General features: G+C 63.4%; 55 protein-coding genes and 1 pseudogene (2 of these 56 cut by a window edge). 33 read left to right on the forward strand and 23 right to left on the reverse strand.

The genetic code is table 11. The features are described from left to right. The 5 genes and pseudogenes from tatC to RVY76_RS06005 form a co-directional block, all read right to left on the reverse strand. Window positions 1-46 carry the start of a twin-arginine translocase subunit TatC gene (tatC, locus tag RVY76_RS05985; protein WP_317376473.1) on the reverse strand. Its footprint begins 857 nt before the window's first position, so 46 of the gene's 903 nt are visible here — the first part of the coding sequence; the start codon lies at window positions 44-46; its stop codon lies off the left edge, out of view. Further along, window positions 43-522: a Sec-independent protein translocase protein TatB gene (gene tatB / locus RVY76_RS05990; RefSeq protein ID WP_317376474.1), complete on the reverse strand. Its 480-nt coding sequence runs from the start codon at window positions 520-522 to the stop codon at window positions 43-45. Before tatB ends, tatC begins: the two co-directional genes overlap by 4 nt. Before the next feature lie 102 nt (window positions 523-624). Then, window positions 625-828 (reverse strand): annotated as a pseudogene (locus tag RVY76_RS05995) (twin-arginine translocase TatA/TatE family subunit); the annotation flags it as partial. Window positions 829-971: 143 nt separating this feature from the next. After that, window positions 972-2,099, reverse strand: a complete 1,128-nt coding sequence (locus tag RVY76_RS06000; protein WP_317376475.1) for a Gfo/Idh/MocA family oxidoreductase — start codon at window positions 2,097-2,099, stop codon at window positions 972-974. 7 nt (window positions 2,100-2,106) lie between these two features. Continuing rightward, window positions 2,107-2,808 (reverse strand): GntR family transcriptional regulator, encoded by a 702-nt coding sequence (locus RVY76_RS06005; protein WP_317376476.1) that lies wholly within the window; start codon window positions 2,806-2,808, stop codon window positions 2,107-2,109. 94 nt (window positions 2,809-2,902) lie between these two features. Between RVY76_RS06005 and RVY76_RS06010 the strand changes: the two genes are divergently transcribed. From RVY76_RS06010 to ptsP, 8 genes are all read left to right on the forward strand, one after another. Continuing rightward, window positions 2,903-4,057, forward strand: coding sequence for an LLM class flavin-dependent oxidoreductase (locus RVY76_RS06010; RefSeq protein ID WP_317376477.1), 1,155 nt, complete (start codon window positions 2,903-2,905; stop codon window positions 4,055-4,057). Beyond that, on the forward strand, window positions 4,057-4,947 hold the full coding sequence (locus tag RVY76_RS06015) for an aldo/keto reductase family oxidoreductase (protein WP_317376478.1): 891 nt from the start codon (window positions 4,057-4,059) through the stop codon (window positions 4,945-4,947). Before RVY76_RS06010 ends, RVY76_RS06015 begins: the two co-directional genes overlap by 1 nt. Window positions 4,948-4,950: 3 nt before the next feature. Further along, entirely contained in the window at window positions 4,951-5,448 is a 498-nt protein-coding gene (locus tag RVY76_RS06020; RefSeq protein WP_317376479.1) for a flavin reductase family protein, read from the forward strand. A 58-nt stretch (window positions 5,449-5,506) separates the two neighbouring features. Then, entirely contained in the window at window positions 5,507-6,088 is a 582-nt protein-coding gene (locus RVY76_RS06025; RefSeq protein WP_317376480.1) for a TRAP transporter small permease, read from the forward strand. Window position 6,089: 1 nt separating this feature from the next. After that, a complete protein-coding gene (locus RVY76_RS06030; RefSeq protein ID WP_317376481.1) occupies window positions 6,090-7,379 on the forward strand; it encodes a TRAP transporter large permease in 1,290 nt (429 codons plus the stop codon). Window positions 7,380-7,408: 29 nt separating this feature from the next. Then, window positions 7,409-8,470: a TRAP transporter substrate-binding protein DctP gene (gene dctP, locus RVY76_RS06035; RefSeq protein ID WP_317376482.1), complete on the forward strand. Its 1,062-nt coding sequence runs from the start codon at window positions 7,409-7,411 to the stop codon at window positions 8,468-8,470. Window positions 8,471-8,792: 322 nt separating this feature from the next. Further along, complete coding sequence (locus RVY76_RS06040) at window positions 8,793-10,031, forward strand: aspartate kinase (protein WP_317376483.1); 1,239 nt, start codon at window positions 8,793-8,795, stop codon at window positions 10,029-10,031. A 185-nt stretch (window positions 10,032-10,216) separates the two neighbouring features. After that, complete coding sequence (ptsP, locus tag RVY76_RS06045) at window positions 10,217-12,475, forward strand: phosphoenolpyruvate--protein phosphotransferase (RefSeq protein ID WP_317376484.1); 2,259 nt, start codon at window positions 10,217-10,219, stop codon at window positions 12,473-12,475. A 9-nt stretch (window positions 12,476-12,484) separates the two neighbouring features. On the opposite strand, the gene RVY76_RS06050 is transcribed toward ptsP, so the two are convergent. Both RVY76_RS06050 and RVY76_RS06055 read right to left on the reverse strand, forming a co-directional pair. Then, on the reverse strand, window positions 12,485-13,270 hold the full coding sequence (locus tag RVY76_RS06050; protein ID WP_317376485.1) for an EcsC family protein: 786 nt from the start codon (window positions 13,268-13,270) through the stop codon (window positions 12,485-12,487). A 39-nt stretch (window positions 13,271-13,309) separates the two neighbouring features. Continuing rightward, window positions 13,310-13,798 carry an N-acetyltransferase gene (locus tag RVY76_RS06055; protein ID WP_317376486.1) on the reverse strand — a complete coding sequence of 163 codons (489 nt, stop codon included), beginning with the start codon at window positions 13,796-13,798 and terminating at the stop codon, window positions 13,310-13,312. Between the two features lie 93 nt (window positions 13,799-13,891). Between RVY76_RS06055 and RVY76_RS06060 the strand changes: the two genes are divergently transcribed. The 5 genes from RVY76_RS06060 to RVY76_RS06080 all read left to right on the forward strand — a co-directional run bounded on the left by RVY76_RS06060 (window position 13,892) and on the right by RVY76_RS06080 (window position 18,117). After that, window positions 13,892-14,497, forward strand: coding sequence for a flavin reductase family protein (locus RVY76_RS06060; protein WP_317376487.1), 606 nt, complete (start codon window positions 13,892-13,894; stop codon window positions 14,495-14,497). Window positions 14,498-14,576: 79 nt separating this feature from the next. Beyond that, window positions 14,577-15,455 carry an S-methyl-5'-thioadenosine phosphorylase gene (locus RVY76_RS06065; protein ID WP_317376488.1) on the forward strand — a complete coding sequence of 293 codons (879 nt, stop codon included), beginning with the start codon at window positions 14,577-14,579 and terminating at the stop codon, window positions 15,453-15,455. 88 nt (window positions 15,456-15,543) lie between these two features. Next, the gene (locus RVY76_RS06070; protein WP_317376489.1) at window positions 15,544-16,080 is read left to right on the forward strand and encodes an adenine phosphoribosyltransferase; all 537 of its coding nucleotides are present in this window, start codon (window positions 15,544-15,546) and stop codon (window positions 16,078-16,080) included. 1 nt (window position 16,081) lies between these two features. After that, window positions 16,082-16,765, forward strand: a complete 684-nt coding sequence (locus RVY76_RS06075) for a type 1 glutamine amidotransferase (RefSeq protein WP_317376490.1) — start codon at window positions 16,082-16,084, stop codon at window positions 16,763-16,765. Next, window positions 16,762-18,117: a glutamine synthetase family protein gene (locus RVY76_RS06080; RefSeq protein WP_317376491.1), complete on the forward strand. Its 1,356-nt coding sequence runs from the start codon at window positions 16,762-16,764 to the stop codon at window positions 18,115-18,117. The genes RVY76_RS06075 and RVY76_RS06080 overlap by 4 nt, the downstream gene beginning before the upstream one ends. Window positions 18,118-18,177: 60 nt before the next feature. On the opposite strand, the gene phaR is transcribed toward RVY76_RS06080, so the two are convergent. The 3 genes from phaR to phaC all read right to left on the reverse strand — a co-directional run bounded on the left by phaR (window position 18,178) and on the right by phaC (window position 21,266). Further along, window positions 18,178-18,753: a polyhydroxyalkanoate synthesis repressor PhaR gene (phaR, locus tag RVY76_RS06085; protein WP_317376492.1), complete on the reverse strand. Its 576-nt coding sequence runs from the start codon at window positions 18,751-18,753 to the stop codon at window positions 18,178-18,180. 130 nt (window positions 18,754-18,883) lie between these two features. Further along, window positions 18,884-19,336, reverse strand: a complete 453-nt coding sequence (locus RVY76_RS06090; protein ID WP_317376493.1) for a Phasin — start codon at window positions 19,334-19,336, stop codon at window positions 18,884-18,886. Between the two features lie 139 nt (window positions 19,337-19,475). Beyond that, the gene (gene phaC, locus RVY76_RS06095) at window positions 19,476-21,266 is read right to left on the reverse strand and encodes a class I poly(R)-hydroxyalkanoic acid synthase (protein WP_317376494.1); all 1,791 of its coding nucleotides are present in this window, start codon (window positions 21,264-21,266) and stop codon (window positions 19,476-19,478) included. 147 nt (window positions 21,267-21,413) lie between these two features. Between phaC and phaZ the strand changes: the two genes are divergently transcribed. Then, window positions 21,414-22,736 (forward strand): polyhydroxyalkanoate depolymerase, encoded by a 1,323-nt coding sequence (gene phaZ, locus RVY76_RS06100; protein WP_317376495.1) that lies wholly within the window; start codon window positions 21,414-21,416, stop codon window positions 22,734-22,736. 6 nt (window positions 22,737-22,742) lie between these two features. Here the strand turns inward: phaZ and RVY76_RS06105 are convergent, their stop codons facing one another. Next, window positions 22,743-23,483, reverse strand: coding sequence for an alpha/beta hydrolase (locus RVY76_RS06105; protein WP_317376496.1), 741 nt, complete (start codon window positions 23,481-23,483; stop codon window positions 22,743-22,745). A gap of 133 nt (window positions 23,484-23,616) precedes the next feature. Here RVY76_RS06105 and thrS point away from each other — a divergent pair, with 133 nt between their 5' ends. After that, window positions 23,617-25,563 (forward strand): threonine--tRNA ligase, encoded by a 1,947-nt coding sequence (gene thrS, locus RVY76_RS06110; protein WP_317376497.1) that lies wholly within the window; start codon window positions 23,617-23,619, stop codon window positions 25,561-25,563. Here the strand turns inward: thrS and RVY76_RS06115 are convergent. Then, window positions 25,556-25,879 carry an arsenate reductase family protein gene (locus RVY76_RS06115; protein ID WP_317376498.1) on the reverse strand — a complete coding sequence of 108 codons (324 nt, stop codon included), beginning with the start codon at window positions 25,877-25,879 and terminating at the stop codon, window positions 25,556-25,558. The two genes, thrS and RVY76_RS06115, sit on opposite strands and share 8 nt — an antisense overlap. Before the next feature lie 192 nt (window positions 25,880-26,071). Here RVY76_RS06115 and RVY76_RS06120 point away from each other — a divergent pair, with 192 nt between their 5' ends. The 3 genes from RVY76_RS06120 to RVY76_RS06130 all read left to right on the forward strand — a co-directional run bounded on the left by RVY76_RS06120 (window position 26,072) and on the right by RVY76_RS06130 (window position 28,202). Next, on the forward strand, window positions 26,072-26,278 hold the full coding sequence (locus tag RVY76_RS06120; RefSeq protein WP_111536106.1) for a cold-shock protein: 207 nt from the start codon (window positions 26,072-26,074) through the stop codon (window positions 26,276-26,278). A gap of 761 nt (window positions 26,279-27,039) precedes the next feature. Then, window positions 27,040-27,474 carry a VOC family protein gene (locus RVY76_RS06125; RefSeq protein ID WP_317376499.1) on the forward strand — a complete coding sequence of 145 codons (435 nt, stop codon included), beginning with the start codon at window positions 27,040-27,042 and terminating at the stop codon, window positions 27,472-27,474. Further along, window positions 27,441-28,202: a DUF1194 domain-containing protein gene (locus RVY76_RS06130; protein WP_317376500.1), complete on the forward strand. Its 762-nt coding sequence runs from the start codon at window positions 27,441-27,443 to the stop codon at window positions 28,200-28,202. The genes RVY76_RS06125 and RVY76_RS06130 overlap by 34 nt, the downstream gene beginning before the upstream one ends. Here the strand turns inward: RVY76_RS06130 and RVY76_RS06135 are convergent. Together RVY76_RS06135 and RVY76_RS06140 are read right to left on the reverse strand one after the other, a co-directional pair. Beyond that, window positions 28,141-28,638, reverse strand: a complete 498-nt coding sequence (locus tag RVY76_RS06135) for a MarR family winged helix-turn-helix transcriptional regulator (RefSeq protein WP_317376501.1) — start codon at window positions 28,636-28,638, stop codon at window positions 28,141-28,143. The two genes, RVY76_RS06130 and RVY76_RS06135, sit on opposite strands and share 62 nt — an antisense overlap. 65 nt (window positions 28,639-28,703) lie before the next feature. Then, window positions 28,704-28,985: a succinate dehydrogenase assembly factor 2 gene (locus RVY76_RS06140; protein WP_317376502.1), complete on the reverse strand. Its 282-nt coding sequence runs from the start codon at window positions 28,983-28,985 to the stop codon at window positions 28,704-28,706. Window positions 28,986-29,110: 125 nt separating this feature from the next. Between RVY76_RS06140 and RVY76_RS06145 the strand changes: the two genes are divergently transcribed. Then, complete coding sequence (locus RVY76_RS06145) at window positions 29,111-30,313, forward strand: pyridoxal phosphate-dependent aminotransferase (protein WP_317376503.1); 1,203 nt, start codon at window positions 29,111-29,113, stop codon at window positions 30,311-30,313. Window positions 30,314-30,376: 63 nt separating this feature from the next. On the opposite strand, the gene RVY76_RS06150 is transcribed toward RVY76_RS06145, so the two are convergent. Further along, a complete protein-coding gene (locus RVY76_RS06150; protein ID WP_317376504.1) occupies window positions 30,377-31,279 on the reverse strand; it encodes a UTP--glucose-1-phosphate uridylyltransferase in 903 nt (300 codons plus the stop codon). A 398-nt stretch (window positions 31,280-31,677) separates the two neighbouring features. Here RVY76_RS06150 and RVY76_RS06155 point away from each other — a divergent pair, with 398 nt between their 5' ends. Genes RVY76_RS06155 through ggpS form a run of 3 tightly spaced genes read left to right on the forward strand, consistent with a single transcriptional unit; the run spans window position 31,678 to window position 35,054 of the window. Then, window positions 31,678-32,793 (forward strand): NAD(P)H-dependent glycerol-3-phosphate dehydrogenase, encoded by a 1,116-nt coding sequence (locus tag RVY76_RS06155; RefSeq protein WP_317376505.1) that lies wholly within the window; start codon window positions 31,678-31,680, stop codon window positions 32,791-32,793. Continuing rightward, complete coding sequence (locus RVY76_RS06160) at window positions 32,790-33,566, forward strand: HAD-IIB family hydrolase (protein ID WP_317376506.1); 777 nt, start codon at window positions 32,790-32,792, stop codon at window positions 33,564-33,566. Before RVY76_RS06155 ends, RVY76_RS06160 begins: the two co-directional genes overlap by 4 nt. 3 nt (window positions 33,567-33,569) lie before the next feature. Then, window positions 33,570-35,054 (forward strand): glucosylglycerol-phosphate synthase, encoded by a 1,485-nt coding sequence (ggpS, locus tag RVY76_RS06165; protein WP_317376507.1) that lies wholly within the window; start codon window positions 33,570-33,572, stop codon window positions 35,052-35,054. Between the two features lie 39 nt (window positions 35,055-35,093). Here ggpS and RVY76_RS06170 read toward each other — a convergent pair whose 3' ends face one another. Continuing rightward, window positions 35,094-36,203: a polysaccharide biosynthesis/export family protein gene (locus RVY76_RS06170; protein ID WP_317376508.1), complete on the reverse strand. Its 1,110-nt coding sequence runs from the start codon at window positions 36,201-36,203 to the stop codon at window positions 35,094-35,096. Window positions 36,204-36,306: 103 nt separating this feature from the next. Between RVY76_RS06170 and RVY76_RS06175 the strand changes: the two genes are divergently transcribed. Further along, a complete protein-coding gene (locus RVY76_RS06175) occupies window positions 36,307-37,146 on the forward strand; it encodes an NAD-dependent epimerase/dehydratase family protein (RefSeq protein WP_317376509.1) in 840 nt (279 codons plus the stop codon). Next, window positions 37,143-37,757, forward strand: a complete 615-nt coding sequence (locus RVY76_RS06180; protein ID WP_317376510.1) for a sugar transferase — start codon at window positions 37,143-37,145, stop codon at window positions 37,755-37,757. The genes RVY76_RS06175 and RVY76_RS06180 overlap by 4 nt, the downstream gene beginning before the upstream one ends. Here RVY76_RS06180 and RVY76_RS06185 read toward each other — a convergent pair. The 7 genes from RVY76_RS06185 to RVY76_RS06215 all read right to left on the reverse strand — a co-directional run bounded on the left by RVY76_RS06185 (window position 37,754) and on the right by RVY76_RS06215 (window position 46,855). Next, window positions 37,754-38,422: a YjbF family lipoprotein gene (locus RVY76_RS06185; RefSeq protein WP_317376511.1), complete on the reverse strand. Its 669-nt coding sequence runs from the start codon at window positions 38,420-38,422 to the stop codon at window positions 37,754-37,756. The genes RVY76_RS06180 and RVY76_RS06185 overlap by 4 nt on opposite strands. Beyond that, complete coding sequence (locus RVY76_RS06190; protein WP_317376512.1) at window positions 38,413-40,566, reverse strand: YjbH domain-containing protein; 2,154 nt, start codon at window positions 40,564-40,566, stop codon at window positions 38,413-38,415. The genes RVY76_RS06185 and RVY76_RS06190 overlap by 10 nt, the downstream gene beginning before the upstream one ends. Window positions 40,567-40,643: 77 nt before the next feature. Then, window positions 40,644-42,593: a nucleoside-diphosphate sugar epimerase/dehydratase gene (locus tag RVY76_RS06195; RefSeq protein ID WP_317376513.1), complete on the reverse strand. Its 1,950-nt coding sequence runs from the start codon at window positions 42,591-42,593 to the stop codon at window positions 40,644-40,646. A 166-nt stretch (window positions 42,594-42,759) separates the two neighbouring features. Then, the gene (locus tag RVY76_RS06200; protein WP_317376514.1) at window positions 42,760-44,187 is read right to left on the reverse strand and encodes a UdgX family uracil-DNA binding protein; all 1,428 of its coding nucleotides are present in this window, start codon (window positions 44,185-44,187) and stop codon (window positions 42,760-42,762) included. Then, window positions 44,187-45,422: a putative DNA modification/repair radical SAM protein gene (locus RVY76_RS06205; protein WP_317376515.1), complete on the reverse strand. Its 1,236-nt coding sequence runs from the start codon at window positions 45,420-45,422 to the stop codon at window positions 44,187-44,189. Before RVY76_RS06205 ends, RVY76_RS06200 begins: the two co-directional genes overlap by 1 nt. Window positions 45,423-45,497: 75 nt before the next feature. Then, a complete protein-coding gene (gene ychF / locus RVY76_RS06210; protein WP_317376516.1) occupies window positions 45,498-46,595 on the reverse strand; it encodes a redox-regulated ATPase YchF in 1,098 nt (365 codons plus the stop codon). Between the two features lie 65 nt (window positions 46,596-46,660). Then, complete coding sequence (locus tag RVY76_RS06215) at window positions 46,661-46,855, reverse strand: hypothetical protein (RefSeq protein WP_317376517.1); 195 nt, start codon at window positions 46,853-46,855, stop codon at window positions 46,661-46,663. A gap of 93 nt (window positions 46,856-46,948) precedes the next feature. Between RVY76_RS06215 and trpA the strand changes: the two genes are divergently transcribed. The 9 genes from trpA to RVY76_RS06260 all read left to right on the forward strand — a co-directional run. After that, entirely contained in the window at window positions 46,949-47,740 is a 792-nt protein-coding gene (gene trpA / locus RVY76_RS06220) for a tryptophan synthase subunit alpha (protein WP_317376518.1), read from the forward strand. Window positions 47,741-47,842: 102 nt separating this feature from the next. Next, window positions 47,843-49,153, forward strand: a complete 1,311-nt coding sequence (locus RVY76_RS06225) for an NAD(P)/FAD-dependent oxidoreductase (protein ID WP_317376519.1) — start codon at window positions 47,843-47,845, stop codon at window positions 49,151-49,153. An 81-nt stretch (window positions 49,154-49,234) separates the two neighbouring features. Next, the gene (locus RVY76_RS06230; RefSeq protein WP_317376520.1) at window positions 49,235-50,404 is read left to right on the forward strand and encodes an alpha-hydroxy acid oxidase; all 1,170 of its coding nucleotides are present in this window, start codon (window positions 49,235-49,237) and stop codon (window positions 50,402-50,404) included. 19 nt (window positions 50,405-50,423) lie between these two features. Continuing rightward, window positions 50,424-52,340 carry an alpha-amylase family protein gene (locus tag RVY76_RS06235; protein WP_317376521.1) on the forward strand — a complete coding sequence of 639 codons (1,917 nt, stop codon included), beginning with the start codon at window positions 50,424-50,426 and terminating at the stop codon, window positions 52,338-52,340. Between the two features lie 173 nt (window positions 52,341-52,513). After that, the gene (locus RVY76_RS06240; protein ID WP_317376522.1) at window positions 52,514-53,191 is read left to right on the forward strand and encodes a 50S ribosomal protein L25/general stress protein Ctc; all 678 of its coding nucleotides are present in this window, start codon (window positions 52,514-52,516) and stop codon (window positions 53,189-53,191) included. Window positions 53,192-53,344: 153 nt separating this feature from the next. After that, the gene (locus RVY76_RS06245) at window positions 53,345-54,412 is read left to right on the forward strand and encodes a PAS domain-containing protein (RefSeq protein ID WP_317376523.1); all 1,068 of its coding nucleotides are present in this window, start codon (window positions 53,345-53,347) and stop codon (window positions 54,410-54,412) included. A gap of 6 nt (window positions 54,413-54,418) precedes the next feature. Then, window positions 54,419-54,811: a response regulator gene (locus tag RVY76_RS06250; RefSeq protein WP_317376524.1), complete on the forward strand. Its 393-nt coding sequence runs from the start codon at window positions 54,419-54,421 to the stop codon at window positions 54,809-54,811. 36 nt (window positions 54,812-54,847) lie between these two features. Further along, window positions 54,848-55,534: an aminoacyl-tRNA hydrolase gene (gene pth / locus RVY76_RS06255; protein ID WP_317376525.1), complete on the forward strand. Its 687-nt coding sequence runs from the start codon at window positions 54,848-54,850 to the stop codon at window positions 55,532-55,534. A gap of 48 nt (window positions 55,535-55,582) precedes the next feature. Continuing rightward, window positions 55,583-55,586 carry the 5' portion of a DUF2237 domain-containing protein gene (locus RVY76_RS06260; RefSeq protein WP_317376526.1) on the forward strand. 368 nt of this gene lie beyond the right edge of the window, so the window shows 4 of its 372 coding nt (coding positions 1-4); it begins with the start codon at window positions 55,583-55,585; its stop codon lies off the right edge, out of view.

The raw sequence follows: 55,586 nt of genomic DNA on the forward strand, positions 1-55,586 counted from the left end.
CGATCAGTGGTGCCGCACTGTCGTCGATCTCGTCTCCGGCGCTCATTCGCGGTCTTCCCCGCCTGATTCTGTGGTGAGCGGCGACTCCGCCGCGTTGCCTGTCGATTTCATGGCCGGCGCGGGCTGCGCGGCGGGCACCGTTTCGTCATTCGCGCGGGCAGCCGCCTCGCGGTTCGCCCGATCGGTCGCGGATTGCGAACCGGCTCGCGGGGTCGCGGATTTCGGACGCGAGGACGGGGACTTGCCCGGCTCCCATTTCTGGAACGCCTTCGATGCCTCGTCGAGCTTGTCGAGACCGTATTTCTTGGGATTGCTCAGGCCCTTCAGGTCCCGATTGATATCCTTCACGCCGGACTCGTCCGCGGCGTCCTCCATGGCGCGTTGAAACTCGCGTGCCATCCCCTTGATCTTGCCCGTAAAACGGCCGAGCGTACGAAACATGCCCGGCAGGTCCTTCGGCCCGACGACGATCAACGCGACGATGCCGATGACCAGAAGTTCGGTCATCCCGATATCGAACATGGGCTGCGCCCCCTTCGCGCGATCGCGCGCTTAGCCGCGACGCTCCGGGTCGAGCGTGCTTTCGGGGCTCCGATGCGCGGTCGCGCGGCCGGGGGCCGATGCTTCGCTGTCGTTTTCGGGCGGCGAGATCTCGCGGGCGTTGTCGGACTTGGACTCCTCTGCCTCGCCGTCGCTAACGCCGCGCTTGAAGGCGGTGATGCCCTTGCCGACCTCGCCCATCAGTGACGAGATCTTGCCGCGTCCGAAGAGGACGAGCACCACGACCGCGATCAGAAGAAGGCCGGGCAGGCCGATATTGTTGAGCATCTGCTCTCTCCTTTGCCGGACGGCCGTTCGGATGCCGCCGAATGTGTCACGGCACCGTATCTATGGCATGCAGCCTTCGACGTGAAGGCGCAAAGCGAGATGCCGTGACCACGAACCCGAAAAGCGCCGACAGCTACGCCGCGTCACACGGCCCCGGCGACGCTCCGAAGTACACTTTCGGGAGCCGGGATCTCGACGGCCTCCCCCGTCATCGCAGATCTCTGCGCGGCATGCCCCATCGCCACGGCCCGCGCCCCGTCATCGAGCGTGACTTCGACCGCGCCCTCGCCCATGACAACCCGGCGGAACCGGTCGTGCTGATAGAAGGTCGAGCCGTTGTGATCGCCCGCATCGAGCAGCGTCGGATCGACCGGAATGTCGACGATCTGCGGGCCCTTGGGAGATCTGGGGCTGACGATGACCTGGGGCACCGGCGGCGCGCCGAGATGTGCCGGCCAGAAGCGCGTGGGACCGGGCACCAGCGCCTCGATCTTGCCGTTGGGCCCCGTGACGCTGATCTCTTCCTGATAGCGTGAGCCCTCGGCGAACATGCAGAGCTCGAGCATTGCACGCGCGCCGCTCTCGAAATCCACGATGACGTAGCCGTTGTCCCAGACGTCGGGCTGACGCCCCTCGATGCGATCGTCGCGGAAATTGACGGACTGCCCCGCGCTGGCCATCACGCGGACGGGCTCCGAGCGGAGAATGAGGCGCATGAGGTCGAAGAAGTGGCAGCATTTCTCGACCAGCGTGCCGCCCGACGTCTCGTTGAAGCGGTTCCAGTTGCCGACTTTCTCGAGAAACGGAAAGCGATGCTCGCGGATCGTCAGCATGAGTGGGCCGCCCGTCGCCGCGTCGACCTGATCGATCAACGCCTGGATCGGTGGCATGTAACGATACTCCATCGCCACCCAGATCGGTGCGGCATAACCGAGAGACGCGATCCGGGCGGCCTGCGCCTCGTCGCTGTAGAGCGGCTTTTCCATCAGCATCGGAAGCGGACGGATCCGTCCGATCTGCTCGAGCTGCTGGAGATGCATGTGGTTCGGCGATGCGACGAGAAGGCAGTCGAGCGGTTCGACCGCGAGGAGAGCCTCGATATCGTTGCAGAATTGCGCGCCGGGTGCCATCGCGGCGGCAAGTGCCGCCTGCTCGGCATCTGGTTCGACGATGGCGGCGACGCGGGCATCGGGCAGAAGCGCGATGTTTCTCAGATGCTCCTGACCCATCATGCCGCAGCCGACGATCCCGTAATGTATGACCTTGGACATCTTTTTCCTATTTCAGTCTGCTGACGTAGCGGACCCGGTCCGGATCGAACCAGGTCGTCGAATATTCCACCGGATCGCCATCCTGCGACCACGAGACGCGCGCGACCTGACCCGTGACCGCCCCAGTCCGGCGGTCGAGCGGACCAGACCCCCAGGCAGGCAGCGGCCCGACCCCCACGCGATCCTCGATCCGCACGATCCTGAGCCCGAGGAGCTGCCGATAGGTCTGGTAGAGCGAGGGCAGCATCGCCTCCGGATCGAGCGAGGGTGCACGCCCCCTGTCGAGCCAGATCTCCTCGACCGCGACGGGAAGGTCGTCGAGCAGCCGCAATCGCCTGATGCGGTGGGCATCGGGGGCCGAGCCGAATGGCGGGGAACCCGCAGGTTTCGCGGCGATCTCCACCGACAGGATCCGGGCGTCCGGCAGCCCCGGTCCATCGGGCCGTTCGAGCCTGAAGAATCCGTAGAGCCCGCCGACCTCGCGCACGCCGCGCACGTAGTTCCCCGATCCCTGCCGACGCTCCAGCAATCCTTGCGCGTGCAGCTCGTTCAGAGCCTTTCGCAAGGTTCCGACGGCGACGCCGTGATCGGCGGCCATGTCGCGCTCGGGCGGCAGGCGCTCACCCTCGATCAACGACCCCTGGGCGATCCGACGGATCAGGAGATCGGCAATCTGGAGATAGATCGGCGCGGCGGATGGCCCGGACATGGAGAGGATCCGATTTCGATTGATACACTATTGATGCACTAGGCCACCCGTGTTACGCAAGTCGAAACTCGAACACTTCCGGAAGGATCGCAGCATGACCATCGTCCCCGTCACCTCGGCCGATCTCGACGCCGTCGAGATTTCGTGGTTCGCGGCGCTCTGCTCCGACGATTACCGTCACCTCGGCGTGCCGGAGAACGACCTGAAATCGACCTTCGCCCATTGCAGCGGCATTCTCAGGGAGGCCGAGGCGCAAGGGTTCCGAAACATCCTGTGCCCGTCCTCCTACCAGGTCGGACAGGATACGCTGACCTTCGTCGCGGGGTGTGCGCCCCTCACCGACCGGATCAACATGCTCGCGGCCATCCGCTGCGGCGAGATGCAGCCGATCATGCTCGCCCGCACGGTCGCCACGCTCGATCACATGCTCGAAGGGCGGCTTACGCTGAACGTCATCTCGTCGGACTTTCCCGGCGAGAAGGCCGAAAGCGCCTACCGCTATCAGCGCTCGCGCGAGGTGGTGGAAATCCTCAAGCAGGCCTGGACCCAGGAAGAGATCAACTACACCGGCGAAATATACGATTTCAAAGGGATTACGACGGATCCCGCCAAGCCGTATCAAGAAGGTGGGCCGCTTCTCTATTTTGGGGGGTATTCTCCGTCTGCGCTCGACCTCTGCGGCCAGCATTGCGACGTCTACCTGATGTGGCCCGAGCCGCAGGACCAGCTCGCCCAGCGGATGAAGGACGCCAACGAAGCTGCCGAGAGATATGGTAGAACTCTCGATTACGGTCTGCGCGTGCACATGATCGTTCGTGACACCGAAGCCGAGGCAAAGGAATATGCCGAGCATCTGGTGAGCCAGCTCGACGACGAACTCGGCACGCTGATCCGCGACCGGGCGCACGATTCGACCTCTCTCGGTGTGAGCCATCAGGCCCGCGCTCGCGAGCTTGCCGACCAGTTCGGCTATATCGAACCGAACCTCTGGACTGGAGTCGGCCGTGCGCGGTCGGGCTGCGGTGCCGCCTTGGTCGGCAGTACCGACCAGGTCCTGAGCAAGATCGAGGAATACCGCAAGATGGGCATCCGTGCCTTCATCTTCTCGGGCTACCCGCATATGGACGAATGCAAATCGGTGGGACAGCGCGTCCTGCCAAACCTGAAGACCTGTTCGCTGCCGGAGGCCTACGGAAGGGTCCCGCAGGGAACGCCGCAGACCCCGCTCGGGGCAGGAGAACGCCGCTGATGGATCGTGTGAAGATCACCGAAGACGTAAGTTTCAGCCGCATCGTCTATGGCATGTGGCGGCTTGGCGACGACACCGACACCTCGCCCGAGCATGTTCGCGCCAAGATCGAGGCCTGCCTCGAACAGGGCATCACGACGATGGACCAGGCCGACATCTACGGCGGCTACATGTCCGAAGAGATCCTCGGCCGCGCCCTTACGCCGGAACTGCGCGACGCGATCGAGATCGTGACGAAATGCGACATCGTCGCGCCGGCCGGACGACATTCCGACAAGCGGCTGAAGCATTACGACACGTCGCGCGCACATATCGAGAGCTCGCTCGACGCGTCGCTCGAACTCATGGGCGTCGAGACGGTCGACCTGCTGCTTGTCCACCGGCCCGATCCGTTCATGGATCACCACGAAACGGGTGCTGCACTCGACGCGGCCGTCGCTGCGGGCAAGGCGCGTGCCGTCGGCGTCTCGAACTTCAAGCGCCATGACTGGACGCTGCTGCAATCGGCGATGAAGACTCCGCTCGTCGCCAACCAGATCGAGATGAGCCTAGCTGAGATCTCTCCCTTCACGAATGGCGACCTCTCGTTCATCCGCGAATTCGGGGCCGCCCCGATGGCCTGGTCGCCGCTCGGTGGCGGTTCGCTCATGCAGGGCGAAGGTCAGGGACCGTTGCACCGCAAGCTCGCGGAATATGCGGAGACGCATGGCTGCGACATCGCGACGATCGCGGTGGCATGGCTTCTCGCGCATCCGGCCGGCATCCTTCCGGTCATGGGCACGAACAATGTCGACCGGATCGGCAACCTTGGCCGCGCGGCCGAGATCAAGCTCGATCGGCAGGACTGGTTCGAACTCTACACCCTCGCGCTCGGCCACGAGGTTCCCTGACCCATGACCCAGACCGAGCACACACCCCTCGAGGATACGCGCGCGCTCAGGCAGGCGCTCGGTCGCTTTGCGACGGGCGTCACGGTCATCACGACCGGTACCGAGAACGGACCGCTGGGCATCACGGCGAACAGTTTCGCGTCCGTTTCGCTCGACCCGCCGCTGGTGCTCTGGTCGCCCGCCAAGTCATCGAGCCGCTTCACGCAGTTCGTCAAGTCGGAGAGCTTCGCGATCCACGTCGCGGGCGACGATCAGGCGGATCTCGCCAGCGCCTTCGTCCGCCAGGGCGATGCCTTCGGTGAGCTGGACTGGACGGAAGGTGAAGACGGCACCCCCCTGATCGAGGGATGCCTCGCCCGGTTTCATTGCCGGACCGAAGCGGTCCACGACGCGGGCGATCACGCGATCGTCCTGGGACGGGTCATCGCGGCCTGCCACCGGGAAGGGGCACCGCTGATTTTCTCGGGCGGACAATTCGGCCTGTTCACGAAGCTCCTCTGAAGAAAGGGAGCGGCCGCGCCGGAAGATCCGACGCAGCAAATTTGGGGAGGAAATGCGCATGCGCGTGCTGAGGGGGCTACTGTGGCCCTTCCAGACCTGGAACGACTGGGTGTTGCCCGCTGGCCGCTGGTTCGCGATCGTCGCGATCGCGCTGATGGTCATCGTGACGCTGATCCAGGTTTTCTTTCGCTACGTTCTCAACGCGGCCCTGCCATGGCCGGACGAGGCCGCGCGTTTCATGATGCTCTGGCTGACCGGGCTCATCGCGCCGATGGCCTATCGCCGGGGTGGCTTCGTCGCGATCGACATGCTGCTCTTCTACCTGCCGCGGGCGCTTGCCGCGCTGCTGTCGCTCTTCCTTCTCGCGATTGCCGGGCTCGTCCTCTTCGTGGGCATCCGTATCGGCTATGGCGAGATCACGGGCTTCGGCGGGCAATTCGCCACCGCGTCGCTCTACCTTCCCACACCCGACGGATGGTTCCGCGTTCCCCGCAGCTGGATGATGGCCAGCCTCTTCGTGGGCTTCGTTCTGCTCTTCATCGTCAACATAGAGCTCATCCTGCGCAACCTGCTGAAGCTGCTCGGCGCGACCGATCTCAAACCGCTCGAGCTCGCCGAAGAAGAATTGATGGCCGAATGACATGCTGATCTGGTTCCTTCCCGTCTTCCTCGTCTTTCTCGGCATCGGGCTGCCGGTCTTCTTCGGGCTGCTCGCCGCACCCGGGATCCTGCTCTGGCTGAACGGCCAGGAGCGCGACATCACCCTGCTCTACCGCAACCTCTACAACGGGATGGACAGCTTCCCGCTCCTCGCGATCCCGTTCTTCATGCTCGCGGGCGAGCTGATGAACAAGGGCGGCATCACCGAACGCCTGGTCGAGTTCGCCCAGGCGCTCATGGGCCATCTGCGCGGCGGGCTTGCGCATGTGAACGTCCTGTCGTCGATGCTCTTCGCCGGGCTGTCGGGCTCGGCCGTGGCGGATACCTCGGCGCTCGGCTCCATGCTCATCCCGGCGATGGAGCGTCAGGGCTATACCCGCCGCTTCGCCGCAGCGATCACCGCGGCGTCGTCGGTCATCGGCCCGATCATCCCGCCATCGGGCATCATGATCATCTATGCCTACGTGATGGGTGAATCGGTCGCGGCGCTGTTCCTCGCGGGGATCATTCCGGGCGCGCTCGTGGGTCTGGGGCTGATGCTTGTCATCAAGCTCATGGCAGACCGCTACGACTTCCCGATTGCGAGCGAGAAGACCACCTGGGCCGAACGCGGACGTGCCTCTCTCAAGGCGTTCTTCCCGCTGATGACACCCGTCATCATCATGGGCGGGATCCTTCTGGGCATCTTCACCCCGACCGAGGCGGCGGCCGTCGCCGTGGCCTACGCGCTCATCATCGGCATCTTCATTATGCGCACGCTCAAGATCTCGGACATCACCGAGGTACTGTCGCGGGCCGCCACGACATCGGCGGTGGTGCTGCTGCTTGTGGGTGCCGCGATGGCGTTCAAGACGGTCGTCTCGCTGTCCTACGCGCCGCAGATCCTCGCCGATTTCATCCTGTCGCTTTCCGAGAACCCGCTGATCCTGCTGTTCCTCATCAACGTGCTGCTCTTCTTGGTCGGCATGTTCCTCGATGCGGGACCCGCGATCATCATTCTCGGTCCGATCCTGGGGCCGATCTTCACCTCGCTCGGCGTCGATCCGGTCCATTTCGCGATCATCATGAGCGTCAACCTCACCGTCGGCCTCGCCACGCCGCCCATGGGACTGATCCTATTCGTCGCGTCCTCTGTTTCAGGCGAACGGGTCGAGACGATCTCCAAGGCGATCCTGCCATTCCTCGCGGTCGAGATCCTCGTGATCTTTCTCATCACGTATTTCCCCGCGATCTCGATGACGATTCCGCGCCTGACGGGCTTCGCAAGCTGACCGACACTATAACCAAAGGGAGAGAGACCATGCCGAAACACCTGATGCGCGCCACCCTGGCGGCCCTTCTCGCGACCACGGCGATTGCCGCACAGGCGCAGGACGTGACCCTGCGCGCGACGGCCAATTCCAACGAGAACGACGAGGATTACGACGGGCTCGTCGTCTTCAAGAACTACGTCGAACAGGCCTCCAACGGATCCATCGCCGTCGAGCTCTTCATCGGCACGCAGCTCTGCTCGAACGGGCAGGAATGCATGCAGGGCGTCGCCGACGGATCGATCGACATCTTCGTGTCGACCAGCGGCGGTACCAGCGGGATCTTCCCCTTCGTTCAGGTTCTCGACCTTCCCTACGTGATGGCTGACGACCGGATCGCCGAAGGCGTGCTCGAAGCGGGCAGCGATTTCATGACCACGATGCAGGACATGGTCGAGCAGACGAGTGGCGGTCAGATCAAGCTCATGACGATCGGCAATACCGGCGGCTGGCGCAACTTCGCCAACACGCAACGCCGCGTCGAGACGCCCGAGGACCTCGCAGGCCTCAAGATCCGCACGGTCGTGGCCGACCTCCCGCAAGAGCTGACCCGCGCCCTCGGTGCGGCACCGACGCCGATCCCGTGGCCCGAACTCTTCACCTCGCTCCAGACGGGCGTGGTCGAGGGCACGAAGAACGGCATCACCGACATCATGGGAATGCGCTTTCCCGATGCCGGCCTGCAATACATGACGCTTGACGGTCATGCCTACATGGGCGCGCTCTGGTTCATGAACGGCGAGCGGTTCGCGTCGCTCGACGACCTGCAGAAGCGGATCGTGGTCGACGGATTCTACCAGCTCCAGCAGGCGACCTTCGCCTCGCCCAAGCGCAAGTCGATCGAGGCCTATCAGGCGTTCCAGGAAGGTGGCGGCGATCTCTACGTTCCCACGCCCGAGCAGATGGAGCTCTTCTCCCAAGCGGCGGAACCCGTCTACGAGTGGTTCCAGCAGAACGTCGACGGCGGAGCCGAAATCTACGAGGCGATGACGTCCAGCGTCGAGACGGTCGAGGCCGAGATCGACCGTCAGCGTCAGGCCGTCATCGAGTAGGTCCGCAGTCCAGGGCCGCCCGTCGATCGGGCGGCCCCCACCTTTCTTGCCGCGTCTGGATCCATCGGATCGTCGTCAAGGCGACCGCAGGCGCCGCGATTGTTGCGAGATGGCTTCCCGTTGGGAATTCGGCCTTAAGCACGATGCGTTTCCCCACGAGGGTCAGGTGCCTTGAGAAAGGCGAGCGAGCCTCCCAGAACCGATCTGCTTTCCACCCTTTCCGGCACCCGGGAACCGACCCGAAGCGTTCCACACCCGAGCGGCTTGCGTGTCCCCGCTCACCTGCCTAAAAGCGCGCCCAACACTGCACGAGGAGCCCCGGATGTCGGTGCTGGTCATGAAATTCGGGGGGACGTCGGTCGCGACGCTCGACCGCATCCGCCGCGCCGCCAAACGCGTCGGACGCGAAGTCGCGAACGGCCATGACGTCATCGTCATCGTAAGCGCGATGTCGGGAAAGACGAACGAGCTTGTCGGTTGGGTGAACGAGACATCGCCGCTCTACGATGCGCGCGAATACGACGCCGTGGTCAGTTCGGGCGAGAACGTCACCGCCGGCCTCATGGCGCTGACCCTGCAGGAGATGGACATCCCCGCGCGATCCTGGCAGGGCTGGCAGGTGCCGCTCAGGACCAACGGCACCCACGGCGCGGCCCGGATCGAAGAGATCCCGACCGACAACATCTCCGCCAAATTCGCAGACGGCATGAAGGTCGCCGTCGTCGCGGGCTTTCAGGGCGTCAGCCCCGAGGGCCGGATCACGACGCTCGGGCGCGGCGGGTCCGACACGACGGCCGTGGCCTTCGCCGCAGCATTCGATGCCGTGCGCTGCGACATCTATACCGATGTGGACGGGGTCTACACCACCGATCCGCGCATCACCTCCAAGGCCCGCAAGCTCGACCGGATCGCCTTTGAGGAAATGCTCGAACTCGCCAGTCTCGGGGCGAAGGTCCTCCAGACCCGCTCGGTCGAGCTTGCCATGCGCTACAAGGTGAAATTGCGTGTCCTGAGCTCTTTCGACGAATATGACGAGAATGCCGGGACGCTGGTCTGCGAAGAGGACGAGATCATGGAAAGCAATGTCGTTGCCGGTGTCGCCTATTCGCGCGACGAGGCCAAGATGACCCTTCTGAGCGTCGCCGACCGCCCCGGCATCGCCGCGGCGATCTTCGGGCCGCTGGCCGAGGGCGGCGTGAACGTGGACATGATCGTCCAGAACATCTCGGAGGAGGGTCATACCGACATGACCTTCTCCTGCCCCGTCGACCAGGTGCCGCGCGCCGAGAAGGCGATGCGCGACGCGCGCGAGAGCGGCGAGATCGACTTCCACGACCTCGTGGCCGACACGGAGGTCAGCAAGGTGTCGGTCGTGGGCATCGGCATGCGCAGCCATGCCGGTGTCGCGGCACGGATGTTCAGGGCTCTCAAGGACGAGAACGTCAACATCAAGGTCATCACGACATCCGAGATCAAGATCAGCGTCCTGATCGACCGGAAGTACATGGAGCTTGCAGTTCAGGCGCTCCACGACGCGTTCGAGCTGGAACGCGCGCATTAGGGCTTCCCTGCGGGGGCCGACCGAAGCGGAGGCACCTCGCCCGCGCATCGGGCACCGCCATGCGCGCGGCAGCCGCCCCGACGATTTTAGTCAGTGAATGCCTTGCAATATGCCTCTCTCCGGAGGCATCCTGCGACCGGGTCGCGGTGCGGAAGCTCATCCGGCGACAGCGCGGGAGAGGCGTCATGGTCCCATCGACTGAAAGCGAGAGCCGGAAGCTGCTCGGCCGCCTGCGCGATGCGTTGGCCGACGACAGCGCCGGTCAGGCGCGGCTCGACCGGATCACCTCGATCATCGCCGAATCCATGGAGACCGAGGTCTGCTCGATCTACCTCTTCCGCGATGCCGATACGCTGGAACTCTGCGCGACCGAGGGTCTCAGGCCCGAAGCGGTCCACCAGACGCGGATGCGCCTGGGCGAGGGCCTCGTCGGTCGCGTCGCCCGTCTGGGCCGGATCATCAATGCCGCCGACGCGCCCTCCGAACGCGGCTTTCGCTACATGCCCGAGACCGGGGAGGAGATCTATTCCTCCTTCCTCGGCGTGCCGATCCAGCGTCTGGGCGAGAAACTCGGAGTCCTCGTCGTGCAATCGAAGATCGCGCGCGAATATTCCGACGACGAGGTCTACGCGCTCGAGGTCGTCGCGATGGTGCTGGCCGAGATGACCGAACTCGGCGCGTTCGTGGGCGAAGGCGCGGCCCTCTCGGCGCGGCATCAGCATCCGGTCTTCATCCGCGGCACCATCGTCCAGGAAGGCACGGCCGAGGGTCAGGTCTGGCTGCACGAACCCCGCGTGGTCGTCACCAACCCGATCGCCGAGGATCCCAAGCGCGAGACCGATCGCCTGACCGCCGCCGTCGAGAAGCTGCGCGTCAGCGTCGACGACATGCTCGACGGGGCCCTGACGAACGACAAGGACCAGCGCGAAGTCCTCGAGACCTACCGCATGTTCGCGCATTCGCGCGGCTGGCTCCGGCGGATGTGCGAGGATATCGAACGCGGGCTGTCGGCCGAGGCGGCCGTCGAGAAGGAACAGTCGAGCGCCCGGGCCCGGCTGCAGAAGGCCCCCGACCTCTACATGCGCGAGCGGCTCACCGATCTCGACGACCTGTCGCGCCGGCTGCTGAGAATCCTGACCGGTCAGGGCAGCGAGACGGGGGCGGAGATGCCGCCCAACCCGATCCTCGTCGCCCGCAATATCGGCCCCGGCGAGCTTCTCGATTACGGGCGGTCGCTGCGCGGCATCGTCCTCGAACAGGGATCGGTCGGAAGCCATGCGGCGATCGTGGCCCGCGCGCTTGCCATCCCGCTGGTCGTCCATGCGCGCGGCATCACGACCGAGGCGCTGAACGGCGACCACATCCTCGTGGACGGCGAACAGGGCAACGTCCATCTTCGCCCCGAGGACAACATCATCTCGGCCTTCCGCGACAAGATCGCGATGCAGGCCAAGGCGCAGGAACGCTATGCCGACCTCCGCGGCATGCCCGCCACCACGCTTTGCGGCACGACCGTGTCGCTCGCGATGAATGCGGGGCTCATGGCGGACCTGCCAAGCCTCCAGGGGTCGGGTGCCGAGGGCGTCGGTCTCTTCCGGACGGAGCTGCAGTTCCTCGCGCGCTCGGCCGTGCCGCGCCGCGCCGATCTTGCTGCGCTCTATTCCCGCGTGCTCGACGCGGCCGACGGCAAGCCGGTGACCTTCCGCACGCTCGATATCGGTTCGGACAAGGTCCTCCCCTACATGAAGCGCCCGGACGAGCCGAACCCCGCGCTCGGATGGCGCGCCATCCGTGTTGCGCTCGACCGCAAGGGCATCATGCGGATGCAGCTTCAGGCCCTCATCCGTGCCGCCAATGGTCGTCCGCTCCGCGTGATGTTTCCCTTCGTGGCCCAGCTTGGCGAGTTCCAAGAGGCGCGGCAGCACCTCCTCGACGAGATGGAGCGCGAGCGCAAGCTCGGACGCCCCCTGCCCGCATCGCTCGAGATCGGCGCCATGCTCGAAACCCCGAGCCTCGCCTTCGCGCCGCGACAGTTCTTCGAGCTTGCCGATTTCATCTCGATCGGCGGCAACGATCTCAAGCAGTTCTTCTTCGCGGCCGATCGCGAGAACGAGCTGGTGCGCCGCCGCTACGACACGCTCAACGTGAGCTTCCTGACCCTCATCGAGATGATCGTCGATCGCTGTGCCGAGGCCGGCACACCCCTCAGCTTCTGCGGCGAGGATGCCGGCCGCCCGGTCGAGGCGATCTGCATGGCGGCAATGGGGGTGCGGACGCTGTCGATGCGACCGGCCTCGATCGGACCGGTGAAGCATCTGCTGCGCAGGATCGACCTGACGGAGGCCCGCGCCGTGATCGAGAAATCGTCGGAAAGCGGTGCCCAGTCGGTCCGGACGGACGTGATGGAATGGCTTGGCCGGTCGCTGTCGTCGGGCGGGGACTGAGCCCGGCGATCAGACGACCATGCGCGGGGGCTTCAGGATCAGCCGGAATTCGCGAAGCAGCAGATCCACATCGACGTCATGGTCGCGCGCCACGGCTCTCAGGCCGAAATAGACGCGGGCCATTTCCTGATAATAGCTGGTAAAGGCGTAGTTGGTCGCGGCACCCGCAACCGCGCCGATCAGCGGCACCGCCTGCGCGGCCAGCTTCTGTCCCAGCACCGTGGCGAGCCTCGGCGCGATGCGCGCGATGATGCCGTGGATCGCCGGGCCGGTCAGCGTGACCCGCGCCGACAGGAACGCCATGTCGGTCCCGTCATCGCGGGCGAGCGGCCCGGCGGCGGAAAAGATCTGCAAACATTGCGCGCGCACGACGGGATCTTCGGTATCGAAACCCTGATCGTGGGCGATGCCCTGTATGGCCCGCAACAGCACGGTCGTCGTCACGGGCAGTTCGGCCAGCGCGGTCGGAAGCCCGCCCGCACCGCCCGCGGCCCCCATCGCCGAGGTGAGCGCGGTATTCAGCCAGTCCGGCCTGTCGGCCACCCGCTTTCGCGATCCGCTTGCCGCATCGAACGCTGTCTCGAGTGCCCGGCGCGTCGCCCGGTCGAGCTGATTTCGCACCGAATAGGGCAGCTTCTCGATCAGATCTTCGGCCTGCCCCCCGACGAGGCTCAGGACCTGCATGCCGATATTATCGGCGCTGCGAAAGCGCCTGGCCAGGGACTGGACCGCCTCCTCAATCTCTGGCGAAAGCGCATCGGACGGGACGGGCGTGGTACGATCGGTCTGGTTCATTCCCCTAAGATGGGGCGAGGTCCCGCTTCCGACAAGATCTCAGGCATGGCGCTCGACGGAACCGGCAACCCCGTCCCATGCCCCCTCGCAAAGCGCATGCCCCAGCACCCGTTCGGGATTCGTGGGCGGCGGCATCTCGACGGTTGCAAGCCGCGTGAAACCGAACCGTCCGTAATAGGGCGCATCGCCCACCAGCATGATCCTGCACCAGCCGAGCGCCTCGGCCCGCGACAGCACCGCCCGGATCAGCAACCCGCCGAGCCCCTCTCCCTGACGCGTCGGATGCACGGCCACGGGGCCCAGCAGCAGCGCGTCGTACTGCCCCCCGATCGTCACGGGCCAGACCCGGATGGCACCGCCCAGGATCCCGCCTTCGTCGCGCGAGACGAGGCACAGCTCGCGCACCGGATCCACCCCGTCGCGCAGCCTGTAGGACGAAAGCGCCGTGCGCCCGGGCGCGAAACTCAGATCGAAGAGCGCCTCGACCTCCCACCAATCGGCGGGCGTTTCCTCGCGTAATCCCGTCACCCTGTCCCGATCTCCCTGCACACTGGCGGCGGCCCTAGCATGGGGCTAGGGTCCGGGCAAACCGATCCCCGACCCGGAAGGACCCAGACACGCATGTTCTATCGCCCCGAAGACGGCCACGGTCTGCCGCACAATCCCTTCAACGCGATCGTCACCCCGAGGCCGATCGGCTGGATCTCGACGCGCGGCACCGACGGATCGGAGAACCTCGCGCCCTATTCCTTCTTCAACGCCATCGCCTACACGCCGCCGCAGGTCATGTTCTCCTCGACCTCCGCCAAGGAGGATCGCGGCGACACCAAGGACAGCGTGGCCAACATCCGCGAGACCGGCATCTTCTGCGTCAACATCGTGGAATTCGCGATGCGCGACGCGATGAACCTAACCTCCGGGCCCTGGCCCAAGGAAGAGGACGAGTTCACCAAGGCCGGCATCACGCGCGAGGATTGCCAGACCATCGCCTGTTCGCGGGTGGCCGCGGCCCCCGCCAATCTCGAATGCCGCCTGACCGACATCGTGACGCTGAAGGGCGAGAACAACTTCCTCGTCCTGGGCGAAGTCACCGGAATCCACATGCGCGACGATTGCCTGAAGGACGGGATCTTCGACGTGCTCGCCTTCAACCCTCTCACCCGGATGGGATATCAGGACTATTCCGTGGTGCGCGAGAAGTTCTCGCTGGCCCGGCCGACGGGCTGAATCCCCGGTCGGGCATGGCCCGGCCTCTTGACCCATACCCGCCCCCGCAGAACGGGCACAGGCACGAAGGACGAGCGACATGCAGACCAGGATCGGGATCATCGGCGGATCCGGCCTCTATCAGATCGACGGGCTCGAGGACGCGAAATGGGTCGGGGTCGAGACGCCCTGGGGCCGTCCGTCGGACAAGATCCTGACGGGCAGTCTCGACGGCATCCCCATGGCTTTCCTGCCCCGCCACGGCCGCGGCCATGTCCATTCCCCCTCGACCGTGCCCTATCGCGCCAATATCGACGCGCTGAAACGCCTGGGCGTGACCGACATCTTCAGCGTCTCGGCCTGCGGCTCCTTCCGCGAGGAAATGGCCCCCGGCGATTTCGTGATCGTCGACCAGTTTATCGACCGGACCGTGGCACGGGAAAGCTCCTTCTTCGGAACGGGCTGCGTCGCGCATGTCAGCGTCGCGCACCCGGTCTGCGCGCGGCTCGGCGATGCGGCCTTCGCGGCCGCCGAGGCGCAGGGCGTACGCGTCCACCGCGGTGGCACCTACCTCGCGATGGAGGGGCCGCAATTCTCCTCGGCGGCCGAATCGCGGATGTACCGCGAGGCATGGGGCGCCGACGTCATCGGCATGACCAACATGCCCGAGGCGAAGCTCGCCCGCGAAGCCGAGATCTGCTATGCGAGCGTCGCGATGATCACCGATTACGACAGCTGGCACCCCGATCACGGCAGTGTCGAGATCACCGACATCATCGCGACCCTTTCCGGCAATGCCGATGCGGCGCGCGGGCTCGTCGCACGGCTGCCCGCCCTGCTCGGGTCCGATCGCGCGCCCTGCCCGCATGGCTGCGACCGCGCGCTCGACCATGCGATCATGACCGCGCCGGACCACCGCGACCGCGATCTCGTCGCCCGGCTCGATGCCGTCGCGGGCCGCGTCCTGCAGCCGGATTGAACGCCGAAACCCCGGTCCGGGTCGTTCCCCCCACCGGGCGAAGCTGTTAGGGCTGCGCCGAAACGCCCGTTGATCCCCGAGGCCCGACATGAACCGCAAGACCGTCCGCGACTATATCCGCACCATTCCAGACTTCCCCCACGAGGGGATCATGTTCCGGGACGTGACGACGCTGATCTCGGACCCCCGCGGGTTCCGCATCTGCGTCGACCAGCTCCTCCATCCCTATGCGGACGGGCGCATCGACAAGGTCGCGGCGCTCGAGGCGCGGGGCTTCATCCTCGGCGGCGCCGTCGCGCACCAGCTCGCCAAGGGCTTCGTGCCGATCCGCAAGAAGGGCAAACTTCCCTTCTCGACGATCTCCGAGGAATACACCCTCGAATACGGTCAGCAGGTGATGGAGATTCACGAGGACGCGCTCGCCCCCGGCGAGCAGGTCCTGATCGTCGACGATCTTCTGGCGACGGGCGGCACGGCCGAGGCCGCGATCAAGCTCTGCCGCAGGCTCGGGGCCGAGATCGTCGCCTGCGCCTTCGTCGTCGATCTTCCCGATCTCGGTGGCCGCGCGCGGCTCGAAAAGATGGGCATTCAGGTCGACGCGCTCTGCTCGTTCGAGGGCGAATGAGATGCACCTCGGTCTCCTGCAATGCGGGCCGACGGATACCGCGCTCGATATAGCCCATGGCGGCTATCCCGAACTCTACGCGGCCCTCTTCGGCGACGGGTTCGACTGGACGACATGGCGGGTCTTCGACGGCGACCTTCCCGACGGCCCCGATGCCGCCGAAGGCTGGGTCGTCTCCGGATCGCGCCACGGTGCCTACGAGGCGCATGACTGGATCGCCCCGCTCGAGGCCCTGATCCGCGAGATCCATGCAAGCGATCTGCCGCTGGTCGGCATCTGCTTCGGTCATCAGATCGTCGCGCAGGCGCTTGGCGGGCGGGTCGAAAAGTTCGAGGGCGGCTGGTCCGTCGGGCGTCGCGGCTATTCGATCGACGGGCAGGTCCGGCACCTCAACGCCTGGCATCAGGATCAAGTGGTCGCCCCTCCCGAAGGGGCGCGCATCATCGCATCGAACGACTTCACACGCTATGCGGGCCTCGCCATCGGTGACCGCACTCTGACACTGCAGCCGCATCCCGAATTTCCATCGGGATATATCGAAAGCCTCATCGAGGCCCGATCGGACAGCGGCGTCCCACCCGAGATGCTGGCGCAGGCGCGCGAGGATCTGACCCTCGACATCGACAACGACGCGATCGGCGCATGGCTCGCCGACTTCATGCGATCGGGACGGAGCGCGACATGACCGACTGGATATCCCATGCGCCCGACGCGGCGCGAGACTACCTCGACGGCAATCGCCTGGACGAGGTCGAATGCATCGTCTCCGACCTTCCCGGCATCGCGCGCGGCAAGGCCATGCCGGCGTCGAAATTCGCACGGCAACGGCAATTCTTCATGCCGTCCTCGATCTTCCTGCAGACCATCACGGGCGACTGGGCCGAGGACATCATTCCCGAGGGCACGACCGAGCCCGACATGGTGCTGACGCCCGATTACGCCACGGCGACCGCCGCCCCCTGGACCGGCGACTGGACGCTGCAGGTCATCCACGACATGCACATGCAATCGGGCGACCCGGTTCCCTTCGCGCCCCGCAACGTGCTCAAGCGCGTCATCGCGGCCTATCACGCCAAGGGCTGGAAGCCGGTCGTCGCCCCCGAGATGGAATTCTATCTCGTCGCGCGCAACGTCGATCCCTCGCAGAAGATCCAGCCGATGACCGGCCGCTCGGGTCGGGCCGCCGCCGCGCGGCAGGCCTATTCGATGTCGGCGGTCGACGAATACGGCTCCGTCATCGACGATATTTACGATTTCGCCGAGGCACAGGGTTTCGAGATCGACGGGATCACGCAGGAAGGCGGTGCCGGCCAGCTCGAGATCAATCTGCGGCACGGCGATCCGGTAAAGCTCGCCGACGAAATCTTCTTCTTCAAGCGGTTGATCCGCGAAGCCGCGATGCGCCACAACTGCTTCGCGACCTTCATGGCGAAACCGATCGAGGGCGAGCCCGGAAGCTCGATGCACGTGCATCATTCGGTGCTCGACGCGAATGGTTCGAATATCTTTACCGATGCGACCGGTGCCGAAACGGATCTTTTCCGCCACTTCATCGGCGGCCTGCAGCACCATCTTCCGAACGCGGTCGCCCTGCTCGCACCCTACGTCAATTCCTACCGCCGCTATGTCCGGGATTTCGCGGCGCCCGTGAATCTCGAATGGGGGCGTGACAACCGTACGGTGGGCCTGCGCGTGCCGATCTCCGAGCCCGAGGCGCGCCGGATCGAGAACCGGATCGCGGGCATGGACTGCAATCCGTATCTCGGAATCGCGGCCTCGCTCGCCTGCGGTTATCTCGGGATGGTCGAGGGACGGAAACCGAGGGCCGAACGCACCGATACCGCCTATGGCGTCGATGGCGACCTGCCCCGCGGCCTCTTCGATGCGCTGGGATGCTTCCGGGACGATACCGCGTTGCAGGACCTCCTCGGGCCGGAATTCGGTCAGGTCTATTCGGCCGTGAAGGAGGCCGAGCATCACGAATATCTTCAGGCGATCTCTCCGTGGGAGCGGGAGCACCTGCTGATCCACGTCTGACGGGCGGTGCCCCGTCGGACCGGTGGAGGTTTCGCGGCGAAACCTCCAACCGCTCGTCCCCTATTTCGAGTTCATCTTGGTCAGCTGATCCTGCAGCGCGGCAAGCTGGCTGCGGATATCGTCAAGCTCTTCGCGGGACGACCCGCCGGCATTCGCCGGTACGGATGTGTCGTCATCCCCCTCGTCGGGGTTCGGACCATGACCGCTCCACCCGCCGGTCATCGCCTTGAGCCAGGCGCGCTGCTGCGCCTGCATCGTTTCGAATCCGGGCATCGTGGACATGGGATTCAAGGCCTTTTCCATCATCTTCGACTGGCTCTCGCGCAGCATGTCGAAACTCATGGAAAGGAATTGCGGGACGACCGAATTCGCCTGCGTGGTGTAGCTGCGAACGAGATCGGTCAGCACAGCCAGCGGAAGGACCGATTCGCCCTTCGACTCATGCTCGGCCACGATCTGCAAAAGGTACTGGCGCGTCAGGTCCACGCCGGTCTTGAGATCCACGATCTGGACTTCGCGTCCGTCGCGGATGAAGCGCGCGATGTCGTCGAGCGTGACGTAATCGCTGGTCTCGGTGTTGTAGAGGCGCCGGCTGGCGTAGCGTTTGATCAGCAACGGCTTCTGCGGCTCGGTCATCCGTGACCTCCAGGCGTTCGGACATGCGTCAGGGACCGTAGGATGCTCGTGGACAAAAAGAAAGGGCGGACCTGAAAGGCCCGCCCGTCACTCGTCACCACTCCCCGCCGCGAGGCGCGGAATGTCGAAATCACTTCGCCGCGTTCGTCGCCTTCTTGGCGTTCGCGCTCATCTCGGCGGAGGTCTTTTTGGCTGCGGCGCTCATGTCCTCGGACATGTCCTTGCCGGCAGCCATCATCAGCTCGACCGTCTCCATCTGGACCTGCTTCGCGACTTCGGCGAAGGCGGCCATCGTCTCGGCCGTCATCTCGGCCTGGGCCGAGGCGAAGTCGGTCATCGCCTTGCCGTAATCGGCCGGCTCGTCACGGACGGTGGCGACGCCACCCATCTTGGTGATCGTTTCCTTGGTCCATTTCGACGAGATGTCGGTCGACTTCTCGGCAGCGTCGAGGACGACCTTGGACATCCGCTCGCCGAAGGAGGCGTAGGATTTGAAGCCGTCCTGGAAGGAGTTCATGTCGACGGGAAAGGACGACATCATCTCGTTGATCATCTTGGTGTAGTCTTGGGTCTTGGCAGCCATTTTGGTGCTCCTCTCGATAGTCGAGGGCAAACGATCCGCTGGGTGCCCTCCGGTGCATTGTCAAAACAATATGCATGCTGCACTGCCGCATTGCAAGGGGTTTTTCTGCACTGCAGCAAATTAACGATTCGACCGGGGCTCAGGGCGTATGGCTCAGCACATAGGTTCCGGGCGCGTCTCCGAGCGTTTCCCGATCCGCACCGGGGATTCGGGCATCGACCTTTTTCCCGGACTTCCTGGCAAGCCATTCGCCCCACCTGCCCCACCAGGTCCCCTCATGGAATTCGGCGGCCTGCTGCCAGTCATCCGGCGATCCCTTCCAGTCGCCGTTCACGTAATGACCGTATTTCTTCTTGCTCGGCGGATTGACGATGCCTGCGATATGGCCGGATTCGGACAGAACGAAGGTCTTGGAACGGCTGCCCATCTTCTGCATGCCGCGAAAGCTGCTGCGCCAGGCCGCGATGTGGTCGCTTTCGCAGGCGATGGCCATGAGCGGGACCTTCACGTCGGAAATGTGGACCCGCTCGCCCAGCACCTCGAAGCCCTCGGTCGCGAACCTGTCTTCCTGACAGAGACCACGAAGATACTCGATCGCCATTTTCGCGGGCAGATTCGTCCCGTCGCCGTTCCAGTAGAGAAGGTCGAAAGCCGGCGGGGCCTCGCCCATCATGTAGCTTCGGATGGCAGGGCCGTAGATCAGATCGTTGGAGCGCAGAAAGCTGAACGTGCGCGTCATGTAGAAGCTGTCGAGGATGCCGTGACGCTCGACCTCGCGCTCGATCCCGTCGACGAAATCGTCCTCGAGAAAGACGCCGACCTCTCCGCGATCGGAAAAATCGGTAAGCGTCGTGAAGAAGGTCGCCGACTTGACCGTCTTCCGACCGCGCTTTTCCAGAAGCCCAAGCGCAAGCGACAGCGTCGTCCCGGCGATGCAATACCCGACGGCGTTGACCTGCTCCTCGCCCGAAATCTCCTGCACCTGCGAGATGGCCTCGAGGAACCCCTCTTCGATGTAGTCGTCGAGGGAGACGTCGCTGTAGCTCGGATCCGGATTGACCCACGAGACCACGAAGAGGGTGAAGCCTTGATCGACGATCCATTTCACGAGGCTGTTCTTCTCCTTCAGGTCGAGGATGTAGAACTTGTTGATCCAGGGCGGAAAGATGACGAGCGGCGTCCGGTGCACCTGTTCGGTTGTGGGGGCATACTGGATCAGCTCGAACATGCGGTTGCGGAACACGACCTTGCCGGGCGTCGTCGCGATGTTCCTGCCGACCTCGAAGGCATTCTTGTCGGCCAGCGTCACCAGCAATTCGCCGTCATTCGCCTCGAGATCGCGGACGAGATTCTCCAGCCCGTCGACCAGCGATTGCCCCTCAGTCTCGACCGCCCGGTTGAGCGCCTCGGGGTTCGTGCCGAGAAAGTTCGTGGGACTCATCATGTTGACGATCTGCTCGCTGAAATAGCGCAGGCGCTTGCGGTCCACCGCGCTCAGCCCCTCGAGATCGTCGACTGCCTGCGCGATGGCCTGCGACGAGATCAGGTATTGCTGCTTGATGTAGTTGAAGAACGGATGCCGCGACCAGAGCTCTCCCGCGAAACGGCGATCGTTGCCCGTGCGATCCTCGATCGGGGTGAAATCGCCGCGCACCATCTTGTGCTGGGCCTCGACATACTGGGTCAGCGCCTTGCCCCAGTATTCGATCTGATGCTCGAATATCTTGGCGGGATTGGCCATCGCCTCGGCCGTCCATGCGCCCATCGCCTTCATGTAGAGGTCCGACCCCGGAACCTGGAGCGATTGCGGCACCTGCCGTTTTCCCGATACGGCCGTGATGAGACGGGTCGAAAGCTGTTCGAGCTTGGCGATATTTTCCGCCATCTTTTCGGTGACTTCGCCGTCCCTGTCGGAATGGATAGTTGTCATGACGGGCTCCCCACAGTATTTTGCTGCAAAGCAGCATCGCGTTCGGGTGCAATTTCGCCCGGTATTTGGGCGTCGTTTACCTAAAAGAGTTAGAGCGATGGGCGGTGCGAAGCAAACCCGGAAACCATCCGGGGGAAGGACGATGCGATGCGCAACATGATGACCTACGACCTGATGGAAACGGCGCGCGTGACGAGCCAGTGGATGGGAGCGACCGCGCAGGCGATGGGGTCCTACCCCGCTATGGGCCTTGTCGCCAACCCGGCCTACCAGCTGATGTCCGCCTGGGGCGAAGTCGCGCAGCGCAGCTTCGAGCGGATGGTCGCGAAGCCCGATTGGGGCATCGATACCGTGACCGGTTCGGACGGCCGCGACCTCGTCGTCACGGTCGAATGCGCCCTGAAGAAGGATTTCGGGGATCTCATCCGCTTCAAGGTTCACGGGCGCGACCCGATGGCGCGCAAGGTGCTGATGGTGGCGCCGATGTCGGGCCATTACGCCACGCTCGTCCGGTCGACCGTCGCATCGCTTCTGCCGGATGCGGACGTCTATGTGACGGACTGGCACAATGCCCGCGACATTCCCGTGTCGAAGGGCAAGTTCGATGTTGAGGATTACACGCTCTACCTCGCCGAATTCATGCAGCATATGGGGTCAGACACCAACGTCATCGCGATCTGCCAGCCCGTGCCCCTCGCGCTCGCCGCGACGGCATGGCTCGCCGATGTGGACCCCAAAAGCCAGCCACGGTCGCTCACCCTCATCGGCGGGCCGGTCGACCCGGATGCGCGCGCGACCGAGGTGACCGATTTCGGGCACCGCGTCACGATGGGGCAGCTCGAGAAGACCGTGATCCAGAGCGTGGGCTTCAAGTATGGCGGTGCCGGGCGGCTGGTCTATCCGGGGCTCCTGCAGCTTTCCTCGTTCATCTCGATGAACCTCGACACGCATACGAAGGCGTTCCAGGACCAGATCCTGCGCGTCGCCAAGGGCGAGGCGGGCGACAACGACCGCCACAACAAGTTCTACGACGAGTATCTGGCGGTCATGGACATGACGGCGGAATTCTATCTCTCGACCGTGGAGCGGATCTTCAAGCAACGCGACATCGCGCGGAACGCCTTCACCATCGACGGCAAGGCCGTGGACATCTCGAAGATCACCGATGTCGCCGTCCACATCGTCGAAGGCGAGAACGACGATATCTCGGCCCCCGGACAGTGCCTTGCGGCGCTCGACCTGCTGACCGGGCTTCCGGACGAAATGAAGACGGCCCATCTCGAACCCGGTGCCGGACATTACGGGATCTTCGCCGGGAGTTCCTGGCGAAACAACATCCGCCCTCTGGTGCTCGACTTCATCGACGAGGCCTCGGGTCGGTCCGAAGCGACACCCCGTCCCGGCAACCCGAAGGCCAACGGCAGCAAGCCCGCACCGAAGATCGACGATACCGGACCGACGCCGGTCTGAGCGCGCTCAGCAGAGCGCGGTGAGGACGTCCTCGATCTCGAGCTCGACGAGAGCCAGGCATTCCGGCGTCGAGAAGCGGTGATCGGCCCCTTTCACGAGGGTCAGCCGCACGTCGCCCGGCAGATGGTCCAGCAGGTTCAAGGCGACCTGCCGGTCGACATCCGCATCCTCGGTCCCCTGCAGAAGGCGAATCGGGCCGATCTCGCGGATTGGGTCGCGCAACACCAGACGATCGCGCCCGTCCTCGATCAGACGGCGGGTAATGACATATGGGTCGCCGTACTCCGATGGGAGCGCAACGCGTCCATCGTCGTGCAATGCGCGGCGCTGATCGTCGGTAAAGCTTGCCCACATGCTGTCCTCGGTGAAGTCGGGGGCCGCCGCGATGCCGACGAGGCCCGCGACACGGTCGAGATCCCGCGCCACGAGCAGCGAGATCCACCCGCCCATGCTGGAGCCCACGAGCACGATCGGCCCGTCGGTCAGCGTTTCGATCGCTACGCGTGCATCCTCGGCCCAATCGCCGATTGCACCGTCCTCGAACGCGCCGGATGACTCTCCGTGCCCCGAATAGTCGAAACGGAGGAATGCGCGGCCCGAGGCGCGCGCCCAGCCCTCGAGATGCACGGCCTTGGTTCCGCCCATGTCGGACTTGAACCCGCCCAGAAAGACGATCCAGGGGCCCTGCCCCTCGCTTCGATGATAGGCGATGCGCCGGCCGGCGGCGGTTTCGATGAAATCTGTCATGAGGCGCAAGGATATGGCGCAGAGGCGCAAAGGAAAGGGCCCGCTTGACTCGCGACGATGGGGCGGCCATCTGGGGCGGACATATCTTGCAACCGGGCGTTCCGTGGGCGCCGAACCGACGAGGAGGCCCGACATGGCCCAGATTTCCCTCACATTTCCCGATGGCAACAGCCGCGAGTTCGACGCTGGCGTGACAGCCTCCGAAGTGGCGGCCTCGATCTCCAAGTCACTCGGCAAGAAGGCCATCTCGGCCAGCCTCGACGATGCGCATTGGGATCTGCAATGGCCGATCGAGCGCGACGGCCGTATCGCGATCCACACGATGGACGACGAGGCCGCGGCGCTGGAGCTGATCCGTCACGATGCCGCCCATATCATGGCCCGCGCCGTGCAGGAGATCTGGCCCGACGTGAAGGTCACCATCGGCCCTGTTACCGATCACGGATGGTTCTACGACTTCGACCGCACAGAGCCCTTTACCCCCGAGGATCTGGGTGCCATCGAAAAGCGCATGCGCAAGATCATCGAGGCGCGCGATCCCGTTCGGACCGAGATCTGGGACCGCGACCGCGCGATCGCCCATTACGAGGCCGAGGGGGAGCCCTTCAAGGTCGAGCTGATCGAACGGATCCCGGAGGACGCCCCGATCCGCATGTACTGGCACGGCGACTGGCAGGATCTCTGCCGGGGGCCGCATCTGGTGCATACCGGACAGGTCCCGGCCGATGCGTTCCGGCTGATGGGGGTTTCCGGGGCCTACTGGTTCGGCGACGTCAACCGTCCGCAGTTGCAGCGGATCCAGGGCGTGGCCTTTCGCAGCAAGAAGGATCTCGACGCGCATCTCACCATGCTCGAGGAAGCCGCGCGCCGCGATCACCGCAAGCTCGGCCGCGAGATGGACCTGTTCCACATGCAGGAAGAGGCACCCGGTCAGGTCTTCTGGCATCCGAACGGCTGGAACATCTATACCACGTTGCAGGATTACATGCGGCGCAAGCAGCGCGCGCATGGCTATTCCGAGATCAACACCCCCCAGATCGTCGATCGGAAGCTCTGGGAGGCTTCGGGACACTGGGACAAGTATCAGGAGAACATGTTCATCGTCGAAGTGGACGAGGAGCATGCCCGTGAAAAGGCCGTCAACGCGCTGAAGCCGATGAACTGTCCCTGCCATGTGCAGGTTTTCAACCAGGGGCTGAAATCCTATCGCGACCTGCCGCTGAGGCTCGCCGAGTTCGGTGCCTGTTCGCGGTACGAGCCGTCGGGTGCGCTGCACGGTCTGATGCGGGTGCGCGGCTTCACGCAGGATGACGCACATATCTTCTGCACCGAGGACCAGATCGAGGGAGAATGCGCGGCCTTCATCGACATGCTGGCCAGCGTCTATCGCGATCTCGGATTCGACCGGTTCGACATCAAGTTCTCGACCCGGCCGGAAAAGCGCGTCGGGTCCGACGAATCGTGGGATTACGTCGAGAACGCGCTCGAGAACGCGATCAAGGCCACGGGGCACCCCTATGAGCTCGACCCCGGCGAGGGTGCGTTCTACGGGCCAAAACTGGACTTCAAGCTGACCGACGCGATCGGTCGTGAATGGCAGCTCGGCACCTTTCAGGTCGATCCGAACCTGCCCGAGCGGCTCGACGCGAGCTATATCGCGCCCGACGGGGCAAAGCGCCGACCCTACATGCTGCACCGCGCCATCCTGGGCTCGTTCGAGCGGTTCCTGGGGATCCTCATCGAGAACTACGAGGGAAAACTGCCCTTCTGGATCGCGCCGCGTCAGGTCGTCGTGGCATCCATCGTCTCGGATGCGGACGAGTACGTCACCGAGATCGCGGATCTGCTGCGCCGTGCCGGCATCCGCGCAGAGGCCGATACCCGAAACGAGAAGATCAACTACAAGGTGCGCGAGCATTCCGTGGGCAAGGTGCCGGTGATCCTCGCCATCGGTGGGCGCGAGGTTGAGGAGCGGACAGTATCGCTGCGGCGTCTGGGCGAGAAGCAGACCCGGACCGTCGATCTCGAGACGCTGATCGCGGATCTCGGGGCCGAAGCGACGCCGCCCGACCTCAGGTAAGTTCGGCGCGGGTCGTCGCGTCCCAGCCAAGATGGAGTGTGCCGTCCACATCGATGACGGGGCGCTTCATCAGCGTCGGATGCACGACGATAAGATCCACCGGGTCATGTTCCCGCTCCGCCTCGGAGAGATTGCGCCACGTCGTCGATCGCCGGTTGAGCAAGATATCTCCGAATCGCGCGTGAAACTCGGCGATCCGCTCAGCTGGCAGGCCATCGGCCCGTAGATCGTGGAACTCCACCTCGTGACCCGCATCGCGCAGGGCTTTCAATGCCTTGCGGCACGTATCGCATGTCTTGAGACCATAGAGCTTCATCGGCGGGACCGTTCGGTGAGAGATTTCGTTTGAGTTTTACTTGCAATCGGTCCGGAAATTTTCCAGCGTTTTTTCGTGAGATCAGACTTTCTACCGGCCTCAGCCCCTCCCCGGGGCAGCCAATTAACGGAAGAACTGGCTGCACCATCCCGTCGCAATGATGCGGGCGGGTCATACAAGGGAGATACGGTTATGCCCACCGGCACCGTGAAATGGTTCAACACCACGAAAGGCTACGGCTTCATCGCGCCCGATGACGGCGGCAAGGACATCTTCGTCCACATCTCGGCGGTCGAACGCGCCGGAATGACTGGCCTCGCCGACAACCAGAAGGTGAGTTACGAGCTTATCTCTGGCCGTGACGGTCGCGAATCCGCAGGCGACCTTCAGGCACTGTAAGGCTTGAACAATTTTAAGAATTTGAGCTTGCTCCGGGGCAGCCGGAGCGAGCTGAAAGTTTTTGAATTTTGAAGAGCGGTTATCCGCGGATTTACGACCCTAACTCGACGCACTTTCGAACTGATGCTTCAGTGAAGCCCGGATCAGCGCCTGGCGTGTTGTCCGTGGGATCGTTCGGCACCGTTTGGCACCGGGTCACCCTTTTCCAACGTCGTGAATGCAGGATCTTCGCCGCCTGATAGATGGAGAGAAGGCTGTCTATATTGGAGGCGGCGTTTTTCACCTCGACGAGCCGCTATCGGCTAATCGCAAACCATCTTTCTACGACGGCGAGCTTAAACCAGATTCCATAGAGACCGTGAGAATGTCTATCCAGTCAGTCGACTGAGGTTCGCGCGTTTCTTTGCCTGAAACGTCGTTCCGGGGCCATCGTAGAAAGCAGATGTTTGAACTGATCGTTCTTTCGAGGCTGGGATGTCGAGTATGAGACCGAGTGAATTCGCCTCGCTCAATAAATCCCGATCATCGGCATCAAGGATCTCGATATTGGGAACGCGCTTCGCGTGTATTTCGCCATGTGACTTTCCTGAATGGCAGAAGCGAAACCATTCGGATGAGCGGTGGTCGGGGCCATACCATCTTGCACGGGCGGACGAAGAACCCGAGGTCGGGGAACCGCAGGTGCCTTACCGAGGCGGGACGATCTTTACCGTGACGCCGGGCGTCCTAGGTCAGGGCGCAACGGAATAACGGAGAGAGACATGAGTACCGAATACCTGCACACGATGGTTCGCGCCAAGGATCTCGACAAAACGATGGCCTTCTTCGAGATGCTTGGGCTCAAGGAACGCCGGCGCAGCGAGTCCGAACAGGGCCGCTTCACGCTGGTCTTCATGTGTCCGCCAGATCAGGATGACGGCCGCGCGGATGTCGAGATTACCTACAACTGGGACGGCGACGACGACCTGCCCGATGACAGCCGCCATTTCGGTCATCTCGCCTATCGCGTCGACGACATCTACGAGATGTGCACGAAGTTCCAGGATGCCGGCGTGACGATCAACCGCCCCCCGCGCGACGGTCACATGGCGTTCGTCCGCTCGCCCGACAACATTTCGGTCGAGATTCTGCAGCGGGGCGACGCGAAGGAGCCGCAGGAGCCGTGGGCCAGCATGGAAAATACCGGTCACTGGTAAGCCTTGCAGCGGCGCTTCTTGCGCCCGGGGCAGTCGCGGCGGAGTGCCGTCTCGCCCTTGCGATCGCAATCGACATCTCGTCCTCCGTCGACCCGACGGAGGACGAGTTGCAACGACATGGTTTGGCAAGCGCACTTACGTCAGCCGAAGTGGTCGCGGCCGCCCTGTCGGTACCGGGCGCGCCGGTCGCCGTTGCAATCTATGAATGGTCAGGGCGCTGGCAGCAGATCCTGATAGCCGATTGGACATTGATCGAACGCGCCGAGGATCTCGACCGGGTTGCGGGGGTCGTGGCCGGATCGGCCAGATCGCACGACGATTACCCCACCGCGATGGGATACGCTCTCGGATACGGTGAGGGATTGCTCCGCCGCGCACCTGAATGCCTCTTCCACACGATCGACGTGGCCGGAGACGGCATGAACAACGATGGGTTCGGCCCGCGTCTGACTTACCAAAATTTCCCCTTCGACGGCATTACCGTGAACGGTCTTGTCATCGCGGAAGACGGACCCGAAATCGTTGAGTACTACGACAGTCAGGTCCGCTACGGGCCGGGATCATTCGTCGAGATCGCACGCGGCTTCGAGGATTTCGAGCGTGCGATGCGCCGCAAGCTCGAACGCGAGATGTCCATTCTGACGATCGGGAGCGCGGAACCCGCGATCAATAGATATAGCGGATCTGGTCGGTCCAGTACCGTTCAACCCGACGAAGCGTCGCGTTGATCACGTCGATCTGGTCCATGCTCAGGACATCGCGTCCCTGTATGCCATCGGCATGCCGTTCGAACAGGCGTTTGACGGTCTGGTGAACGGCGCGGCCCTTGGAGGTGAGCTTGACCCTAACGGCGCGTCGATCGATCTCGCAGCGCTGGTGGTGCATGTAGCCCATCTCGACGAGCTTCTTGAGATTGTAGGAGACGTTCGATCCCTGGTAGTAGCCCCGCGTCTTGAGTTCGCCGGCCGTCACCTCGTTATCGCCCACGTTGAACAGCAAGAGAGCCTGGACCGGGTTGATCTCGAGCACGCCCACGCGCTCGAACTCGTCCTTCAGAACATCGAGCAGGAGTCGATGCAGCCGTTCGACCAGGGAAAGCGTCTCGAGATATTCTGAGATGAACTCCCGCTCCCGGCCCCGCTCCATCCGTTGCATCACACTCATCCGGGCTTCCTCGCCAAACTGACTTCCTGTGAAGACGAAGATGCGTGCGAAGACCTAACAATTCGTCAAGAACTGCGACTTTTATTCAAACCGTCGGACATATGGGCGGTGATCTCGGAAACGAGCGGAGCGAAACGCGGTGGCGGGGCTGCCTGCCCGCTTACCCAGCGGTAAAGCTCTTGGTCGTTCTCGGTCAGCATCTCCTCGTAAAGCTCGATGGTGCCAGCATCGAGGTCTGCGAGATGGGCATCCGCATAGCTCCCGAGAATGAGGTCCATCTCCTTCATGCCGCGACGCCAGGAGCGGAGCCGTAGCCGCTTGAGGGTGTTGATCTCGACATCCGTCATCGCGAAAGCTCCTTTTCCGGAAAGATGGGCCGGACTCGCGCCAGCGGCCTCACGGCGTTTCCTGTTGAACGCGGACTGGACCTCTCCTAAGACGAATGCGCCCTGAAATCCAGCCGAGGACGATCATGCAACCCCTTTCCGAGACCCTCGACCGTGTAAAGCCGTCGGCCACGATCGCCGTGACCGCGAAGGCGGCCGAACTCAAGGCCGCGGGCCGCGATGTCATCGGCCTCGGCGCAGGCGAGCCCGATTTCGATACGCCCGATCACATCAAGGCGGCGGCGATCGCAGCCATCGAAGCCGGACGGACCAAGTACACCGCAGTGGACGGCATTGCCGAGCTGAAACGCGCCATCTGCGACAAGTTCCGCCGGGACAACGATCTGGACTATGCACCTTCGCAGATCTCGGTCGGAACCGGCGGCAAGCAGATCCTCTACAATGCCCTCATGGCGACACTCAATCCCGGGGACGAGGTCGTGATCCCCGCGCCATATTGGGTCAGCTATCTCGACATGGTGGTCCTGGGGGGCGGCACGCCCGTGACCATCGAATGCACGCTCGACGCGGGTTTCAAGATGACGCCCGAACAGCTTGCCGCGGCGATCACGCCGAAAACGAAGTGGGTGATCTTCAACTCGCCGTCGAACCCCACCGGCGCGGGATATTCGCGTGACGAGATCGCCGCGCTTGCCGACGTGCTGAAGGCCCATCCGCAGGTCATGATCATGACCGACGACATGTACGAGCATCTGCGTTTCGGCGACTTCGTGTTCCACACCCCAGCTCAGGTCGCGCCCGAGCTTTATGACCGGACGCTGACCTGCAACGGCGTCTCGAAAGCCTATTCGATGACCGGCTGGCGCATCGGCTATGCCGGAGGGCCGGAATGGCTGATCAAGGCCATGGGCAAGATCCAGTCGCAGTCGACGTCGAACCCGTGCTCGATCTCGCAATGGGCGGCAGTCGAGGCGCTGAGCGGACCGCAGGACTTCCTGCGCGAATGGTGCGCGATCTTCGAGGCACGGCGCGATCTGGTGCTGCAGGGGTTGGCCGAGGCCGAGGGGATCTCCTGTCCGATCCCGGACGGTGCCTTTTATGTCTATCCGTCCATTGCCGGGATCATCGGCCGGACGAGTGCTGGCGGCGCGCATATCGCGAACGACACGGATTTCGCGACCGCCCTTCTGGAGGAGGAGGGCGTCGCCGTCGTGCCGGGCGTGGCTTTCGGTCTCAGCCCGCATTTCCGGATCAGCTATGCGACCTCCGAAGAAGCGCTTGCCGAAGCGATGAAGCGGATCGTGCGGTTCTGCGGCGCGATGAGCTGAACACAAAAGAAAGGCCCGGCCTGCCACACGGAAGGTCGGGCCTTTTCACTTATTCGGTACGCCTTACTCGGCCGCTACGCGCTGGCCATACTCCACCGCACCGAACTCTTCCAGAACCTCTGCATATTCCGGGTCCTGCCGTGCGACAAAGAGGGTCGCAGCCAGCATTCCCTGCTTCGATCCACAATCGAATCTGCGGCCGGAGAACTTGAAGCCCGCAAGCCCCAGACGCCCGATACCTGCCGCGATCGCGTCGGTTAGCTGATACTCGCCCCCGGCCCCCGGCTCGAGAGCATCGAGGTCGCCGAAGATGGACGCGTCGAGGATGTAACGTCCGACGACGGCGTGACGCGAAGGGGCTTTCTCGGGCGCGGGTTTCTCGACCATGCCGGCAGCGTAGATGACCTTGCCGTCGCTTCCATGCGCATCGAGCACACCATACGAGGATACGGCCTCGCGAGAAACTTCCATTGTCGCAACCATGTGGCCCGTCTTCGACGTTTCGTAGGCTTCGACCATCTCGGAGAGGCAGCCGCGTTCGCCCAGGATCAGGTCGTCGGGAAGAATGACCGCGACGGCACCGGGAAGGACATGCTTCGCTGCACAATTTACCGCATGACCGAGCCCGAGAGGCTTGTCTTGCATGACGAACACGAATTCTTGGTTCTCGTCATCGAGGGCGTCGCGTTCGAGCTTGTCCGCGATCTTGCCTTTTCCCTTCTGACGAAGGGCGTGACCGAGGTCGGCATCATGCCGGACATGCCGCTCGATCGAACTTTTCGATGGGTGCGAGACGAAGATCATCCGCTCGATCCCGGCCGCACGTGCCTCGTCGATCGCGTACTGGATCAAGGGCGTGTCGATGACCGGGAGCAGCTCCTTCGGAACCGCCTTGGTAGCGGGGAGAAAACGCGTTCCGAGCCCTGCGACGGGAAAGATTGCGGTGCGGACGGCGGCATTCGACATGCGGAGATCCCTTTGTGTTGGACTTTTCAGCGTTGCAACGCAGCACGCTGACTTTGGTTGCCAACGTTCTACGCGCTGCGCGCGGGTACCGGACACCCTTTCGACCCGTCGTCTAGTTCCGGGACATGTCGTGCAGGAGTATGACCGATAAATGTCTGAAATGAGGCATTTTTGGACGCTTCGGGAACATCGAGCCCCTATCATTTGACTGGCGTAAAAGCGCCTATGGTCCGTAACTGAGGAGCGTCCCTGTGCCGATCGCCAAGGTCGCGCTGCACTTGCAGCATGGATTGCCTTCCGTCACACCGCGTCTAGATCGATCGTCATGCAGATGGTTTGCAATCGCCGGCAAGATCCGCAGACATAACCTCGACAGAAGGTCACCCGGGAAGGAATTCATGACGATCAGCAAGTCCGACCAGCAGATGTTGTCATCGCTGGCAAAGCCCTACGACCGTATCGCCGTCATCGGCGCAGGATCCTGGGGAACCGCACTTGCGACCGTCGCGCGCCGCGCGGGACGCGAGGTCGTTATTTGGGGCCGCGACGGTGAAGTGACCAAAGCCATCTCTGACCGTCAGGAAAACCCGAAATACCTGCCCGAGATCGGATTGCCCGAGGGGATCGAGGCGACGACCGACATGGCTGCGGCATTGCGGAACGCCGATGCCGTCCTCGTCGTGACGCCCTCGACCACGCTTCGCCAGATCTGCGCGCAGATGAAGCCCCATCTCGGGGACGGCGTGCCCGTCGCGCTCTGCGCCAAGGGTATCGAAGCGAAGACCGGCCTGCTTCTTGGGGAAGTGGCCGCAGAGGAGTTGCCAGGACACCCGATCGGCGCGCTGTCCGGCCCGACCTTTGCAAAGGAGACGGTCCTCGCGCATCCGACGGCGGCCACTGTCGCATTCGATTTCCGCTACTCCGACAGGCTCGCGCCGCATAACAGCCCCGCAGCACGCCTGGCCATTTCGATGAGTTCAGAATCCTTTCGACCCTATATCTCCGACGACCTCGTGGGCGTCGAGATCGGTGGTGCGGTCAAGAACGTCATCGCCATCGCCTGCGGGATGATGTCGGGGGCCGGCTTTGCCGAGAACACGCGCGCGGCCCTCATCACCCGTGGCATGGACGAGATGAAGACATTGGCCGAAGTGCTTGGTGGAAGGCGCGAAACGGTGACCGGCCTGTCCGGCGCGGGGGACCTCACCCTTACCTGCTCCTCCACAACCTCGCGCAACATGAGCCTCGGGACGCAGCTTGGACAGGGTCTCCGCCGCGAGGAGTGCTTTGGTGGCGAGAACGTCGTCGTCGAAGGCGAAGTCAACTCGATCTCGGTGGTGGATCTCGCCGCTCAGATTGGTGTCACCCTCCCGATCTGCGAGGCCGTGCACGCGATCCTTCACGAGGGTGCAGATCTCACTCAAACCTTCCGGGATCTCTGGTCCCGTCCGATCGAGGGCGAGCCGCGCACGCTCGGCATCTCACTCAATCATCCCTTTGGAGAATCCGCATGACCGACGACACCTTTGTCCCCGGAGCCAACATGAGCGGTCGCCGCTTCGTTCTGGCAACCGACCTCGATGGGACGTTCCTCGGCGGCAGCGACGAGGATCGCAAACGCCTCTACGACTGGATCGAGGAAAACCGTTCGACCATCGGTCTGATCTTCGTGACGGGCCGCGACCCGAAATTCATCGTGGAACTCTGCGAAGGTGGCGTTCCGTGGCCTGAATACGTGGTAGGCGACGTCGGTACCACGATCGCACAGGTCCACGGCAAGACGATCTCGCCCATCGACTCCCTCGAAACTGAAATCGCCGAGACCTGGAACGACGGTGGTGAGAAAATTCGCGAGGCGCTTGCCGACGCACCGGGTCTGACCCTGCAGGATACCGATTTCCGCTACCGCGTGAGCTACGACCTGGACCCCGATGCGTTCGACATTGCGACGAATGACAAGGTCCGCGAGATGGGGTACGACCCGCTCGCCTCCGACAACCGCTTCTACGACGTGCTCCCGCGGGGTATCAGCAAGGGTCCGTCGATCAAGCGCCTCGTCTCGCACCTCGGGATCGCGCCGGATACGGTCCTTTGCGCGGGCGATACGCTCAACGATCTCTCCATGCTCGAATGCGGCCTTCCGGCCGTTGCCGTTGGCGGAGCCGAGGCCGCGCTTGTTGATCGCGTCTCGACATTGCCGCATGTCTATGTGGCGAAGGGCATCGGCGCGGCTGGCATTCTCGAAGCTGTGGCCGAGCTCGACCTGCACGACACACCCGAAGGATAAGTCATGCCCTCTGATCTCGTCATCGTTTATCATCGCCAGCCCTACGAGGAGGTGGAGGAAGACGGCAAGATCGTCTTCAAGGAAAACAAAAGCCCGAACGGCATCGTCCCGACGCTCAAGGGGTTTTTTGGTCGCGTCGACAAGGGCGCATGGGTCGCCTGGAAGCTTTCCGATACACCGAGCGACCCCGGCTTCGAGCGCGTGGTCGAGATCGAGGACAGCTACGGCAAATATTCCGTTTCGCGGCTGCCGCTGACCGAGGCGCAGGTCAAATCCTTCTACCATGTAACCTCGAAGGAAGCCTTCTGGCCGATCCTGCACTCCTTCAAGGAAAAGTACGATTACGACCCCGTCGACTGGCCGACTTTCCGTGAGGTGAACTGGGCCTTTGCCGAGGCCGCTGCGGCCGAGGCCGCAGAGGGTGCGGTCGTCTGGGTCCACGATTACAACCTCTGGCTCGTGCCGGGATATCTCCGCAAGCTGCGTCCCGATCTCAGGATCAGCTTCTTCCACCACACGCCCTTCCCTTCGGCCGACATGTTCAACGTGTTGCCGTGGCGGCGCGAGATCATCGAATCGCTTCTGGCGGCCGACGTCGTGGGCTTTCACATCCCACGCTATGCCGCCAATTTCGTGGGCGTGGCCGAAAGCCTCTTCGACGTGGAGACGGGCGAGCGGAAGCCGGTGAACCCCGACTTCATCAAGGAACACGTGGCCTTGTCGGAACGTCGCGTCGCGCAGACGATCACCTTTAACGGTCACGAGGTCCACGTTCAGGCCTCACCCGTCGGCGTTGATCTGGACTACATCCAAAGCAAGGCGGGCACCGACGAGACGACCGAGAAGGCCCGGCAGATCCGCGAGGATCTGGGCGATGTCGCTATGGTCCTGTCCGTCGGGCGCACCGACTACACCAAGGGCGGCAGCGACCAGCTGATGAGCTTCGAGCGGATCCTCGACGAAAATCCGGAGCTTCACGGCAAGGTCCGTCTGATGCACGTCTCCGTTTCGGCCAATCGGAACATGACGGTCTACGAGGGCATCCAGAACGAGATCGAAGCAACGGTCGGGCGCATCAACGGTCGGTTCGGCACGTTCGACTGGACGCCCGTCACGCTGATGAGCCGGGCGATCCCCTTCGACGAACTCGTGGCCTACTACCGGGCCGCGGATGTTGCTTGGATCACGCCGCTCGCCGACGGGATGAACCTCGTCGCGAAGGAATTCGCGGCCTGCCGGTCGGACAATCGCGGTGCGCTGGTCCTGTCGGAATTTGCGGGTGCGGCGGTCGAGATGGGGTCGGCAATCCTCGCCAACCCGTTCTCGCACAAGAGCATGGACCGTGCCCTTTTGCAGGCGTTGCACATGTCAGAGGAGGAGCAGGAGGACCGCATGAAACACATGCGTCAGACGATCTCCAAATACGACATCAAGGCCTGGGCCGAAGACCAGATGGCGGGCTTCACGGCCAAGGACGGCACGATCTGACGGTAAAGGCCCCTGCCCGGCAATTCCGGGCGGGGGCGATCAGTTCGTGAGCTGACGGGCGAAGCCCACGCCGCCACCGAGAAGCGACAGCGCCACCTGGATAGAGCTGACGGGCGATTCGGTCGCGAGAACGAGATCGCCCGGCATGATCTGGAAGTTCTTCGCGCTGAAGAGGCCGTCCGCGCTTGTCAGATCGATTGCGAAGACCACACGATCTTCGCGCGGTCCGCGCAGTCCAGCGGCAAGGGCCGAGCGGGGATATTCCCGGAGCACCAGCACGCCTTGAGGGTCCGCACGGGTATCCGTCAGCCCGCCGATCATCGCAATCGCTTCGAGTGCCGTGACCCGCTCGTCCCTGAACGGGATGATGTCTTCCTTGCCTGCCGCACCGAGCGCGATGAAATAGCGTTCGTCCTCTTCGACGATGATCGTATCGCCACCCTGCACAAGCGCGTTCGCCGTCGGGTTCTCGTAGATCCGGTCGAGCGCGATCGCGTAATTCTGTGCGCCACGCTGCAGGCGGATGCGCGGATTGCGCAATGTCGGAGCGACGCCGCCCGCCTGGCTGAGCAGCGTCAGGACATTCGTCGACCGGTCACGCAGCGGAAAAACGCCCGGCGCGCCGACACCCGCGGCGACGGCCACCGAATTCTCTGTCCCCTCGCTCAATGCGATCTGCACCTGCGAGGACGGCGCGATCTCGGTCAACTGGGACTCGATCGCCTCACGGGCGCGTTGCGGGCTCATCCCCGAGATCCGCACCTCACCCACATACGGGATGAAGACGCGGCCATCCGGGCTCACCTGCATCTCTCCGAGAGGGGCCTGACGCTGATCGAGCCCCGTCAGCAGGGAGTTCTCGGAACTGTCCCAGATGACGACGGAAACACGATCGCCAGGCTTGATGATCTGGCCAAGCGATCCTTCGGTCGCGCGCGGCCACCCGTCGCTCGCAAGCGCTCCGACGGCCGGCCATTGTTCGACCGTCGGGAGAAAGGCGCGGGTCACGGGATAGAAGGCATAATCCTCAGTCTCGCCCTTCGAGGGGCGAATCTCGGATTGAAGGGCCGCGCCCCGGGGCAGACCCGAACAGCCGGCTGTGAGCAGAACGGCCCCTGCAAGGGTTGCGGTTACCATCCGTCGGATCACGATTTCCCCCTTGGGACGCTTCGGCGATGGGCCATTTCGCCCGCTGCGACAAGATACTAGGATGACGACGGAACGCAATCGCCGGTATTGGACAGAACAAGCAATGGACGGATTCCGAGCGGAAAAACCCGCCATCATCATCGGCGCGGGCGGATCCGTAGGCAGACGCATCCGCCGTGCCTGGCGGGCGACGGGCCATTCCCATATGACCGTGGGGCGCGGTGTGGATGCCGATCTGCGCTGGGACCTGACAGGTCCACCTCCTCCGTTCGATGCTGCACGCGGTGCGGGGATCGTCGTGCTGGCGGGGGTGACGCCTGCAAGCGGCGGGGATCTCGCGGACAACCTCCGCCTTGCGCGGGCTGGGATCGAGGCCGCGCGCGCCTGGGGCGCTGCGCATGTCTTTGTCGCCTCGTCCTCCGCCGTCTACGGGCCGACGCCGCCCATTCCCGTGGACGAGGACGCCCCCCTTAACGCGTCCAGCCCCTACGCCGCCGCAAAGATCGAAGTGGAGTGCGAGACGGTCGCAAAGGATGTGACCGCCCTCCGGATCGCCAACGTGGCTGGGGCTTCGCAGCCGTTCCTTGCCATCCGTGCAGGCGGACATGCGAAGCTCGACCGGTTCGCGGATGCGGATGCCCCCATGCGCAGCTTCATCGGACCCGTATCGCTCGCCTCCTGCTTCGCACGGCTCTGCGATCTCGCCGCGTCGGGCCGGGACTTTCCGCCTGTATTAAACATCGCCTCCGCGCGCCCGATCAGGATGATCGACATCTTCGCTGCGGCAGGAGTGACACCCGACCGTCCCGCGGCATCCAAAGATGCGATTGCCCATGCCAATCTCGCCACAAAGCGTCTTGCGGAACTCTGGGACGTTCCCGACCATGATGCGGAGGCACTCTGGGACGAGGTTCGCGCGACCGACGAAGGGGCTTATCCATGACACTTGGCAAACGGATCCTCGACATTGCGCTTGCGCTGATTCTGGGGGCGATCCTGCTCCTCCCGGGGCTCTTCATCGCGCTCGCGGTTCTGCTGAGTTCGGGGCGGCCGATCCTCCATCGTTCGGAGCGGATGCGAACGACGGATGAGGCATTCCAGCTCTGGAAATTCCGGTCCATGCGTCCCGACAAGTCCGACGCGGGCGTGACCGGAGGCGACAAATCCGACCGGATCACTGCGATCGGACGGGTTCTGAGGCGCACGCGGCTAGACGAGTTGCCACAACTTTGGAACGTCCTACGCGGTGATATCAGCTTCGTCGGACCGCGTCCGCCGCTGCGCCGCTACACCGACATGTTTCCGGACCTCTATGCCCAGGTCCTGCATTCGCGCCCCGGAATCACGGGGCTCGCGACGCTCAGGTTCCACCGTCATGAGGAGCGGCTATTGGCCGATACCCGGTCGGCAAGCGAGACCGAGGAGGTTTACTGCCGCCGCTGCGTGCCGCGCAAGGCATCGCTCGATCTTATCTATCAGCAAAACCGGACGCTCTGCATGGACATCGCGCTGATGGGAGAGACGATCACCCGGCTGATACCCTCGCGCCGTTAGCGCAGCCCGGTATGAACGTCCCGAAGCTCGAAATACCCGAGCCGGGGCGACACGAACTGCCGCGACTTGCGCACCGCGCCGACACCGTCCACCCAATAGATATTGTCGAAGGTCTCGCCCTCGGCGCTCTCGCAGGACTCGTCGATGCGGATCGTAGCAAAACGCCGTGAAGTGACGACAACCTCTTCTCCGGCCGTGTAGGAGAGATCGCAGAAATAGCGGAACCGCTGAACCGTTTCGTCACCCTGAAGCCGATAATGATCGCGCACGACCTGCCGCGCACCGGCGGCAAGGTCCGGAACCTCTGCCGAGCTCAGATCGTAGCCGAAGCCGGCCGTTCCGACGATCTGACCACCTTTTAGCGACACGCTGTAGCCCTCGGGCGTGACCCAGGTCGACACATCGCGGTTCTGCGCCTGAGGGACGAGACCGACCTCGCTGCCGAATTCCGGAATGTCGAGCAGGATCACGTTGACCGGTGCCGCATTCAGTTCCGCATCGCTGAGCGTCACGCCTTCGCCTTCGGCACCGCGACCACCGACGAATGAAGCGATCGAACTTCCGAGCTCGGAGAATGCCGAGCTACGCGTGCTGTCCTCGCTTGCGCAACCCGCGAGTGCCACGAGCGCCAGAGCCGCGAGAGGGCGCATTATCGTCATCTCCATACCCGTCCCCATTGATCCTCCAGCCCATCCTCGTGATAGTCGCGGACCTTCTCGTAGAGCCGTCCGTCGACGTTGAGCCTCGCGCCACCGTCGCGGGTAATCGGCCGGATCGTGGTCGAGACCTTGCTGGTCGACGGCCGGCCCGTGAACCACGCGACCGGGACTTCGAGCGTAATGCCCTTGTCGAATGACCCTTCGCCGAAATCCTCGGACGAGACATCGGTCTGTGTCGCGAAGACGCCGACCCGCCAGCCGTTGCGGAACTCGCGCGTCACGCTCAGCGTCGCGCCGACGTCGCCGGCGAGATAGCGACCGACATCGAGTTGCACGTCGAGTTCGTCGGTAAGTTCGTAGTAGGCCGAGACGTGACCGGTCGCGACGTCGTAATCCTGAAACCCGAAGCGCTGGTCGAAATCGCGCTGCGCGACATAGTTGAGCTCGGCTCCGAGGCCCAGGCGGCTCTCGACCGGCTTCCACAGGATCTCGGTCGAGATGCCTCCGAACATCCGCTCGAGGTAACCGGCAGTGACCCGACCATAGACTTCCCGCGCGGGCTTGAAGTAGTAGGCCGCCGTCAACCGGTCGAGCGCCAGATCGGCCTCTTCGTTGTACCGGGCGAAATTCGTGCGCACGGGCTGCAGCGCCGAGCTCGCCCTCTGATCCGTATCGTCGAGATTGCCAAGCAGGACCTGTGAGACCGACCCGCTGAACACGATGCCGGGACGCGGCTCGTAACTTGCTCGCGCACCCAGACCGACACCGAAACGCAATGGCGATTGCGGATCGAAGAAGACGCGACGGACGAAAGGACCGACGGACCAGTCGAACCGCGGAAAGAGATCGCTGCTGAGCGTCGCATCGGGATTGGGTCCACGCGCATCGCCGATCCCCGCCACCGCGAGCAGTCGGGCCGAAGCGTCGGGCGACAGGACGAGCGCTTCGACATCGGAGCGGCGCACAGTGACTGCCGAGGCGGGAATGCCGTCGACGCTGGGGACGATGCGGAAGGTCTCGACCGAGCTTGGCATGGTGCGGGTCAGTGCCCGGGCCATCCGCCCAACCGCCTGCGCGCTGGCATTGTAGGTCGGATTGCGAAAGCGCACCTCGACCGCGTTGGGCCCGAGGATCTCGAACGCCTCGACCGTAAGCCCGGTCTCGCGCGCCTCGGACGTCAAAGCCGTCAGGAGCGCCGATTGCACGCGCGGAACGCTTGCCCAGTCTTCCGACCATTGGTCGGGCGAACTCGCGCGGGAGGGGCGCGGGGCCACGGGGGCGGGTGCCGGTCCGACGCTTCCCACCACGGGTGGCCGGGTGGGATTACCCGCAAAGGTGAGCTTCACACCGAATTCCGAGCCGTAAAGGTAGTAGGCCCCGATATCGACTGCTTCGTTCACCCGATAGGATGCGCCGAAATTGAACGACGAGGATCGATCCATGATCCGGCTCGAGAGGGGCCGGTCGTTCCCGGTCTCGATCGTGTAGGCGTCGGATCCATACTCCGCGAGCAGGGTCAGGCGATCGGTTGCCTTGAAGATCACGCTGCCGAACGGTGCGACGTCGCCCCGGAACCACTGATCGATGTTGAACTCGCCGCCGAGACCCGCATCGATATCGTCGCGCGTGCCGGTTTCCCCAATCGGATCTTCGGAGCCGAGCCGCCCCCAGCCGAGCCCCGCCGAAACCGCCAGCCGGTCGCCAAAGGTCTTGGTCGCCACGACATATTCACCAGACGACACGCCCGTCCCTGCGAGATCCTGCAGGCCGACCTTGAGCGCAGGGAGGTATTGCCGTTCGCGCAGGAGGGTGACCGAGATGTCGAAGCTGCGGTCGAAATAATCCTCGTATTCGGGCTCGCCCAGAAGGTTCAGGCCCGAATACTTGCTGTAACGGAATGCCCCCTGCACCCGGGGAAGGCCCTGGAACGACAGTGTGCCACGCGTGATATTGCCGAAATGACCGATCGTGACCGCGATCTCTCCGTCAGGCTGATCGAGCGCGGTCGGTGTGTCGATCGCCCCGGTCACGCCGTAGAAGTTGAATCCCGGCCGGTCGAAATCCGCACGGGCGGCACCTGCGGCAAGCGCGATCGTGGCGCTCGCGGTCATGAGCTTCAGGGAATTCGCGATCTTGATCTTCGGATGCATGTTGGGTCGTCCCTGACAGGGCTGCAGGTTGTCGGGTTCTCTATGACGGGTCGTGCGGATCGCGTAAAGGCGGGCGATCAGCCAAGCAACGGCTTGGTATCGGCGGCCTCCGCGCGCCTGTACCCTTCGACCCACCGAGCAGCGACGGCCGCGGCGGCGTCGCTGTTGCCGGTGGCGAGCGCCTCGCGCAGGGAACGGATGGCCGAGGCGACCTCGATCTCGCTCAATGCGGCCTCGCGCACGCAGAAGATCTTCTCGTGGCGCGTGGTCAGATGCCCCTCGCCGATCACAAGCTCTTCGTGGAGCTTCTCGCCCGGCTTCAGGCCGATCTCGACGATCGCGATGTCGCCGTCGGGATTGTCCTCATCGCGAAGCGTGTAGCCGTATTCGGCGATGAGATGTTCGGCGAGTCCCCAGATCCGCACCGGATTGCCCATGTCGAGCACGTAGACCTCGCCGCCCTGCGCCATCGATCCCGCGACAAGGACTAGGCTCACGGCCTCCTCGACTGTCATGAAGAACCGCGTGACGTCGCGATGGGTGACTGTGACCGGACCGCCCCGCGCGATCTGGTCTTTGAAAAGCGGTATCACCGAGCCCGATGAGCCGATGACATTACCGAAGCGCACCATGGAAAAGATCGTGCGGTTGCTGCGTGCCGACAGGTCCTGCACCACGAGCTCGGCGAGGCGCTTCGACGCGCCCATCACGTTGGTTGGCCGAACGGCCTTGTCGCTCGACACGAGGACGAACCGTTCGCAGCCCGCCCGGGCGGATTCCCGGGCCAGCGTCCAGGTGCCGAGCACGTTGTTGGCGAGCCCGACCAGCGGGTTCTGTTCGACCAGCGTCACATGCTTGTAGGCGGCGGCATGCAGCACGACATCGACGCTGTGCGTCTCGATCGCATAGCGCACCAGCCGCGCTTCGGTGATGGAGCCCAGCACCGCGACCAGCTCAACCCCCGCATCCTGCGCGATCGGGGCAAGCGATTTCTCGGTCTCGTACAGTGCAAGTTCGGACAATTCGAAGATGACGAGTTTCTTCGGCGCGCAGCCCAACACCTGCCGGCAGAGCTCCGATCCGATTGAGCCGCCACCGCCCGTGACCATCACGACGCGGCCCGCGAATTCGCGCGCGGCCCGGTCGCTCTGCCGATCGACGATTTCACGCCCCATCATGCGCGCCGGCGAGAGCGGTACAAGCTTCTCGACAAGCGGCTCCTGCCCGATGAGCTGCGAGAACGACGGAAGCGCCTGAACCTCGACGCCCTGCGCCTGTAGCCTGCGCGCGATCTGCGTTTGCTTCGGACGCGACAGCGACGGCATGGCGAGAAGCACACGCTCGACCTTGCGGTCCGCTGCGATCGCCTCGATATCGACAGGTCGAAGAACCGGAAGACCCGCGATTGTCAGGTTCTGGAGCGACGGATTGTCGTCGACAAAGGCGACCGGTTCGATCTTGTCATGGGCCACCAGCGCACGGGCAAGCTGCATGCCCGTCGTGCCCGCCCCGTAGATCAGAACGCGGCAACGTTTGCCCTGCATTCGGTAGAACGAGATCAGGACCTCGAGCATCAGGAGCCTTGCGGCCGCAAGCAGCACGAAGAGCATGAGACCGAAAACGACGAAGGTCGCCGGCGCGAGCGGTGCGCTTGCGATGCGATGCAGCGCCGCGGCCATCACCGCAACGATCCCGGCGAGCACTCCGACCCAGCCGATCCCCTTGGCGTCATAGGCATTGAGCCGGATATTCGGGATCTTGAGTATGACGGAAGTAACGCCCGTCATGATCAACAGCAGTGCCAATGTAAGCAAGCCGACCCAGTCGCCCAGGATGGCTCCGATCGGATCCCCGAGCAGGAAAAGCGTCATGCAATAGGCGAAGGCTGTCAGGATCACGTCGACCGAAACGAAGACGACGCGCTTTTCAGACCGTTCCAGCCCGATCACGCGGGCCGACACGCGCTTGCGTGTCCGACCATACCATTCCTTCGTCGCCACCCGGGGCGCGGATTTCGGTTGCTTCATTGGCCCCTCGGGTCACGCGACCGCAGAGCGTGCTACTGCACGGTTAACTCGGAATTGGAAATCCTTATCCCGTTCCGGGCCTTTTCCACAATGCGATGACGTCGATTGGCAGAAATTCGCTTAAAGCCCCGTGCAATTCGGCATCGCTTTCACCTGCATTATCCATTCAGGTGGAAAGGCGTTCAACCGCGAGGGCAAGATCGGCGCGGAAATCGCGGGTCGCCGCCGCCTTGGCCTCAGCGTTCGGAACGCGAAGCAGATATGACGGGTGCAGCGTTACTAGCACCTCCATCCCGTCTTCGGTCCTTTCGAAATGGCCGCGCCGCTTGAGAATACCCTGCCCGCTTCCCGTCAGGCTCGCGACCGCGGTCGCGCCCATGGCCAGGATGAGCTTCGGGCGCACAAGCGTCCGTTCGGCATCGAGCCACCATTTGCAGGCCTGCACCTCGCCCGTGTCGGGGCGCTGGTGGATGCGGCGCTTGCCCCGTGGGGCGAACTTGAAATGCTTGACCGCGTTCGTGACGAAGGCTTGACTGCGATCCAGCCCCACCTCGCCCGCGATCTCGTCGAAGAGCTGCCCTGCAGGCCCGACGAAGGGACGACCGGCGAGATCCTCGTGATCGCCGGGCTGTTCGCCCACGATCATCAGCGGCGCATCGGTCGGCCCCTCGCCCATCACGACCTGTGTAGCGTCGCGATAGAGTGGGCAGCGTGTGCATCCCTCGGCCTCACGACGCAGAGCTTCGAGATCTGTGGCGGCGGGTGTTTCCTCGGTCATCCTGAGCCTTTCGCTGATCCGCTCCGCCCGCATGGGCGCAAGGGAAGGTGTGGCAAGCTGCATTTCACGTGCCCGCGCCTCGGCTCCCGCGATCATCTCGGGAATTGCCGCGGCTTCGGGAAGGTTCTTCCAGTATTTCCTTGGCATTTCCGATTGCATCGCCTGGATCTTGAGGCGCGCGGGATTGAAGATGTTCCGGAAATACGTGGTCCAGAGACCTTCGGTCGCATCTTCGGGAAAATCCGGCTTTGGCTGACCGGGCGCGAGCGAAACCTCCCCGCCCGTGAAGATCAGTGTCCGGCCGGGCGTCGCGATCATCCAGTCCATGTCGCCGAAGCGCCGCGCGAAGAACCCCGCCATCGGCTCGACGATATGGTGCGCAGGCTCGAACCAGGCGGCGAAGCGACGGCGAGGACCCTCGGCATCGATCTCGCGAAAGCGGACGAAAGCCTTCATCTTGTGCTTGTCGCGGTGCACCGCCTTTTCCAAAATACGCAGCCGGGCAAGCGCTTCATCTCCGCGATCCTGCATCAGCCCCGGTTGCGCACGCAACCGCCAGAGAAAAGCATAGAGTCTGGCAAATCTCTCGCAATCACTATGCCAGCAGACGCTTTCGGCAAGTTGGACAAAGCTTTTCGGGACATTCGGCCCCTGTCCTGTTGCAATCGGGGATGGCGCATCGCCGAACAGATCCCCCGGCCCATCGCCGTAAAGCCAGATCACCCCGTCCGGAGGCACCTCCTGCCCCAGCAATCCCCGGGCCGCGGCTCGCCAGGCAGATGCGGTGCCGAGTTCAGGCAGGCGAATCGTCTCCATCAGAAGAGGCTGAGCTGTTCCGGAGGCGGCGCGAAACGAGCGCGCAGATCAACGCTGTCCGTCAGTGCGCCCGGACGCCAGCCGCCGGCCGTGATGAAGGCCCGGGCCTTTTTCAGACTGGCCCCCATCCGCGTCAGATCCTCATAGCGCAGTTCACGGTGGCGACGCGTCGTCAGGATCCGATTGACGGTCTTGACCCCGAAGCCGGGCACCCGCAGCAGCATCTCGCGCGGCGCGCGGTTGACGTCGAGCGGGAAGTGATGCCGGTTCGAAAGCGCCCAAGCGAGTTTCGGGTCGATCTCGAGGTCGAGATTGCCGTCGATCGCACCTGCCGTGATCTCGGAAAGATCGAAACCGTAAAACCGCAAAAGCCAGTCGGCTTGGTAGAGCCTGTGTTCACGCTCCAGCGGTGGACGGATCAGCGGAAGCTTCGCGGTCGCATCGGGAATGGGCGAGAAAGCCGAGTAATAGACCCGCTTGAGCTTGTAACTCGAATAAAGCCTCGTCGATTGGCCGAGGATGGTGGCGTCGCTTGCACCGTCGGCTCCCACGATCATCTGCGTGCTCTGGCCTGCAGGGGCGAAACGCGGCGGGCGCTTGCCCTTGTGCGATCGTTCTTGAGACGCCTCGCTTGTCAGACGCACATCCGCCATCGCCTTACGGATCGTCCCGGGATTCTTCTCGGGCGCGTAGGATTTCACGGAGGCATCCGTTGGAAGTTCGACATTGATCGACAGACGGTCGGCATGTCGCCCCGCCTCCTCGATCAGTTTCGGATCGGCATCCGGAATGGTCTTGAGATGAATGTAGCCGCGAAAATTATGAACGAGACGCAGGTCGCGGGCGATCCGCACCATATCCGCCATCGTGTCGTCGGGAGAACGGATGATCCCCGAACTCAGGAACAGACCTTCGATGTAGTTGCGGCGATAGAATTCTAAAGTAAGCTCCACGACCTCTTCCGGAGAAAACCGTGCGCGAGTGACGTTGGAACTTACCCGGTTGACGCAATATGCGCAGTCGTAGATGCAGAAATTCGTCATCAGGATCTTGAGAAGACTGATGCATCGCCCGTCAGGCGCGTAGGCATGACAGATCCCCGACCCCTCGGTTGAACCTACGCCACTGCCGTCGCGCGAACTGCGCTTCGACGTGCCGGAAGATGCGCAGCTGGCATCGTATTTCGCCGCATCCGACAGGATTGCGAGCTTCTGCTGAAGATCCATCTTGGCCATAAGTCTAGGATACGACCCCGCCCCGCCGTGAACAAGGGGAGAACATGCGACCTTTTGGCCAAGTGGCGATCGCCGTCAGGCGTTGAAGAGGAAATGCATGACGTCGCCGTCCTTCACGACATAGCTCTTGCCCTCGACGCGCATCTTGCCGGCTTCCTTGGCTCCGGCTTCGCCGCCAAGCGCGACGTAGTCGTCATAGGCGGTCGTCTCGGCACGGATGAAGCCGCGCTCGAAATCGCCATGGATCACGCCCGCGGCCTTGGGTGCGGTCGTGTCGCGCAGGATCGTCCATGCGCGCGCTTCCTTGGGGCCGACCGTGAAATAGGTCTGCAGACCAAGGAGGTCGTATCCAGCCTGGATCAGCCGGTCGAGACCCGGCCTGTCGAGACCGAGTTCGGTCAAAAATTCGGCCGCCTCGTCCGCATCGAGCTGGGCGATCTCCTCTTCGATCTGGGCAGAGATCACGATCGTTCCCGCGCCCTGCGCCTGGGCCATCTCGGCAACCGCTTCGGAATGGGCATTGCCGGTCGCCGCCTCGTCCTCGGCGACGTTGCAGACGAAGAGGATCGGCTTCGAGGTCAGAAGCTGAAGCATGGTCCATGCCTTGCGGTCGTCCTCGGACACTTCGACGAGCCGGGCGGGACGCCCCTCCTCGAGGATGGCCTGCGCATCTTTCAAAAGTCGTTCTTGCTGTACCGCGTCCTTGTCGCCGCCCCGCACCTTGCGGACCAGTCCCGCCAGACGCTTTTCGATGCTTTCGAGATCGGCAAGCATCAACTCGGTCTCGATCGTTTCGGCATCGGCAACCGGATCGACCCGACCGTCGACATGCGTAACGTCGTCATCCTCGAAACAGCGCAGCACATGGGCGATCGCATCGCATTCGCGGATGTTCGCGAGGAACTGGTTGCCGAGCCCCTCGCCCTTGCTCGCGCCTTTCACGAGGCCCGCAATGTCGACGAAGGTCATGCGCGTCGGAACGATCTGCTTCGACTTCGCGATCTCTGCGAGCTTTTCGAGCCGGGAATCCGGAACAGCGACCTCGCCCACATTGGGCTCGATCGTACAAAAGGGAAAATTCGCGGCCTGCGCGGCGGCCGTCTTCGTCAGTGCGTTGAACAGAGTGGACTTGCCCACATTGGGCATGCCCACGATCCCCATCTTGAAACCCATGACACGGCCCTTCCCTCGTCGCGAATGCGCGCCCCCTCTAGTCGGACACGGCCCGCACTACAAGCTCAGAGCCGCTCGCGGCGGTCGGCATGGGACTGATAGATCAGGATCCAGGCCAGCAGGATGAACATCGGATGGGTCAGGCCACCCGAGAAGATGATCGCCGGCACCCAGATGATGAAGGTGACGATCGACGTGAAGATACGGCCTGCGAGCAGGATCGAGAGCGGGGGCAGGAAAAGCGCGAGTACGTAATTCATGCCCAACGAGATAGGAGCCCCGGTGGCATTGGACAATATCCCGGACGCCGCCTAAGGATGCAGCTGGAATTCATCGACAGCGCCGGAGGCATCATGGGCCGCATCGCAGAATGTTTCGAACGGCTGAAATCTGAGCATCGCAAGGCCTTCGTCAGCTACGTCATGGCGGGCGACCCTGATTTCGACGGGTCCCTCGCATTGATGCAGGGGTTGCCGGACGCCGGTGTCGACATCATCGAACTGGGCGTGCCCTTCACCGATCCGATGGCCGACGGCTCGACCATCCAGCTTGCGGGGCAACGTGCGCTCGCCGGGGGGCAAACCCTCGAGAAGACGCTCGAGATGGTTCGGTTGTTTCGCGCGCGGAACACGCATACGCCAATCGTCCTGATGGGATATTACAATCCAATCTATTCGCGCGGGGTCGACAGGTTCCTCGACGACGCACGGGAGGCTGGCATCGATGGCCTCATCGTCGTCGACCTGCCTCCCGAAGAGGATGAGGAGCTCTGCCTGCCCGCGATGGCGAAGGGGATCGACTTCATCCGCCTGGCCACCCCCACGACAGATGACGAGCGTTTGCCGGTGGTGCTGAGAAATACCGGCGGCTTCGTCTATTACGTCTCGATCACCGGCATCACCGGTGCCGCGGCCCCCGAGCCCGATGACGTCGCCCCCGAGGTCGCGCGCATCAAGACCAAGACCGACCTGCCCGTCATCGTGGGCTTCGGCATCCGTACCCCCGAAGCGGCGGAGGCCATCGCGGCAATCGCCGACGGCTGCGTCGTCGGATCGGCCATCGTGGCCGAGCAGGCGCAGGGCAAACCCGTGGAGGAAGTCCTGTCCTTCGTGCGCGGACTGGCGGAAGGCGCGCATCGGGCGTGATGTCGCGATCCCGAGAATATCGTCGCGTTCCAAGCGGATCACGCTAGAGTTACCTTGTCCCGCACGGCACGGGGCTGGTTCACGTGGCGCGAGGATACCGGTATGTCCGAACGGAAGACACAGATCGTCATCGTGGGCGGCGGCGCGGCGGGCCTTGCGCTGGCCCGCAAGCTCGGCAACAGGTACGGACGCTCCAGGCACGACATCATCCTCATCGACCGCAACCGCTCGCATATCTGGAAGCCACTCCTTCACGAGGTGGCGTCCGGATCGCTCGACCCGAATCTCGAGGATGTGGGCTATGGCGGGCATGCCGCGATCTGGGGCTACCGCTATTTCAACGGAAGCCTTGAGAAGATCGACCGCGAGAGGCGGACGGTCACGACCGCACCGTTGAAGGACGAGGATGGCGCGGTGATCGTCGACCGGCACGAGCTGCGCTACGATTACCTCGTCCTCGCCATGGGCGGCGTTTCGAACGATTTCGGGATCGAGGGCGTGCGAGAGCACGCGATGTTCCTCGAAGATCGCAAGCAGGCCGACCGCTTTCGACAGGTCCTGCTCAATGCATGTCTGCAACTCAACGCCAAGCGGCGCGACGACCCCGGGGCACGGCTGTCGATCTGCATAGTGGGCGGTGGCGCGACTGGCGTCGAGCTTTCGGCGGAACTCGTGAATTGCGCACGGTCCCTTAGGGATTACGGGCTCGAGGTATTCGACCACGACGCACTCAAGATCCACCTGCTGGAAGCAGGGCCCCGGCTTCTACCTGCGCTCGATGAGAAGGTCGCACGCAATGTCCGTGGCGAGCTCGAGGGGCTCGGAATCGATGTGCGTACCGACGCGATGGTCGAGCGGGTCGAAAGCGGACGGCTGCACGTCAAGGACGGCGGGATCATCGACGCGCGCATGATCCTGTGGGCGACGGGCGTCCGCGGCGACAATTCCGTCGAGCGGATGAGCGATCTGGAACTCACCAAGCTCGATCTTTTCGTCACGCGGCCGACCTTGCAGACGACGCTCGACGACCGCATCTTCGCGATCGGCGATTGCGCATCGTGTCACCTTCCGGGGATGGACCGACCCGTGCCGCCCCGCGCCCAATCGGCAGGCCAGATGGCCGATTGCGTCTTCGACAATCTCGACCGGCTCCAGAAGGGAAAGGAGGCGCGCGATTTCGTCTATCGCGATCGTGGCGCGCTGGTCTCGCTCAGCCGTTTCGCGACGGTCGGAAACATCAATACCGGTCCGTCGGGCGGCAAGCTGGCGCTTGAAGGGCGCATCGCGAGGGCCGCGTACATGTCGCTGTACCGGCTGCACCTACTTGCAATTCATGGCTGGCTCCGAGGCAGCGTGCAGATCGTCGCGGCCAAGATCAACAAGGTCGTGCGCCCGACGGTCAAGCTGCACTAGAGCCTCGCCCGCCCGTTTGCGCGGGCCTGAAAGCTCGGCTAGACCTCCAGACGCAACCGTCGCACCGGGAGGATCGAGCAGATGGCGCATATTACCGAGATCGAGGATCTGAAGCGGATCTATCGCCGCCGCGTCCCCAAGATGTTCTATGATTACTGCGAAAGCGGGTCATGGACCGAGCAGACCTTCCGCGACAATTGCACCGATTTCGACCTTCTGCGCCTGCGGCAGCGGGTTGCCGTGAACATGGACGATCGCAAGACCTCGTCCACGATGATCGGTCAGGAGGTCGCGATGCCCGTGGCGCTGGCACCCGTCGGAATGACGGGCATGCAGCATGCCGACGGCGAGATCCTGGCCGCGCAGGCCGCAGAGGAATTCGGCGTGCCGTTCACGCTCTCGACCATGTCGATCTGCTCGATCGAGGACGTGGCCAAGCACACGAAGAAGCCCTTCTGGTTCCAGCTCTACGTCATGCGCGACGAGGAATTCCTGGAGAACATCATCGAACGCGCACGGATCGCCGGATGCTCGGCCATGGTCCTGACGCTCGACCTGCAAGTGCTGGGACAACGTCACAAGGATATCAAGAACGGCCTTTCCGCCCCGCCGAAGCTCACCCCCAAGACCATCGCCAATCTCGCGACCAAATGGGGCTGGGGAATGGAGATGCTGCAGACGAAGCGACGCAATTTCGGCAATATCGTTGGCCATGCCAAGGGCGTAAAGGACGTGAGTTCGCTGGGGTCATGGACGGCCGAGCAGTTCGACCCGACGCTCGACTGGGAAAAGGTGAAGCGCATCAAGGAAAAGTGGGGCGGCAAGCTGATCCTGAAGGGAATTCTCGATCCCGACGACGCCCGGCGCGCGATGGATATCGGGGCGGACGCGATCATCGTCAGCAATCACGGCGGCCGGCAACTCGACGGTGCGCTGAGCTCGATCCGGACGCTGCCCGAGATCGTCGAGGCCGTGGGCGGGCAGACCGAAATTCACCTCGACAGCGGAATTCGCTCTGGCCAGGACGTGCTCAAAGCCATCGCGATGGGCGCGGACGCCACCCATATCGGTCGCGCTTTCATCTACGGGCTGGGTGCGCGCGGCAAGAAGGGCGTGACGGAGGCACTGGGCGTCATCCACAAGGAACTCGACACCACCATGGCACTCTGCGGGCGTCGAGATATCCGCGATGTCGACCGCGACATCCTGCTGGTGGACGACGCGTTCCACCGTTATCGCCGCAACATCTGACCCGGTAGGAGCCCTTTCCATGCCCACTCGCCCCGCCGCCGCGCCGAAGTCGGGTATCGGCGACGATGCGATCTTCGAGCTCCGCTGGGAGCGTGCGAAGGACGATCTGCATGCGCCTCTGTCGCGCCTCTACGGCAAGGTCGTTCCCGTCGACAATCTGATGGATCGCGTCCGCATGCTTCTCAGAAGGCAATGGATGGCACGCCCCGCCGATCTGCGACTGCTCGACCTCAAGCGCGACATAGATCCGGACTGGTTCCAGAGTTCTCGGATGGCGGGCTACGTGTTCTATGCGGATCGCTTCGGGGGCACCCTGAAGGGCGTGGGCGACAGGATCCCCTATCTGCGCGATCTGGGCGTGACCTATGCCCATTTCATGCCCTGTCTCATGCCGCGTCCGGGCGATAGCGACGGTGGCTACGCGGTCATGGACTATACCCGCATCGACCCAAAGCTCGGGACGATGGCCGATTTCAAGCGGTTGACGAAGAAGATGCGCGCTGCGGGCATCAGCCCCTGCATCGACATGGTCCTGAACCATACCGCGCGCGAACACGATTGGGCCGAACGCGCACGCGCGGGAGATTCGTTCTACCAGGAGTTCTACCGACTCTACGACGAACCGGAGATCCCGCTCGCCTTCGAGAAGACTCTGCTCGAGGTCTTTCCCGAACAGGCCCCCGGAAACTTCACCTACGACGAGACGATGGGAAAGTGGGTCTGGACCACGTTCAACACGTTCCAGTGGGATCTGAACTGGGAGAACCCCGAGGTCTTTCTCGCCATTCTGGAAGTGATCCTGACGCTCGCCAATGCAGGGGCCGAAGTTCTGCGGCTCGACGCGGTCGCCTTCATGTGGAAGCGGATGGGAACGGTCTGCCAGAACGAGCCCGAGGTCCACGACATCCTGCAAGCGCTCAATCAGGCGGCATCCGTCGCCGCGGCCGCCACAATCTTCAAGGCCGAAGCGATCGTGGGGCCGGATCAGCTCGTCCCCTATCTCGGCACGGGGCGGCACACGGGCAAGGTCTGCAACCTCGCCTATCACAACAGCCTCATGGTGCAGTTCTGGTCGGCGCTTGCCAGCCGCGAGACGCATCTAATGACCGATGTGCTCAAGCGCCATTTTCCCGATCGCTTCGTCGGTGCGGAATGGGCGACCTATATCCGGTGCCACGACGATATCGGATGGGCCATTACCGAGGAGGACGCCGAGCGCCACGGCGTGACCGGACCCGGCCATCGGAAATTTCTGTCCGATTTCTATGCCGGGCGATTCGAGAACAGCTTTGCGCGCGGTGCGGATTTTCAGGTCAACGAGGCAACGGGCGACGCGCGCACCAACGGAAGTTTTGCGTCTCTCGCCGGTCTCGAGGACGCGATCGAGAAAAAGGACGCGGACGCGATCTATCGAGCCATCGCCCGCATCACGCTTGGCCATGCGCTGATCGCGGGGTTCGGAGGCATTCCGCTCGTCTACATGGGCGACGAACTGGGGCTCCTGAACGATGCAACATTTCGCAACGATCCCGACCTCGCGGGTGACGGGCGCTGGATGCAGCGCCCACGCATGGATTGGGGGCTGGCCACAGATGCGCCCGAGAGCGACGCGCCGCACGGGCGCATCTATCGCGCGGTCCGACATATCCTTGCGACGCGCGCCGCCTGCCCCGAGCTCGGTGGCAAGACGGCCTCCCAGGTGATCGAGACGGGGCATGGCAGGCTCTTCTGCGTGCTGAGGCCGGGTACCGATGTCGCGACCTGGATCGTTGCGAACATGTCGGAAGAAGAGCAAATCATCGCGCGCGATGCGCTGGGTCTGCCCGCGGGGCCAGTACCGCTCGACGCATTGACCGGTCTGCAACCGCATCTTGCCGGCGATGCCATCGTGGTGCCTGCGTTGACCTGCCTCTGGCTGCGCCACCCTCTCTGGTAGAAGTTCGACAGCGCGTCGAACTAGGTCTTTGCGAACCATGGTGCACGAGCAAAGCGAAGGCAGGCGCGCCCTCTTTTCAAAATGGCACCGATGCCCTATAGGCCCCTATCCCCGCGTGCACACCCTTGGAGGCGGCGGGGCGCGATGACACTCTATTTCTAGGAGATACCCACATGGCAGGCGAAACACCTGACATCATCGCCATGGAACGGACGGGGACAGGCAAGGGGGCCGCCCGTCAGGCCCGGCGCGACATGCTCGTGCCCGGAATCGTCTATGGCGGCGGAGCCGATCCGCTTCCCATCAACCTCCCCTACAACCAGCTCGTGAAAAAGCTGAAGGCAGGCCGATTCCTGTCGACGCTTTTCAACCTCAAGGTCGAGGGGCAGGAAGACGTCCGCGTCATCTGCCGCAGCGTTCAGCGCGACGTGGTCAAGGATCTTCCGACCCATGTCGATTTCATGCGCCTGCGCCGCACGAGCCGCGTTTCCCTCTATATCCCGGTCACGATCACCGGCGAAGAGGAGAGCCCCGGACTGAAGCAGGGCGGCGTCCTCACCATGGTCCGCCCCGAAGTCGAGCTTCGCTGCACCGCCGGCGATATCCCCGAGGAGATCGTCGGTGACATCTCGAAGCTCGAGATCGGCGACACGCTGACCATTTCGATGGTCGATCTGCCGAAGGGCACGCGTCCGACGATCGACCGCGACTTCGTCATCGCGAATATCCAGGCTCCCTCGGGCCTCGCCTCGCAGAAGGATGACGAGGACGAGGACGTCGATGCCGACGAGGTTCCGACGACCGAAATGGGCCCGCCCGACGGCGAGCAGGGCAAGGAAGAGGAGAGCTGAGGCTTTCCAACGACCCGGCGGCGGGGCGCGCTGTGCGACGCCCTGCCGCAACCGAACGACTGAGTTACAGATTCTCGACATTTTCTTGAACTTTTTGTCGTCTACCCGGTTGGGCCGCGAAGCTGCGAGCACCAAAGACAGGCAGTCAGCAACATGTCCGACACACCGCCTCGCGATAGGCAGTCACAGATCAATTTCAGGGACGCCCCGCAGAGGTTCCGCGATCAGCATCCAGACGACAAGTTCGTGGGGGCTTCAGGGGTGCTGTTCGAACAGGCAATGTCGCAGACGCGCATGGCAATCTGCCTTGCGGACCCGAACGCCGACGATCAACCTATCGTCTTCGTCAACCGGGCCTTCACGCATCTGACGGGGTACGAAGAGCACGAGGTGATCGGAAAGAATTGCCGGTTTCTTCAAGGCAACAACACCGATTCTTCGAAAGTCGCCCTTGTCAGCGATGCAATCAAGAAAGAGGAAGTCGTTGTCGTCGAGCTTCTCAACTATCGCAAGGATGGCACGCCTTTCTGGAATGCGCTGCATCTCGGGCCGATCTACGACGAGACAGGAAAGCTGCTTTATTATTTTGGCTCACAATGGGATGTCAGTGACGTCCACGCTGCACGCGCCGACGAGCAGCATGCCAAGGCTCTTGCCCGCGAGCTAAGCCACCGGATCAAAAACATGTTCGCCGTAATCGGCGGCCTCGTTACTGTGACCGGTCGTGCCAAAAATTTCCGCGAGGAAGCGGCCGAGATCAATGACCGGATCAGAGCCCTTGGACGGGCTTTCGAGACCACACTGGACGAGGCTTCCCTCGGCTCCATTGAACTCGGCGATTCGATCAGGTCTGTGCTTGCCCCGTATGATGCCGAAGGAACGCGCATCCGGTTCGAGGGCGAAAATTTTCGCGTAGATCCCAATATCGTATCGACCGTCGGCCTGGCCCTGCACGAGCTCGCGACGAACGCGATCAAGTACGGTGCCCTGAACGGACCCGAAGGTGAGGTTACCGTCAGATGGGCGCGCGACGCCGAGACGGAAGGCCTCGACCTCAACTGGATCGAGACGGGCGGCCCTGCCGTCGTCCAGCCGGAAGAGGAGAAGGGAAGCGGAATGGGCATCATCGACAACCTCCTGTCCTTCGTCGGCGGGAACCTTGAACGGACCTGGGACCCGAAAGGGTTTTCGGCCCGGATCGAGATCCCGTCCTTGCGATAGGTTAGGATGACCATGAACATTTCGGAGAATATCGGTCCAATGCAAATTCTCGTACTCGAAGATGAGCCTCTCATCCTGATGGAACTGGCTCTTGCGCTCGAGGACGAAGGGGCAAAGCCCGTAACAGCCACGAATGCGAAGGCAGCGCTGGAGGCGATCGCCTCACACGATATCTCTGCCGCCATTCTGGACGTGAACTTGGGCCGTGGATCCACCTGCGAATGCGTGGCCGAACGACTTGCCGAGCGGCAGATCCCCTTCTTGCTCCATTCGGGCGATTTGGTGAGACAGGGTGAGCTTATCGAGCGGATCGAAGCGGAGGTGATTCCCAAACCCGCTTCCTCCAATCGTGTCGCCGGCCGAGCTGTCGCCTTGGCGAAAGAAAAGAAACCGGCCTGATCCAGAAAGCTGCATGATCTCCGAAAGGAAGACCTGATGCGTTTGTTCGTGGGACTCGGTAATCCCGGCGCCAAATATTCGCAGAACCGGCATAACATCGGCTTCATGGCAATCGACCGCATCGCCGAGGATCACGGGTTCGCGCCTTTCAGGTCGAAATTCCAGGGAAGCCTCTCCGAGGGACGGCTCGGGACCGAAAAGGTCCTTTTGCTCAAACCCGAGACGTTCATGAACCTGTCCGGCCAATCGGTCGGAGAAGCGCTTCGCTTTCACAAGATCGACGTTGCTGACATCGTCGTCTTCCATGACGAAATCGATCTCGCTCCGGGCAAGCTGAAGGCCAAAGCAGGCGGTGGCCATGCCGGTCACAACGGTTTGCGGTCGATCCATTCCCATATCGGACCCGATTATGCGCGGATCCGGATGGGCGTGGGTCACCCCGGGCACAAGGACGCAGTTCCGGGTTATGTCCTCCGCGATTTTCCGAAGTCCGACCTCGATTGGCTCGATGACGTGCTGCGCGGTATTTCGGACGGTGCCGATGCCCTTGCCAGGAATGAGACCTCGACGTTCCTGAATGCGGTCGCACAGCGGACGGCACCTTCGCGGAGTTCGACAGGTACGAAGGGCCCGTCATCGCCACATCGACAGCCGGACGCTGAACCGGCAGCGGAACCGGATACGCGCAATCCTCTGCAAAAGCTTGTGGACCGCTTTTCCTGACAGCGTGAAAGGTGGACGATACCAGCCGATGTCCATAATCTGACGCCTATGG

Origin of the sequence: Palleronia sp. LCG004, from assembly GCF_032931615.1 — a bacterium.
Taxonomy (GTDB): Bacteria; Pseudomonadota; Alphaproteobacteria; order Rhodobacterales; family Rhodobacteraceae; genus Palleronia.

What these genes read in the sequence shown, in the direction of transcription:
- tatB (WP_317376474.1), bottom strand. Translation starts at nt 522, where the DNA reads ATGTTCGATATCGGGATGACCGAACTTCTGGTCATCGGCATCGTCGCG.
- RVY76_RS06000 (WP_317376475.1), bottom strand. Translation starts at nt 2,099, where the DNA reads ATGTCCAAGGTCATACATTACGGGATCGTCGGCTGCGGCATGATGGGT.
- RVY76_RS06005 (WP_317376476.1), bottom strand. Translation starts at nt 2,808, where the DNA reads ATGTCCGGGCCATCCGCCGCGCCGATCTATCTCCAGATTGCCGATCTC.
- RVY76_RS06010 (WP_317376477.1), top strand. Translation starts at nt 2,903, where the DNA reads ATGACCATCGTCCCCGTCACCTCGGCCGATCTCGACGCCGTCGAGATT.
- RVY76_RS06015 (WP_317376478.1), top strand. Translation starts at nt 4,057, where the DNA reads ATGGATCGTGTGAAGATCACCGAAGACGTAAGTTTCAGCCGCATCGTC.
- RVY76_RS06020 (WP_317376479.1), top strand. Translation starts at nt 4,951, where the DNA reads ATGACCCAGACCGAGCACACACCCCTCGAGGATACGCGCGCGCTCAGG.
- RVY76_RS06025 (WP_317376480.1), top strand. Translation starts at nt 5,507, where the DNA reads ATGCGCGTGCTGAGGGGGCTACTGTGGCCCTTCCAGACCTGGAACGAC.
- RVY76_RS06030 (WP_317376481.1), top strand. Translation starts at nt 6,090, where the DNA reads ATGCTGATCTGGTTCCTTCCCGTCTTCCTCGTCTTTCTCGGCATCGGG.
- dctP (WP_317376482.1), top strand. Translation starts at nt 7,409, where the DNA reads ATGCCGAAACACCTGATGCGCGCCACCCTGGCGGCCCTTCTCGCGACC.
- RVY76_RS06040 (WP_317376483.1), top strand. Translation starts at nt 8,793, where the DNA reads ATGTCGGTGCTGGTCATGAAATTCGGGGGGACGTCGGTCGCGACGCTC.
- ptsP (WP_317376484.1), top strand. Translation starts at nt 10,217, where the DNA reads ATGGTCCCATCGACTGAAAGCGAGAGCCGGAAGCTGCTCGGCCGCCTG.
- RVY76_RS06050 (WP_317376485.1), bottom strand. Translation starts at nt 13,270, where the DNA reads ATGAACCAGACCGATCGTACCACGCCCGTCCCGTCCGATGCGCTTTCG.
- RVY76_RS06060 (WP_317376487.1), top strand. Translation starts at nt 13,892, where the DNA reads ATGTTCTATCGCCCCGAAGACGGCCACGGTCTGCCGCACAATCCCTTC.
- RVY76_RS06065 (WP_317376488.1), top strand. Translation starts at nt 14,577, where the DNA reads ATGCAGACCAGGATCGGGATCATCGGCGGATCCGGCCTCTATCAGATC.
- RVY76_RS06070 (WP_317376489.1), top strand. Translation starts at nt 15,544, where the DNA reads ATGAACCGCAAGACCGTCCGCGACTATATCCGCACCATTCCAGACTTC.
- RVY76_RS06075 (WP_317376490.1), top strand. Translation starts at nt 16,082, where the DNA reads ATGCACCTCGGTCTCCTGCAATGCGGGCCGACGGATACCGCGCTCGAT.
- RVY76_RS06080 (WP_317376491.1), top strand. Translation starts at nt 16,762, where the DNA reads ATGACCGACTGGATATCCCATGCGCCCGACGCGGCGCGAGACTACCTC.
- phaR (WP_317376492.1), bottom strand. Translation starts at nt 18,753, where the DNA reads ATGACCGAGCCGCAGAAGCCGTTGCTGATCAAACGCTACGCCAGCCGG.
- RVY76_RS06090 (WP_317376493.1), bottom strand. Translation starts at nt 19,336, where the DNA reads ATGGCTGCCAAGACCCAAGACTACACCAAGATGATCAACGAGATGATG.
- phaC (WP_317376494.1), bottom strand. Translation starts at nt 21,266, where the DNA reads ATGACAACTATCCATTCCGACAGGGACGGCGAAGTCACCGAAAAGATG.
- phaZ (WP_317376495.1), top strand. Translation starts at nt 21,414, where the DNA reads ATGCGCAACATGATGACCTACGACCTGATGGAAACGGCGCGCGTGACG.
- RVY76_RS06105 (WP_317376496.1), bottom strand. Translation starts at nt 23,483, where the DNA reads ATGACAGATTTCATCGAAACCGCCGCCGGCCGGCGCATCGCCTATCAT.
- thrS (WP_317376497.1), top strand. Translation starts at nt 23,617, where the DNA reads ATGGCCCAGATTTCCCTCACATTTCCCGATGGCAACAGCCGCGAGTTC.
- RVY76_RS06115 (WP_317376498.1), bottom strand. Translation starts at nt 25,879, where the DNA reads ATGAAGCTCTATGGTCTCAAGACATGCGATACGTGCCGCAAGGCATTG.
- RVY76_RS06120 (WP_111536106.1), top strand. Translation starts at nt 26,072, where the DNA reads ATGCCCACCGGCACCGTGAAATGGTTCAACACCACGAAAGGCTACGGC.
- RVY76_RS06125 (WP_317376499.1), top strand. Translation starts at nt 27,040, where the DNA reads ATGAGTACCGAATACCTGCACACGATGGTTCGCGCCAAGGATCTCGAC.
- RVY76_RS06135 (WP_317376501.1), bottom strand. Translation starts at nt 28,638, where the DNA reads ATGAGTGTGATGCAACGGATGGAGCGGGGCCGGGAGCGGGAGTTCATC.
- RVY76_RS06140 (WP_317376502.1), bottom strand. Translation starts at nt 28,985, where the DNA reads ATGACGGATGTCGAGATCAACACCCTCAAGCGGCTACGGCTCCGCTCC.
- RVY76_RS06145 (WP_317376503.1), top strand. Translation starts at nt 29,111, where the DNA reads ATGCAACCCCTTTCCGAGACCCTCGACCGTGTAAAGCCGTCGGCCACG.
- RVY76_RS06150 (WP_317376504.1), bottom strand. Translation starts at nt 31,279, where the DNA reads ATGTCGAATGCCGCCGTCCGCACCGCAATCTTTCCCGTCGCAGGGCTC.
- RVY76_RS06155 (WP_317376505.1), top strand. Translation starts at nt 31,678, where the DNA reads ATGACGATCAGCAAGTCCGACCAGCAGATGTTGTCATCGCTGGCAAAG.
- RVY76_RS06160 (WP_317376506.1), top strand. Translation starts at nt 32,790, where the DNA reads ATGACCGACGACACCTTTGTCCCCGGAGCCAACATGAGCGGTCGCCGC.
- ggpS (WP_317376507.1), top strand. Translation starts at nt 33,570, where the DNA reads ATGCCCTCTGATCTCGTCATCGTTTATCATCGCCAGCCCTACGAGGAG.
- RVY76_RS06175 (WP_317376509.1), top strand. Translation starts at nt 36,307, where the DNA reads ATGGACGGATTCCGAGCGGAAAAACCCGCCATCATCATCGGCGCGGGC.
- RVY76_RS06180 (WP_317376510.1), top strand. Translation starts at nt 37,143, where the DNA reads ATGACACTTGGCAAACGGATCCTCGACATTGCGCTTGCGCTGATTCTG.
- RVY76_RS06185 (WP_317376511.1), bottom strand. Translation starts at nt 38,422, where the DNA reads ATGGAGATGACGATAATGCGCCCTCTCGCGGCTCTGGCGCTCGTGGCA.
- RVY76_RS06190 (WP_317376512.1), bottom strand. Translation starts at nt 40,566, where the DNA reads ATGCATCCGAAGATCAAGATCGCGAATTCCCTGAAGCTCATGACCGCG.
- RVY76_RS06195 (WP_317376513.1), bottom strand. Translation starts at nt 42,593, where the DNA reads ATGAAGCAACCGAAATCCGCGCCCCGGGTGGCGACGAAGGAATGGTAT.
- RVY76_RS06200 (WP_317376514.1), bottom strand. Translation starts at nt 44,187, where the DNA reads ATGGAGACGATTCGCCTGCCTGAACTCGGCACCGCATCTGCCTGGCGA.
- RVY76_RS06205 (WP_317376515.1), bottom strand. Translation starts at nt 45,422, where the DNA reads ATGGCCAAGATGGATCTTCAGCAGAAGCTCGCAATCCTGTCGGATGCG.
- ychF (WP_317376516.1), bottom strand. Translation starts at nt 46,595, where the DNA reads ATGGGTTTCAAGATGGGGATCGTGGGCATGCCCAATGTGGGCAAGTCC.
- RVY76_RS06215 (WP_317376517.1), bottom strand. Translation starts at nt 46,855, where the DNA reads ATGAATTACGTACTCGCGCTTTTCCTGCCCCCGCTCTCGATCCTGCTC.
- trpA (WP_317376518.1), top strand. Translation starts at nt 46,949, where the DNA reads ATGGGCCGCATCGCAGAATGTTTCGAACGGCTGAAATCTGAGCATCGC.
- RVY76_RS06225 (WP_317376519.1), top strand. Translation starts at nt 47,843, where the DNA reads ATGTCCGAACGGAAGACACAGATCGTCATCGTGGGCGGCGGCGCGGCG.
- RVY76_RS06230 (WP_317376520.1), top strand. Translation starts at nt 49,235, where the DNA reads ATGGCGCATATTACCGAGATCGAGGATCTGAAGCGGATCTATCGCCGC.
- RVY76_RS06235 (WP_317376521.1), top strand. Translation starts at nt 50,424, where the DNA reads ATGCCCACTCGCCCCGCCGCCGCGCCGAAGTCGGGTATCGGCGACGAT.
- RVY76_RS06240 (WP_317376522.1), top strand. Translation starts at nt 52,514, where the DNA reads ATGGCAGGCGAAACACCTGACATCATCGCCATGGAACGGACGGGGACA.
- RVY76_RS06245 (WP_317376523.1), top strand. Translation starts at nt 53,345, where the DNA reads ATGTCCGACACACCGCCTCGCGATAGGCAGTCACAGATCAATTTCAGG.
- RVY76_RS06250 (WP_317376524.1), top strand. Translation starts at nt 54,419, where the DNA reads ATGACCATGAACATTTCGGAGAATATCGGTCCAATGCAAATTCTCGTA.
- pth (WP_317376525.1), top strand. Translation starts at nt 54,848, where the DNA reads ATGCGTTTGTTCGTGGGACTCGGTAATCCCGGCGCCAAATATTCGCAG.